General features: G+C 60.0%; 48 protein-coding genes and 2 tRNA genes (2 of these 50 only partly in view). 23 read left to right on the top strand and 27 right to left on the bottom strand.

Annotation, left to right across the window (positions count from 1 at the left end; translation table 11 throughout):
- The 5 genes from ACM64M_RS10650 to ACM64M_RS10630 form a co-directional block, all read left to right on the top strand.
- Positions 1-222: the 3' end of an inositol monophosphatase family protein gene (locus tag ACM64M_RS10650; protein ID WP_416228664.1), read on the top strand. 597 nt of this gene lie to the left of the window's left edge; only the last 222 of its 819 coding nucleotides appear in the window; the start codon falls outside the window, past its left edge; the stop codon is at positions 220-222.
- 51 nt (positions 223-273) lie between these two features.
- Positions 274-358: transfer RNA gene (locus tag ACM64M_RS10645), tRNA-Leu, on the top strand.
- A 91-nt stretch (positions 359-449) separates the two neighbouring features.
- Positions 450-1,211, top strand: coding sequence for a hypothetical protein (locus ACM64M_RS10640; RefSeq protein ID WP_416228663.1), 762 nt, complete (start codon positions 450-452; stop codon positions 1,209-1,211).
- A gap of 98 nt (positions 1,212-1,309) precedes the next feature.
- Complete coding sequence (locus tag ACM64M_RS10635) at positions 1,310-3,073, top strand: SLC13 family permease (RefSeq protein WP_416228662.1); 1,764 nt, start codon at positions 1,310-1,312, stop codon at positions 3,071-3,073.
- 215 nt (positions 3,074-3,288) lie between these two features.
- Positions 3,289-4,593 carry an amidohydrolase gene (locus ACM64M_RS10630; protein WP_416228703.1) on the top strand — a complete coding sequence of 435 codons (1,305 nt, stop codon included), beginning with the start codon at positions 3,289-3,291 and terminating at the stop codon, positions 4,591-4,593.
- A 103-nt stretch (positions 4,594-4,696) separates the two neighbouring features.
- Here ACM64M_RS10630 and ACM64M_RS10625 read toward each other — a convergent pair whose 3' ends face one another.
- Entirely contained in the window at positions 4,697-4,882 is a 186-nt protein-coding gene (locus tag ACM64M_RS10625; RefSeq protein ID WP_416228661.1) for a hypothetical protein, read from the bottom strand.
- Positions 4,883-4,996: 114 nt separating this feature from the next.
- On the bottom strand, positions 4,997-6,595 hold the full coding sequence (locus ACM64M_RS10620; protein WP_416228660.1) for an isocitrate lyase: 1,599 nt from the start codon (positions 6,593-6,595) through the stop codon (positions 4,997-4,999).
- 149 nt (positions 6,596-6,744) lie between these two features.
- On the opposite strand from ACM64M_RS10620, the gene ACM64M_RS10615 reads away from it, so the two are divergent.
- From ACM64M_RS10615 to ACM64M_RS10590, 6 genes are all read left to right on the top strand, one after another.
- Positions 6,745-8,094: a helix-turn-helix domain-containing protein gene (locus ACM64M_RS10615; protein WP_416228659.1), complete on the top strand. Its 1,350-nt coding sequence runs from the start codon at positions 6,745-6,747 to the stop codon at positions 8,092-8,094.
- Between the two features lie 142 nt (positions 8,095-8,236).
- A complete protein-coding gene (locus ACM64M_RS10610; protein WP_416228658.1) occupies positions 8,237-9,622 on the top strand; it encodes a TIGR03013 family XrtA/PEP-CTERM system glycosyltransferase in 1,386 nt (461 codons plus the stop codon).
- Positions 9,622-11,754 carry an XrtA/PEP-CTERM system histidine kinase PrsK gene (gene prsK, locus ACM64M_RS10605; RefSeq protein ID WP_416228657.1) on the top strand — a complete coding sequence of 711 codons (2,133 nt, stop codon included), beginning with the start codon at positions 9,622-9,624 and terminating at the stop codon, positions 11,752-11,754. The genes ACM64M_RS10610 and prsK overlap by 1 nt, the downstream gene beginning before the upstream one ends.
- Complete coding sequence (gene prsR, locus ACM64M_RS10600) at positions 11,754-13,118, top strand: PEP-CTERM-box response regulator transcription factor (RefSeq protein ID WP_416228656.1); 1,365 nt, start codon at positions 11,754-11,756, stop codon at positions 13,116-13,118. Before prsK ends, prsR begins: the two co-directional genes overlap by 1 nt.
- Positions 13,111-14,586, top strand: coding sequence for a tetratricopeptide repeat protein (locus ACM64M_RS10595; protein WP_416228655.1), 1,476 nt, complete (start codon positions 13,111-13,113; stop codon positions 14,584-14,586). The genes prsR and ACM64M_RS10595 overlap by 8 nt, the downstream gene beginning before the upstream one ends.
- A gap of 68 nt (positions 14,587-14,654) precedes the next feature.
- Positions 14,655-15,626, top strand: coding sequence for a bile acid:sodium symporter family protein (locus ACM64M_RS10590; protein WP_416228654.1), 972 nt, complete (start codon positions 14,655-14,657; stop codon positions 15,624-15,626).
- On the opposite strand, the gene panB is transcribed toward ACM64M_RS10590, so the two are convergent.
- Positions 15,611-16,483 (bottom strand): 3-methyl-2-oxobutanoate hydroxymethyltransferase, encoded by an 873-nt coding sequence (gene panB / locus ACM64M_RS10585; protein WP_416228653.1) that lies wholly within the window; start codon positions 16,481-16,483, stop codon positions 15,611-15,613. The two genes, ACM64M_RS10590 and panB, sit on opposite strands and share 16 nt — an antisense overlap.
- Positions 16,484-16,643: 160 nt before the next feature.
- Here panB and ACM64M_RS10580 point away from each other — a divergent pair, with 160 nt between their 5' ends.
- From ACM64M_RS10580 to ACM64M_RS10565, 4 genes are all read left to right on the top strand, one after another.
- Positions 16,644-18,086 (top strand): sodium-dependent transporter, encoded by a 1,443-nt coding sequence (locus ACM64M_RS10580; protein ID WP_416228652.1) that lies wholly within the window; start codon positions 16,644-16,646, stop codon positions 18,084-18,086.
- 116 nt (positions 18,087-18,202) lie between these two features.
- The gene (locus ACM64M_RS10575; protein WP_416228651.1) at positions 18,203-18,985 is read left to right on the top strand and encodes a recA-like protein; all 783 of its coding nucleotides are present in this window, start codon (positions 18,203-18,205) and stop codon (positions 18,983-18,985) included.
- Positions 18,927-20,510, top strand: coding sequence for a DUF6504 family protein (locus ACM64M_RS10570; protein ID WP_416228702.1), 1,584 nt, complete (start codon positions 18,927-18,929; stop codon positions 20,508-20,510). The genes ACM64M_RS10575 and ACM64M_RS10570 overlap by 59 nt, the downstream gene beginning before the upstream one ends.
- Before the next feature lie 77 nt (positions 20,511-20,587).
- A complete protein-coding gene (locus ACM64M_RS10565) occupies positions 20,588-20,923 on the top strand; it encodes a PilZ domain-containing protein (protein ID WP_416228650.1) in 336 nt (111 codons plus the stop codon).
- Positions 20,924-20,984: 61 nt separating this feature from the next.
- Here the strand turns inward: ACM64M_RS10565 and ACM64M_RS10560 are convergent, their stop codons facing one another.
- A complete protein-coding gene (locus tag ACM64M_RS10560; protein ID WP_416228649.1) occupies positions 20,985-21,728 on the bottom strand; it encodes a carbonic anhydrase in 744 nt (247 codons plus the stop codon).
- Positions 21,729-22,000: 272 nt separating this feature from the next.
- Between ACM64M_RS10560 and ACM64M_RS10555 the strand changes: the two genes are divergently transcribed.
- Positions 22,001-25,873, top strand: coding sequence for an error-prone DNA polymerase (locus tag ACM64M_RS10555; RefSeq protein WP_416228648.1), 3,873 nt, complete (start codon positions 22,001-22,003; stop codon positions 25,871-25,873).
- A 223-nt stretch (positions 25,874-26,096) separates the two neighbouring features.
- Here ACM64M_RS10555 and phoB read toward each other — a convergent pair whose 3' ends face one another.
- The 8 genes from phoB to recJ all read right to left on the bottom strand — a co-directional run bounded on the left by phoB (position 26,097) and on the right by recJ (position 34,473).
- Entirely contained in the window at positions 26,097-26,786 is a 690-nt protein-coding gene (gene phoB / locus ACM64M_RS10550; protein WP_416228701.1) for a phosphate regulon transcriptional regulator PhoB, read from the bottom strand.
- A 141-nt stretch (positions 26,787-26,927) separates the two neighbouring features.
- Positions 26,928-27,596, bottom strand: coding sequence for a phosphate signaling complex protein PhoU (gene phoU / locus ACM64M_RS10545; protein ID WP_416228647.1), 669 nt, complete (start codon positions 27,594-27,596; stop codon positions 26,928-26,930).
- Positions 27,596-28,342, bottom strand: coding sequence for a phosphate ABC transporter ATP-binding protein PstB (gene pstB, locus ACM64M_RS10540; protein ID WP_416228700.1), 747 nt, complete (start codon positions 28,340-28,342; stop codon positions 27,596-27,598). The genes phoU and pstB overlap by 1 nt, the downstream gene beginning before the upstream one ends.
- Positions 28,343-28,383: 41 nt before the next feature.
- Entirely contained in the window at positions 28,384-29,649 is a 1,266-nt protein-coding gene (gene pstA, locus ACM64M_RS10535) for a phosphate ABC transporter permease PstA (RefSeq protein ID WP_416228646.1), read from the bottom strand.
- The gene (gene pstC / locus ACM64M_RS10530) at positions 29,642-31,027 is read right to left on the bottom strand and encodes a phosphate ABC transporter permease subunit PstC (protein ID WP_416228645.1); all 1,386 of its coding nucleotides are present in this window, start codon (positions 31,025-31,027) and stop codon (positions 29,642-29,644) included. Before pstC ends, pstA begins: the two co-directional genes overlap by 8 nt.
- A 180-nt stretch (positions 31,028-31,207) precedes the next feature.
- Entirely contained in the window at positions 31,208-32,440 is a 1,233-nt protein-coding gene (locus tag ACM64M_RS10525; RefSeq protein ID WP_416228644.1) for a sensor histidine kinase, read from the bottom strand.
- 67 nt (positions 32,441-32,507) lie between these two features.
- Positions 32,508-32,582, bottom strand: a tRNA-Glu gene (locus ACM64M_RS10520).
- A 106-nt stretch (positions 32,583-32,688) separates the two neighbouring features.
- Positions 32,689-34,473, bottom strand: coding sequence for a single-stranded-DNA-specific exonuclease RecJ (gene recJ / locus ACM64M_RS10515; RefSeq protein ID WP_416228643.1), 1,785 nt, complete (start codon positions 34,471-34,473; stop codon positions 32,689-32,691).
- Positions 34,474-34,554: 81 nt separating this feature from the next.
- On the opposite strand from recJ, the gene ACM64M_RS10510 reads away from it, so the two are divergent.
- The 3 genes from ACM64M_RS10510 (at position 34,555) to ACM64M_RS10500 (ending at position 36,557) form a co-directional block, all read left to right on the top strand.
- Positions 34,555-35,037 (top strand): flavodoxin family protein, encoded by a 483-nt coding sequence (locus ACM64M_RS10510; RefSeq protein ID WP_416228642.1) that lies wholly within the window; start codon positions 34,555-34,557, stop codon positions 35,035-35,037.
- Positions 35,038-35,288: 251 nt separating this feature from the next.
- The gene (locus ACM64M_RS10505; RefSeq protein ID WP_416228641.1) at positions 35,289-35,963 is read left to right on the top strand and encodes a hypothetical protein; all 675 of its coding nucleotides are present in this window, start codon (positions 35,289-35,291) and stop codon (positions 35,961-35,963) included.
- Positions 35,964-35,969: 6 nt separating this feature from the next.
- Positions 35,970-36,557, top strand: a complete 588-nt coding sequence (locus ACM64M_RS10500) for an AHH domain-containing protein (protein WP_416228640.1) — start codon at positions 35,970-35,972, stop codon at positions 36,555-36,557.
- Here the strand turns inward: ACM64M_RS10500 and ACM64M_RS10495 are convergent.
- The 4 genes from ACM64M_RS10495 to leuA all read right to left on the bottom strand — a co-directional run bounded on the left by ACM64M_RS10495 (position 36,535) and on the right by leuA (position 42,650).
- Positions 36,535-37,539: an NAD(P)H-dependent flavin oxidoreductase gene (locus ACM64M_RS10495; protein ID WP_416228639.1), complete on the bottom strand. Its 1,005-nt coding sequence runs from the start codon at positions 37,537-37,539 to the stop codon at positions 36,535-36,537. The two genes, ACM64M_RS10500 and ACM64M_RS10495, sit on opposite strands and share 23 nt — an antisense overlap.
- Positions 37,540-37,588: 49 nt before the next feature.
- Positions 37,589-38,650 (bottom strand): amidohydrolase family protein, encoded by a 1,062-nt coding sequence (locus tag ACM64M_RS10490; protein ID WP_416228638.1) that lies wholly within the window; start codon positions 38,648-38,650, stop codon positions 37,589-37,591.
- Positions 38,651-39,157: 507 nt separating this feature from the next.
- Positions 39,158-40,780, bottom strand: a complete 1,623-nt coding sequence (locus tag ACM64M_RS10485; RefSeq protein WP_416228637.1) for an alpha/beta hydrolase-fold protein — start codon at positions 40,778-40,780, stop codon at positions 39,158-39,160.
- A 199-nt stretch (positions 40,781-40,979) separates the two neighbouring features.
- Entirely contained in the window at positions 40,980-42,650 is a 1,671-nt protein-coding gene (gene leuA / locus ACM64M_RS10480) for a 2-isopropylmalate synthase (protein WP_416228636.1), read from the bottom strand.
- Between the two features lie 320 nt (positions 42,651-42,970).
- On the opposite strand from leuA, the gene ACM64M_RS10475 reads away from it, so the two are divergent.
- Positions 42,971-43,522 carry a YHS domain-containing (seleno)protein gene (locus tag ACM64M_RS10475; protein WP_416228635.1) on the top strand — a complete coding sequence of 184 codons (552 nt, stop codon included), beginning with the start codon at positions 42,971-42,973 and terminating at the stop codon, positions 43,520-43,522.
- A gap of 59 nt (positions 43,523-43,581) precedes the next feature.
- On the opposite strand, the gene ACM64M_RS10470 is transcribed toward ACM64M_RS10475, so the two are convergent.
- The 7 genes from ACM64M_RS10470 to miaA form a co-directional block, all read right to left on the bottom strand.
- Positions 43,582-44,019 carry a hypothetical protein gene (locus ACM64M_RS10470; RefSeq protein WP_416228634.1) on the bottom strand — a complete coding sequence of 146 codons (438 nt, stop codon included), beginning with the start codon at positions 44,017-44,019 and terminating at the stop codon, positions 43,582-43,584.
- A gap of 103 nt (positions 44,020-44,122) precedes the next feature.
- Positions 44,123-45,286 carry an alpha-hydroxy acid oxidase gene (locus ACM64M_RS10465; protein WP_416228633.1) on the bottom strand — a complete coding sequence of 388 codons (1,164 nt, stop codon included), beginning with the start codon at positions 45,284-45,286 and terminating at the stop codon, positions 44,123-44,125.
- A 571-nt stretch (positions 45,287-45,857) separates the two neighbouring features.
- Complete coding sequence (locus tag ACM64M_RS10460) at positions 45,858-46,457, bottom strand: DUF4329 domain-containing protein (protein WP_416228632.1); 600 nt, start codon at positions 46,455-46,457, stop codon at positions 45,858-45,860.
- 16 nt (positions 46,458-46,473) lie between these two features.
- The gene (gene ilvC, locus ACM64M_RS10455; protein WP_416228631.1) at positions 46,474-47,493 is read right to left on the bottom strand and encodes a ketol-acid reductoisomerase; all 1,020 of its coding nucleotides are present in this window, start codon (positions 47,491-47,493) and stop codon (positions 46,474-46,476) included.
- A gap of 101 nt (positions 47,494-47,594) precedes the next feature.
- A complete protein-coding gene (gene ilvN, locus ACM64M_RS10450) occupies positions 47,595-48,110 on the bottom strand; it encodes an acetolactate synthase small subunit (protein WP_416228630.1) in 516 nt (171 codons plus the stop codon).
- 27 nt (positions 48,111-48,137) lie between these two features.
- Positions 48,138-49,862 (bottom strand): biosynthetic-type acetolactate synthase large subunit, encoded by a 1,725-nt coding sequence (gene ilvB / locus ACM64M_RS10445; RefSeq protein WP_416228699.1) that lies wholly within the window; start codon positions 49,860-49,862, stop codon positions 48,138-48,140.
- Positions 49,863-50,132: 270 nt separating this feature from the next.
- Complete coding sequence (miaA, locus tag ACM64M_RS10440; RefSeq protein WP_416228629.1) at positions 50,133-51,080, bottom strand: tRNA (adenosine(37)-N6)-dimethylallyltransferase MiaA; 948 nt, start codon at positions 51,078-51,080, stop codon at positions 50,133-50,135.
- Between miaA and serB the strand changes: the two genes are divergently transcribed.
- Both serB and ACM64M_RS10430 read left to right on the top strand, forming a co-directional pair.
- Positions 51,073-51,957, top strand: a complete 885-nt coding sequence (serB, locus tag ACM64M_RS10435; protein WP_416228628.1) for a phosphoserine phosphatase SerB — start codon at positions 51,073-51,075, stop codon at positions 51,955-51,957. The two genes, miaA and serB, sit on opposite strands and share 8 nt — an antisense overlap.
- Positions 51,958-52,086: 129 nt before the next feature.
- Complete coding sequence (locus ACM64M_RS10430) at positions 52,087-52,920, top strand: Coq4 family protein (RefSeq protein WP_416228627.1); 834 nt, start codon at positions 52,087-52,089, stop codon at positions 52,918-52,920.
- 6 nt (positions 52,921-52,926) lie between these two features.
- Here ACM64M_RS10430 and ACM64M_RS10425 read toward each other — a convergent pair whose 3' ends face one another.
- The gene (locus ACM64M_RS10425; RefSeq protein ID WP_416228626.1) at positions 52,927-53,613 is read right to left on the bottom strand and encodes a nitroreductase family protein; all 687 of its coding nucleotides are present in this window, start codon (positions 53,611-53,613) and stop codon (positions 52,927-52,929) included.
- A gap of 132 nt (positions 53,614-53,745) precedes the next feature.
- Between ACM64M_RS10425 and ACM64M_RS10420 the strand changes: the two genes are divergently transcribed.
- A complete protein-coding gene (locus tag ACM64M_RS10420) occupies positions 53,746-54,537 on the top strand; it encodes a Coq4 family protein (RefSeq protein WP_416228625.1) in 792 nt (263 codons plus the stop codon).
- Here ACM64M_RS10420 and ACM64M_RS10415 read toward each other — a convergent pair.
- From ACM64M_RS10415 to ACM64M_RS10405, 3 genes are all read right to left on the bottom strand, one after another.
- Positions 54,534-54,860, bottom strand: coding sequence for a DUF6122 family protein (locus tag ACM64M_RS10415; RefSeq protein WP_416228624.1), 327 nt, complete (start codon positions 54,858-54,860; stop codon positions 54,534-54,536). The genes ACM64M_RS10420 and ACM64M_RS10415 overlap by 4 nt on opposite strands.
- 99 nt (positions 54,861-54,959) lie before the next feature.
- Complete coding sequence (gene purL, locus ACM64M_RS10410; protein ID WP_416228623.1) at positions 54,960-57,200, bottom strand: phosphoribosylformylglycinamidine synthase subunit PurL; 2,241 nt, start codon at positions 57,198-57,200, stop codon at positions 54,960-54,962.
- A 15-nt stretch (positions 57,201-57,215) separates the two neighbouring features.
- Positions 57,216-57,671: the 3' portion of a hypothetical protein gene (locus ACM64M_RS10405; protein WP_416228622.1), read on the bottom strand. It continues 219 nt past the right edge of the window; the window shows 456 of its 675 coding nt (coding positions 220-675); its start codon lies beyond the right edge, outside the window; it ends in the stop codon at positions 57,216-57,218.

Here is a 57,671-nt window from a genome sequence, read left to right as displayed (position 1 = left end):
CTTGATCTCGCATATGTCGCGCAGGGGCGGTTTGATGGCTTCTGGGAAAGCGGCCTCAGTGACTGGGACACCGCCGCGGGATGTCTGCTGGTGCGCGAAGCGGGCGGCTTTGTCAGCGATTACCGCGGCCGGTCCAATCCAATCCATTCGGAGCAAATTCTTGCCGCGAACCAGGGGCTGCATTCGCGTCTCCACAAAATCCTGGCGGGAAGTTTGCGGTAGAGCGCTTGCGAGATGCGCCGTCTCTCGCTAACAGCGCCGCTCACACCCAGTGCCCCTGTGGTGGAATTGGTAGACGCGTTCGACTCAAAATCGAATTCCTTCGGGAGTGCCCGTTCGATTCGGGCCAGGGGCACCATTCTTTCCCATCCCCGCGTTACCGGCGCGCAGGCTCATGCGCCTGAGCGATAGCGCTTGAGCAGCGCAGCAGTTGCGCTATTCCGAAGCGGATGGAAATCCCCTTTGAAACTGGCCCTGCGCGGTATCAACCGCCGCAAGATTACCCCTATGCGAGCGATCCGAAATTGCGCTTCGATCAGCGCAGACTGGCGCGGATTGTCGGAGTGATCGCACTGGGTATGCCGGTTGTGCTGGGTCTGGGCGGGCTGGCGCTGGGCGAGTTTCGCACCGCGCTGTCGGGCTATTATTACGAACCCATCGTGCTCGGGGATTTCTTTGTCGGTTGCCTGATCGCTATCGGAGCCCTGTTGATGGCCTATCGCGGTTGGTCACCCAAGGTCGCACAATTGGCGACGATTGCCGGGTTTGCCGCATTTGCGGTGGCGCTGGTGCCGATGGATGGCTGGATCGTCGCCAGCGGCGCGGCGATTTATCCCGAAGCCGGATATTGGGTTCATGCCGGCGCGGCGGGTATCCTGTTTGCAATTTTGGCGTTTTTCTGCCTGTTCGTGTTCACCAAAGTGCCCATGGATACCGCTGGTGAAAAACCGGCGCTGACCCCGGCCAAGCGTCGCCGCAATGTGATTTATCGCACTTCCGGTGTTATCATCGCGGTGAGCGCGATTGCCATCGGCGTGGGCGATCTGGTGTTTGGTGATTGGTGGAACGCACGCAGTATGACATTCTGGATGGAAGCGGTGATCCTTGCCGCCTTTGGCATATCGTGGCTTACTCAGGGCCGGGTGCTTGATCCGCTATCAGACCCGCGCGACCGGCAGGATGCAGCGATTGCCAAGCAGCGGACGCGCTAGGTCCTGACCGCAAACCGCTTGCCTTTGTTCGCCCGAATTGAGACATCATCATCGCAGGCACCATGCTAGAAATTCCATCATACCATGCCATCGCCGCAATGGCTGTTACGACCGCGATGTTCGTGGCGTTTGCGCGCGGGCGTTTGTCGGTGGAAATCGTCTCTCTGCTGACCATCGCGGTGATCGCCGTGGGGCTGTATTTCTTCCCGCTCGAAGGGAACAAGCCGACCGATGGTCTTGCGCTCGCCTTTGGCGGGTTTGGCCATTACGCGCTGATTACGATCTGCGCGCTGATGATCATGGGCCGGGGGCTGGTGGTCACCGGCGCGCTCGAACCGGCGGCGCGGTTGCTGGAAACTGTATTCAAGTTCAATCTGAAACTGGGCCTGCTGGTGTCGCTGCTGATCGCATTTGCGCTATCGATGGCGGTCAATGATACGCCGGTGCTGGTGCTGTTGCTGCCGATTTTTGTGGGGTTGGCGGCTAAAGGAGCAATGCCAGCATCAAAGACCCTGATCCCGCTCAATGCAGCGGTGCTGATCGGCGGGATGGCGACCACTATCGGCACCTCGACGAATATTTTGGTCACCTCGATTGCTGTCGATCTGGGGCAGCCGCAGATGGGGGTGTTTCACTACACGCCGATCGTGCTGCTCGCAGCGCTGGTGGCGATGCCCTATCTCTGGCTTGTGATGCCGCGATTACTGGGTGACAACAGCGTTGCCGCAGACAGCAACCGGCGGATGTTTCAAACGCGTCTGAGGGTGGGCGCCGAAAGCATATTGGCGGGTGCCGAACTGTCGGCGATCCGTGACAAATTGCCGCAGAATATCACGTTTCACAATCCGCCACCGGGCGCGCTTCAACCGCAACAGCGGTTGCATATTTCCGGCACTCACGAGGCGCTAGAGGATGCCACCCGCGTGCTGCGCGGGGAGCTTGCGCCAAGCTGGGTGCTGGACCGGATCAAACGCACATCCACTTCGAAGAGAGAGGATGTGATGGTTGTAGAGATGACGGTTACGGCGGATTCGCGGCTGATTTCGCGGACCTTGCCCAGTTCTGGCATCGCAGACCTGTATAGCGTGGCGGTGCTGGGCATCCACCGTCCTGAGAGGTTGTTGGGAGAAAAGGACCAATTTTCCGAAGGCGGCGACCTGCGCATTTCAGAAGGCGACGTGCTGCTGGTCATGGGGATATTGGAAGACCTGCAAAGCTTTGCCCGCAGCGACAGCCTGTTGATGCTCGAAGGCGGACGCGAACTGCCTCGGCGATCAAAGGCGGTCATTTCGGCAGTCATTATGGGCGGATCGGTGGCGCTGGCCTCGTTTGGCTTTCTGCCGATTGCGATTTCGGCGCTGGCGGGCGCGATTTTGATGTTTGTCACCGGCTGCGTCAAATTTGACCGTGTAGGCCGGGCGCTGTCGGCCAAGGTCATCGTGCTGGTCGCGGCAAGTATAGCAGTCGGAAGGATCATCCTGGAAAGCGGGGCCGCGAGTTGGCTGGGCGAGACTCTATCGCTGGGACTGGTGTTCCTGCCGCCCGCTTTGGTTTTGGCGGCAGTGATGGTGTTTGTCACGCTGCTCACCAATTTTGCTTCCAATGCAACCGCTGCAACCGTCGGCACGCCGATTGCGTTCAGCATCGCCACTAAGCTTGGCATGCCTCCCGAACCGCTGATTCTGGCAGTGCTGTTCGGCTGCAACCTGTGTTATGCAACCCCGATAGCCTATCAGACCAATATGCTGATCATGGCCGAAGGTTCGTATGAATTTGCCGATTACATTCGCACGGGTGTGCCGCTGGTGGCGTTGATGGTGACGACGCTGTCGATCTTGCTGGTGCTGTTTTATGGTCTGTAGATTGATGGGCTGCGATTTTCCTGCACGGCGCAAATATGCCATGACATCGGCATGATGGTTTTACGCCACACTGACCCTGCCATTGCACCGGTCTTAATGGCGATTGACGAAGGATGGGAGTTCGCCACCGGGACAATGTGTCAGGTGTGTCAGGGCAACCCGCAACAGGGAGAGAGATAGCGATGCTTAAACGGGTTCTGGCAGCGAGCGCTGCAATGGGGATGGTGCTGGCTGCGCCGGTGCATGCAGAGGATCACGCGGACGGCCTGCGCAGCGCGGTGATGGAAGACTTGCCTGAACTGGTGGCGCTGTATCAGGATCTTCACGCCAATCCCGAACTCAGCTTTCAGGAGCATGAGACCGCCGCCAAACTGGCCGCGCGCGCTCGCGCGCTCGGCTTTGAGGTGACAGAGGGCGTGGGGCAGACCGGTGTGGTTGCGGTGATGCGCAATGGCGAAGGGCCAACCGTGATGCTGCGCGCCGACATGGACGGCCTGCCGGTGGTTGAGCAGACCGGACTGCCCTATGCCTCGACCCGCACGGCGGTGCCTGCGACCGGCGAGGAAACCGGGGTGATGCATGCCTGCGGTCACGACACGCATATGGCAGCTTGGATCGGTGCGGCGCAGCTGCTGTCAGAGCGCAAGGACGATTGGTCGGGCACTTTGGTGATGATCCTGCAACCGGCAGAGGAAACCGGCGAGGGCGCGCTGGCGATGCTGGCCGATGGCCTCTACACCCGGTTCCCCAAGCCTGACTATGTGCTCGCATTTCACGATGCGGCTCAGGCCCCTGCGGGTTTGATCGGTTACTCTTCGGGATATGCATTGGCCAATGTCGACAGCGTCGACGTGGTGATTCCGGGCATTGGCGGGCACGGCGCCTATCCGCACACGACCAAAGATCCGGTGGTGATCGGCGCGCATATCGTGACCCGGCTGCAAACGCTGGTCAGCCGCGAGCTCAACCCGCTCGATTCCGCTGTGGTCACCGTGGGCAGCTTCCGCGCAGGATCAAAGCACAACATCATCAGCGACGAAGCGCATTTGCAGATCACCGTGCGCAGTTACACCGACGAAGTGCGTGCCTCGCTGCTCGAAGGGATCGCGCGGATCGCGCGGGCGGAGGCAATGGCAGCGGGGATGCCCGAGGACAAGCTGCCGGTGGTGACGGTGCAGGATCCCTACACGCCATCGACGTTCAACACGCCGGAAATGACCGCTTCGGTGATGGCAGGCCTGTCGGAGCGCTTCGAAGGGCGCGTGTTCGAAGTGCCAAGCGTAATGGGCGGCGAGGATTTCGGTCAGTTCCACCGCGCCGACCCGGAAAATGTCGAATCGCTGATCTTCTGGGTCGGCGGGGTCCCGATGGACGAATATCAGGCGTCGCAGCGCGGCGAGGTCGAACTCGTCAGCCTGCATTCGCCATTTTGGGCGCCCGATGCGCCAGTGGTGATCGCCACGGCGACGGAGGCACTGACCGCGGCGACATTGGACCTCATGCCCAAAAGCGGCGGTTAACCGCGCACAAGGTTACGGCCGCCGGAAGGGGGCGTTCGCCCGCATCCGACGGCCGTATTCTCCTCCCCAGGAGAACGGGCGCAAACTGCGATGAATCGGCTTCTTATTTGCCGTCCGGAACGTAGGTGCCGAGCCGGTGGTGCAGCGCGTTGATCTTGGCCAGTTCGTCGCGGTCTTCGGTGGCGCGGGCATGGCTTTCGAGCGCGCGGCGCAGCAGCTTCATATCAGCGGTGGAAAGCAGCGCGCGGGCGCGCGAAGGTTCGCGGCTTGATGTGTCGGTATCGCTCATTGTCTCTCTCCTGAAGGGATAATGATGAAGCTAATGAGGGGAATGTCAGGTTCCCGCAAGCCCTGCAATTGGTTCACAATTGTCATAGCTTGCGGGAACCCCTCTCCAACGTGGTTACGCTGCGGCGAATTGGTTCATGGTGTTGTCCTTGCCGCCCGCTTTCAGCGCGGCTTCCCCGGCAAAATACTCCTTGTGATCGTCGCCCAGATCGCTGCCAGCCATGTTTTGATGCTTCACGCAGGCGATCCCTTGGCGGATTTCTTCGCGTTGAACATTCTTGACATAGCCCAACATGGCCTGCTCGCCGAAATACTCGCGCGCGAGATTGTCGGTGGACAGCGCCGCGGTGTGATAGGTCGGCAATGTGATGAGATGATGGAAAATGCCCGCATGCCGCGCCGCATCCGCCTGGAACGTGCGGATTTTCTCATCGGCTTCGATAGCGAGATCGGTGCCATCGTAATCGATGCTCATCAAACCAGCGCGGTCATAGGCGGACACATCCTTGCCAGATTCTGCCCAAGTATCGAACACTTGCTGACGGAAATTGAGGGTCCAGTTGAATGAAGGCGAATTGTTGTAGACCAGTTTGGCATTGGGGATCACTTCGCGCACCCGGTTCACCATTCCGGCAATCTGCTGGACGTGCGGCTTCTCGGTTTCGATCCAGAGCAGATCGGCGCCATTCTGCAGAGAAGTGATGCAATCGAGCACGCAGCGGTCTTCGCCCGAGCCTGCACGGAATTGATAGAGGTTTGAAGGAAGCCTTTTGGGCGTCATCAATTTGCCATCACGGCTGATGAAAACCTGACCATTGGTGATGTTGGCCGGATCAACTTCCTCTGCATCGATGAAGGCGTTGTATTGATCGCCCAGATCGCCCGGTTCTTTCGAAAAGGCGATCTGTTTGGTCAGGCCAGCACCGAGCGAATCGGTGCGCGCGACGATGATACCGTCCTCAACTCCCATTTCGAGGAAGGCGTGGCGGATCGCGCGGATCTTTTGCAGGAAATCCTCATGCGGCACTGTGACCTTGCCGTCCTGATGGCCGCACTGCTTTTCGTCCGAAACCTGATTTTCGATCTGGAGCGCGCAGGCACCGGCTTCGATCATCTTTTTGGCGAGCAGATAGGTAGCCTCGGCATTGCCGAACCCGGCGTCAATGTCGGCAATAATCGGCACGACATGGGTTTCGTAATTGTCGATCTGGTTTTGCAGATCCTTTGCCTTGACCTCGTCGCCCGCATCGCGTGCAGCATCGAGAGCGCGGAACAGGCCGCCAAGTTCGCGGGCATCGGCTTGCTTAAGAAAGGTGTAGAGCTCCTCGATCAGCGCGGGCACGCTGGTCTTTTCGTGCATGGATTGGTCGGGCAGCGGGCCAAATTCGCTCCGCAAGGCCGCAATCATCCAGCCGGAAAGGTAAAGATAGCGCCGCTTGGTCGTGCCGAAATGCTTTTTGATCGCGATCATTTTCTGCTGAGCGATAAATCCGTGCCAACACCCCAGCGACTGGGTGTAGGCTGCGGGATCGGCATCATATGCCTCCATATCGGCGCGCATGATCTTCGCGGTGTATTTGGCAATATCAAGGCCAGTGCGGAACCGGTTCTGAATCACCATGCGTGCGGCACCTTCGGAGTCGATTGCGCTCCAGCTGGGGCCGTTGGCGGTGATAAGCTGCTGCATCTGGGCGACAGTGTTCTGGTAAGTCATGTTTGGCTCCTGCTTGAGAGGGGAGGTAATGCCCGCTCTTTGCATGGTGCAGCGCAGCGTAACAGAAAAAATTACAGAATATCTTGTCTCTATCGCCGCAATTACGGCACATCTTGTGTAATGATGTAAAGATAGTTACAAGACCGACCATGCCTGAGAACGCTCTCCTTGCTGGCCCCTCGCTGCGCCGCCTGCGCAAACGCGAAGGGCTGACTCAGGCTGCAATGGCGGCTTCGCTGGGTATCAGTCCCAGTTATCTCAACCTGATCGAACGCAACCAGCGCCCGCTTTCTGCGCGAGTGTTGGTGCAAGTGATCGAACGCTATGACTTTGACCCGCGCAGCCTGCGCGAAGATGAAGCGATTGGCGGTGTCGATGGCCTTGCGCGGCGAATGGCGGACAAACGCTTTGCTGATCTCGGGATTGATCGGGAAGAGGTGCAGGAATTTTTGGCCGCCGCACCGCAGGCGGCGGCGGCCTTTGCGCGGCTTTATGACAATTCGCATCCCGGCATAGAGCGTAGCGATGATCCCGTGGGCGAAGCACGGCAGGCTATTGAACGGTGGCAGAACCACTTTGCCGATCTCGATCATGCCGCAGAGGATCTTGCCGACGAATTGCGGCTGTCGCGCGGGGACATCAGCGCGGCCTTGATCGAAAGGCTGCGTGAAAAACACCGCCTATCGGTGCGTGTGCTTCCTGCAGAGGTGATGCCGGGACTGGTCAATCGGCTTGATCTGCATGCCCGTCAATTGCAGGTCTCGGAAATGTTACCCGGTGCCGCGCGGCGATTCCAGATTGCCCGTCAGGTCGGTAGCCTAGAACAGCGCGACACCATTGAAACGCTCGTGGCAGGGGCCAAGCTGTCATCGCCAGAGGCGCGCGACCGGTTCCGCGAACATATCACCGATTACGTCGCGGCGGCGTTGTTGATGCCGTATCGCCGGTTTCTGCGGGCGTGCGAGCAGACCGGATATGACCTTGCGGTGCTGCAACGCCGGTTCGCGGTGAGTTTCGATCAATTGGCGCAGCGCCTGACGACCTTGCAACGCGTGGGCGAACGCGGATTGCCGTTCTTCAGTGCAAGGTTCGGACGCACCGGCCGGATGGTCCATTTCAGCGCAGGAGCGAGCGGTGCGATCTATCCCCTCGATGGCGCGCGCTGGCCCGCGTGGGCGCCCTATGCCGCGTTCGAAAGCCGCGGCACAATGTTGATGCAGGCGGTTACTTTTGGCGAAGGCGAGGCCGCGCAGCGTCACTGGTTCACGATTGCCCGCACGATCGAGGTTGACGGCGCGGCTTGTTCGGCGCGCCGGTCAATCGTGCTGGGGATCGAGGCGCGCTTTGCCGGCGATCTTACCCATGCGCGGGGAGTGTCGCTCGATCCGCAGGACGCGGTGCCACTGGGCGTGGGGTGCCCGCGCTGCGGTCGGGCGGATTGTCTGACCCCGGCACCGCCGCGACTGGCACCGATGCGGGCCGATACAAGAGAGGCCTGACCTTAAAGGCTAAGGCGTGATTAACTTTGCAGACACGCAGAAATCAGCGCCTCTGATCAGCGTTGTAAAATTTACCGACACTTAAGCTCTCGGGTTTACATCATCGTCGCAAGAACCCTTAGTTTAAGGTCGATCCGCACCGATGATCCGGTTGTTCAAGCATTACATTCCCCACGGCGTGCTGCTGCTCGGCCTGCTTGATCTTGCCCTGCTGGTGCTGGCAAGCGAACTTGCATGGCAGGTGCGCGCCTCGCAGATCGGGATGGATCCGGGGCAGTTTGAGGATCGCTGGGTCCCATTGGTCGGATCGGCGGGCATCGTCTGGTTGGCGATGATAGCGGTGGGCGTATACGGCCCATATGCCCTGCGCAGCCTGCGGTTTGCAGCCGCGCGGTTGCTGGTGGCGATCAGCCTAGGCATTATCGCATTGGCGACGATCGACTGGATCTTGCCGGGCGACACATTCTGGCGCTCAACTTTGCTGTATTCGATGGGATTTGCGGTGCTGGTGCTGGTCGCAGACCGGCTGCTGCTCAACAGTTTTCTGGGCTCTTCGGCGTTTCGGCGGCGGGTCATGGTGCTGGGAGCAGGCGACCGGGCGCAGCGCCTGCGCGAACTGGGCGACCGGCCCGAAGCCGGCTTCGCGATCGTTTCCTACATCGCCATGGGTGAACCAGAACGAGTGGTCGAAGAAGCCATCTCGCGCGAGGCGATCCATGATCTGGGCCGGTTCGTGGAGAATTTGGGTGTCAGCGAAGTTGTCCTTGCCTTGCAAGAGCGGCGCAATTCGCTGCCGCTGGGCGATCTCCTGCGGATCAAGACCAAGGGCGTGCACGTCAACGATTTTTCCAGCTTCCTCGAACGCGAAACGGGCAGGGTCGATCTGGACACGGTCAATCCCAGCTGGCTGATATTTTCAGACGGTTTTTCCAGTGGGCGGTTGTTTTCGAGCGCCCTGAAACGGGTGTTCGATATCACTGCCAGCGTCATCCTGTTACTGCTGACATTCCCGATCATCGCCATCTTTGCCGCCATCGTAAAGCTGGACAGCAAGGGACCGGCGTTTTTCCGGCAAGAGCGCGTGGGTTTGTTCGGTGAGCCCTTCCACCTCATCAAACTGCGTTCGATGCGCATTGATGCGGAAAAGGACGGGGCAAAATGGGCAGAGGAAAACGACCCGCGCATCACCCGCGTCGGGCGCTTTATCCGCAAAGTCAGGATCGACGAACTGCCGCAGACATGGAGCGTGTTGAAAGGCGAAATGAGCTTTGTCGGGCCGCGGCCCGAAGTCCCGCAATTCGTCGATAGCCTGCAGGAGGAAATCCCCTTCTACGGCGAACGGCATATGGTCAAACCCGGAATTACGGGCTGGGCGCAGATCAATTACCCCTATGGCGCATCCAACGAGGATAGCCGCAAGAAGCTCGAATATGATCTGTATTACGCCAAGAATTACACGCCGTTTCTCGATTTCGTGATTCTGCTGCAAACGGTGCGGGTCATCCTGTGGCCCGAGGGCGCGCGGTGATGACTGGGTTCTCGGGTCTGGCTCCCTACGCGGCATTGGTCTGCTATCTCGCAGGGGCGGTGCTAAGCTGCTGCGCGGGTTTGTGGATCGCGCGGTTTGGCGACCGGGATAGGCCGGATCGCGGCGCGGCGCTGGCGGCATGCGCAGCGATTGCGATCTGGTGCGCGGCATCGGTCGCCTTTGGCCCCGGTTCGGCCGCTATCGAGATTGCCGCAACCTTGCGCAATCTGGCGCTGATTGCGGTCATTTTCCGGCTGTTCTCCGCAGACGGGCGCGATGAAAGCCTAAAGCCAACGCGCCCGGTGATCTTTGCGCTGGCAATGGTTCAATTGATGCAACCGGTCCTGCTGGTGGTGCATGCTCAAGCCGGATTCATCCCAGAAATCGCGCAAATCACATTTGAAGTGGGCACCTTGCTCAATATGCTGGTAGCCATTGGCGCGTTGGTTTTGCTGCACAATCTTTATGCCGGGGCCGCAGCTTCTTCACGCAAGATCATCCAATGGAGCGGGATCGCGCTGGCAGGGTTGTTTGCCTATGATCTCAACCTGTTCACCATCGCCTATCTCGGCGGGGAATATCCATCGGTATTGGTGGGTCTGCGCGGATTGTTGGCGGGGATCATGGCGGGGCTGATTGCTCTTGGTGCGAATGCCGCCAGCGCCGGTTTGCAATTCCGCCCTTCGCGCGCGGTGACGTTTCAGTCGCTCTCATTGCTGGTCATCGGCAGCTATCTGTTGGTGATGGTGCTGGTGACGCGGTCGCTGGCATTGCTTGGCGGCGATATTGCCCGCGCCAGCCAGGTGATCTTTCTGGTGCTGGGGGCGGTCGCGGCAGTTGCGTGGTTGCCATCGGCACGGGTGCGAGGGTGGCTTCGGGTTACTGCGATCAAACATCTGTTTCAGCATCGCTATGACTACCGCGAGGAATGGCTGCGCTTCACCCGCACAGTCGGACACGGAGCAAGCACCAGCAGCAGTCTGCATACCAGTCTTCATGAACGCGCGATCAAGGCGATTGCGGACATCACCGACAGCCCTGCGGGGCTGTTGCTGGCTCCCAATGAAGAGGCTCAACTGGAACTTACTGCGCGTTGGAACTGGGCCACGATCGAAGTGCCAGCGGCTGCGGGCGATTATGCCTTGTCGGGATTACTGGAACAGCACGCGCATATTCTGGACCTTGATGAGGTTCGCAGCGGGATCGACCATCACGGCGAGCTGAAACATGTACCCCCTTGGCTGAGCGAAGCCGATGATGCCTGGGCCTTGGTGCCGCTCATTCACTTTGATCGGTTGGTGGGCGCAATCGTGCTGGCGCGCCCGCGTATTGAGCGGCGGCTTGATTGGGAAGATTTCGACCTCTTGCGCGTGGTCGGCCAACAACTTGCCAGCTATCTTGCCGAACAGTCAGGGCAACAGGCGCTGATGGATGCGAGCCGGTTTGACGAGTTCAACCGCCGCATGGCGTTTGTGATGCACGACATCAAGAATTTGGCGAGCCAGATTTCGCTGCTGTCTGGCAACGCTCAGAAACACGCCGACAATCCCAAATTTCGCGCCGACATGTTGGTGACTTTGCGCAATTCCTCTGAAAAGCTGAACGCTTTGCTGGCGCGGCTCAGCCGCTATGGAGCGGGTCAGACGCAGCAAGTGCGCGAAGTCGATCTATCGGCCATTGCAGCGGCAATCGAGGCGCGTTTCAAAGGCGGGCACCCGGTCCGCGTGACCCGTTTCGATCCAGTCAAAGTGTTGGCCGACACCGAAAGCCTCGAACAGGCTTTGATCCATCTGGTGCAGAACGCAATTGACGCCAGCGGGCCCGAAGACGCAGTATATCTAAGCGTCAGTGCAGAAGGCCTGGTCGGCCACATCGAAATTGTGGATTCGGGCACAGGCATGTCCCCCGAATTTGTTCGCAGCGGTTTGTTCAAACCCTTTGTTTCCTCAAAACAGGGCGGGTTCGGGATCGGCGCATTTGAAGCGCGCGAGTTGATCAAGGCGATGGGCGGCCGGATCAGTGTCGAAACGCGCGAAGGCATCGGCACCCGTTTCAGCGTAACCTTGCCCGTCCCCGAGGCAGCACGACTACGCGAGTACCCCATGACTCCCAACCATCAAGAGGTCGCATAATGGCCGACAAGAAACCCACTCTGCTCGTGATCGAGGATGACGAAGGCCTGCAGGCCCAGCTCAAATGGGCCTATGACGATTTTGAGGTCGTGATCGCGGGCGACCGCGAAAGCGCGATCAATGCCTTGCGAAGCGAAATGCCCGCTGTGGTGACGCTGGATCTGGGCTTGCCGCCTGATCCTGATGGGACTCGCGAAGGTTTCGCCGTGCTCGACGCGATTATGACGTTGAAGCCCGACACCAAGGTTATCGTTGCCAGCGGCCACGGCGCGCGCGAAAGCGCGCTGCAGGCGATTGAGCGCGGCGCGTATGACTTTTATCAAAAGCCGGTCGATATCGACGCCTTGGGCTTGATCGTGCGGCGGGCCTTCAACCTGCATCAGATCGAGGAAGAAAACCGCCGTCTGGTTGCGCATGCGAGCGAAGACAAGACCGTGCTCGGCCGCCTGATCACGGGCGCGCCGGAAATGGTCAAGGTTGCCCGCACGATTGAGCGCGTGGCCAGCACCAATGCCTCTGTCATGCTGCTGGGTGCGAGCGGAACGGGCAAGGAATTGCTGGCCAAAGGGCTGCATGATGCCAGCAACCGGGCGGGCCGACCGTTTGTGGCGATCAATTGCGCCGCGATCCCGGAAAACCTGCTCGAAAGCGAATTGTTCGGTCATGAAAAGGGCGCGTTTACCGGCGCGGTCAAGACCACCGAAGGCAAGATCGAATGCGCCGATGGCGGAACACTGTTCCTGGATGAAGTTGGCGATATTCCGCTCCAGCTTCAGGTGAAATTGCTGCGGTTTCTGCAGGAACGCACCATTGAACGGATTGGCGGGCGCAAGACCATTGCGGTCGATACGCGGATCGTTTGCGCCACGCATCAGGATCTTGAAACCATGATCGGTGCCGGTTCATTCCGCGAAGACCTGTTTTACCGCCTTGCTGAAATCGTAGTGCGTATCCCCGGCCTGGCCGAACGCCACGGCGACGCCGTGCTGCTGGGCAGGGCATTTCTCAAACGGTTCGCCAAGGAGATGAACCCGTCTGTCACCGGTTTTGCCCCCGATGCGCTCGCCGCGATTGATGCGCATGATTGGCCGGGCAATGTGCGCGAGCTTGAAAACCGGGTGAAGCGCGCGGTCATCATGGCTGATGGCAAGCTGGTGAATGCAGACGATCTCGACTTTGCCGGGGACACGCACGAGGACGAAGACGTCCTCAATCTGAAGGCCGCGCGCGAACAATCGGACCGGCGCATCATTCGCCATGCTCTGGCGCGCAGCGAAGGGAATATTTCCAGCACCGCCAAGATGTTGGGGATCAGCCGCCCGACGCTTTATGACCTGCTAAAGCAGTATGATCTCCATGCGTAAGCTGAGCGTTATCTGCGCTGCGCTGGCGCTGGTCGGTTGTTCGGCGGAACAGGGCGGCAGCGGCAATTCCGCGCTGACGGGCAGCGATACATTCCTCGAATATATCGATGACGCCCGGTTGGCGGTGCGCAGCGGAGATCTGGCCGAAGCGGGCAGGCTGTATGACGAAGCGCTGAAGCTGGAACCAGAAAGCCCCGGCCTGTGGGTCGATATTGCCCAATTGCGGTTTCGCGGCGGCGAACATCTGATCGCTATCGAGGCTGCGGATCATGCGCTTCAGCTAGACCCGCAATATGCTCCCGCGCTGTTGATGCGCGCGCAATTGGTGCGCGATGCCAATGGACTGGCGGAATCGCTGCCATGGTTCGAAGCGGCGGTGAGTGCAGACCCGCAAAATGCCGAGGCTCTGGGAGATTATGCGGCGACGCTGGGCGATCTGGGCCGGTATGGGGATATGTTGGCGGTCGTGCACGAATTGGGCGAGATCGCGCCGACCTATCCGCCCTTGCATTACCTTCAGGCGGTGCTGGCCGCGCGCGCCGGTGATCCGGTGCTGGCCAGCACGCTGCTTTCGCGCAGCGGGCTGAGGAACAAGGGCGTTCCGGCGGCCATGATGCTGGATGCGATTGTCGATTTGCAACAAGGCAATGCCGACACCGCAGCCGCAACGCTGGAGCAACTGGCTCAGCTGCAACCGGGCAATATGCGGGTCAGCGAATTGCTCGCTCGCGGGCTGTGGCTGGGCGGGCGTGACCGCGAAGTGGTTGACCGGTTCGCGGCCTATGCCGAGCGACCTGAAGCCTCGCCTTATCTCGTGATGCTGGTGGGCCGCAGTATGGAAAGGATGGGGGATCGCCGCCGCGCCATTTCCTATATCCTGCGCGCGCAGCAAGCCTTCGAAGCCGGGCAGATCGTGCTTGATGGCAATGGCGGCGGTGCTGCATTGCCCGCAGCGACAGCGGAATTGCGCGGTTTGGCAGCAAACGGGGCCGCCGCCGAAGCACGCAGCCGCGCCGAACAATTGCTCCGCCGGTTTCCCAATTCGGGCGATGTTCACCTGCTTGCAGGTGACACGGCCTTGGGTGCAGGCGATGCCGAACGCGCGCTCGAACTGTATGCTGTTGCTGCCAGAGTGCGCCGTTCATGGCCGCTGACGCGCAAGATTTATGCCGCCTACCGGCAAATCGGTGACAACCGCGCCGCCGATGTTCTGCTCAGCCGGTATATCGCCGGTGATCCGCAGAACACTTCGGCCTTGCTGTTGTTGGCCAAACGAAGCGCGCAAGATGAAGATTGGCTGCGGGTCGAGGTTCTGCTCAATACGGCCGCACAGCTTGGCGCCGGCAATGATCTCGAAGTGCTTTCGTTGAGAGCGCAGGCCGCGCGCGCGCTGGGGCACGCAGATGATGCTGCCCAGTTTGACGCGCAGCGCCGCCTGCTCGCGCCGGGCAGCCTGGTTCGGCTGTAACACTCACAGGTTCCGGGATAGCACTGGGCGCTCGACAATCGCAGATCAAGCGGGCAGGGGCGCGCGTCATGATGGCGCGCCTTTCACTGTTTGCCGACCCGATGATTGCGGTGCTGGTCCTTGCGACCGCACTCGCTTTCATCGTGCCCGCCATCGGCGAAGTGCGGGGCGAGGCGCAGGCCATTTCCAACGCGGCGATATTCGTGCTGTTTCTGGTGAACGGCATGCGGATTGCGCGCGGAGAGATCGCGCGAGGGCTGGCCAACTGGCGGTTCTTTCTACCGCTGTTTCTATGGGTGTTTGGCGCGATGCCGCTGATCGGGCTGGCTATGTCTTACGTTGCGGGGACGATCCTGCCGCCGATGGTAGCGCTGGGCTTTCTGTATTTCGGCACGCTGCCATCGACGGTGCAATCGGCGACATCCTACACCAGCCTGGCGGGCGGCAATATCGCGCTGTCGGTGGTGGGGGCGGCGCTGATCAACATAGCCGGTGTGTTTGTAACCGCACCCTTGTTTGCGGTGCTCGCGTCCAGCGAAGTCGCCGAAATCGGTAGTCAGACCATCTTTCGCATTGGCGCAATCCTGATCCTGCCGTTTGTGATCGGACAGGCGGTGCAGGGCTGGACGATTGAGTGGCTCAAACAGCGCAAAAGCGACGTCGCATGGCTGGACCGGATGGTAATCGGGATCGCCGTCTATGTCGCTTTTTCGGGGGCCGTGGAACAGGGCCTCGCGACGATGTTCGGGGCCGCTCAATGGGTCGGACTGATCGGGTTGGTGGCGGCGTTCCTGGCAATCGGCACCAGCGGGGCATGGATTGCGAGCGGTTTGCTCAAAGTCGCGCGCGCAGACAGAATTGCGTTCCTGTTTGCCGGATCGCAGAAAAGCGTCGCAATCGGTGCGCCCATGGCGGCCATCCTGTTTCCCGCAGAAGTCGCCGGCTTCGTGATTGCGCCGCTGCTGCTTTACCATTTGCTGCAATTGCTGGTCGCCGCGCCGGTGGCGAACCGGCTGGCGCGGGATCAGTCCTTGGGCTGATAGGTCTGGTCTTCGCCGGGAAAGGCGCGGGTGCGCACTTCGTGGGCGTAGGCCGCGGCAGTCTTGTCGATCATGCTGGCTATGTCGTCATAGCGTTTTACAAAGCGCGGGACGCGTTCGAACATGCCCAGCATGTCTTCGGTCACCAGCACCTGACCGTCGCACCGGGCCGAGGCACCGATCCCGATCGTCGGGCAGGACACCGCCTGCGTCGCATCAATGGCAATGGGTTCGACCACCCCTTCGATGACGATGGCAAACGCGCCGGCCTTATCCAAAGCCACTGCGTCGCTCACGATCTTGTCGGCTTCGGCATCGGAGCGTCCGCGCGCCATATATCCGCCCAGAACATTGACCGCCTGCGGGGTCAGCCCGACATGACCCATCACTGGAATACCGCGCGAATTCAGGAATTCGACCGTCTCCGCCATGGCCTCCCCGCCTTCCAGTTTTACCGCCGCCGCGCCGGTTTGTTTGAGCAGATAGGCCGCGCTGTCAAAGGCCAGCTCCTTCGAACTTTCATACGAACCGAACGGCATATCGACGACCACGACCGAATGATAACTGCCGCGTACCACCGCCGCGCCGTGGTTCGCCATCATCTCCAGGGTCACGGGAATGGTGGAGGGCAGGCCGTAAATCACCTGACCCAGCGAATCCCCCACCAGCAACAGGTCGCAATGCGCATCGAGCAATTGCGCCTGACGCGCGGTATAGGCGGTCAGCATCACCAGCGGCTCTGCGGTGATCCCATCGACCTTGCGCGCGCGGATTCGCGGGACCGTCAGCCGTTTCATCGGCACAGGAGTGGGATTGGCGCGGCTGGTGCTCGTATCGAGCTGGAATGTAGTGGACATAATGTGCGGTTTAGCGCCCGCTGGGCACAATGGCAAAGTCCGCGGGGTGCATTGGCCCTTGGCGAGGGCGCTGTTTCGTTGCACATAGGTGACAAGACGGGAAATCGCTCCGTAGGTCCGCATCGCAATGCGCCTGCGCAGCAAGGGGAAATCTGCGAACATGGTAGCAAAATTGGATTCGTCCGCGCGCGAAGGTTGGTCTTCGCGCAGTGCGTTCATTCTGGCAGCGATCGGTTCGGCCGTCGGCCTGGGTAACCTTGTTCGCTTTCCGGCAGAGGCAGGAGCCAATGGGGGCGGGGCTTTCGTTCTGTTTTATATCTTGTGCATCGTGCTGATTGGGCTTCCGGTGTTGTTGTCCGAAACTTTGATCGGACGGCATGGGCAAGCAGCGGCTCCAGAAAGTTATCGCAAACTGGCGCAGGAATCGGGCGCTTCGAAACATTGGGAAATGGTCGCATCGCTGGGTGTGTTTTCGGCGTTTCTCGTGCTCAGCTTCTACTGCGTGCTGGGCGGATGGGTGCTGTATTATATCGGCCTGTTCCTCTCGGATCTGGCGACGACTGGGGTTTCAGGTGTTGCCTTTGACGGGATGAGTTTTGAACAGGTCGATGCGCTGTTTCCTGCTATGATCGGCAATGGCGTAATAACGTCGATCACCAATTTGGTGTTCCTCTTCGTCACACTGATTTTCGTCGCGCGCGGCATTTCAGGCGGGATTGAGAAGGTGGCGGTTTACCTGATGCCGACTTTCTTCATCTTGCTGGTGGGGCTAACAATCTATTCGATGATCGGCGGGGCGATGGACCAGACCGTTGCCTATCTCTTTACCTTTGAACCGGAAAAGTTGACCGGTGAGGTAATGCTTGCCGCAGTGGGTCAGGCGTTTTTCTCGCTGTCGCTGGGGGTGGCTGGGATGGTGACTTACGGTGCTTATGTCGGGCGCGACGTCAATCTGGCGGGCACTTCGGCGATCATCGCGGGGGCGGATAGTGCAGTCGCCCTGATCGCGGGCTTGTGCATTTTCCCTATCGTATTTGCCGCTGGCCTTGCCCCCAATGGCGGGCTCGGGTTGATGTTCCAGACGCTGCCGCATGCGTTTCAGGAGATTCCGTTTGGTTCGGTAATCGGGCTGGCGTTTTTCATAATGGTCGCGTTTGCGGCGCTGACCAGTTCGGTTGCGCTGATGGAAGTGCCATCAGCATGGGTAATCGACCGGTTCAAGCTGGCCCGCCCGGTGGCGGTGGTGCTGGTGACGTTGGGCGCGGCGGTGCTGGGCACGCTTTCGGCGCTGTCGACGGGGATACTGTCGGGTTTTCACCCGCTCGGCTTTCTGCCTATGTTCGAAGGGCAGGGTGTTCTAGACACGCTCGACACCTTCACCAGCAAGTTGACTATGCCGATCTGTGCGTTGGCGACCGCGGTATTTGTCGGCTGGATTGCCGAACGGCGGTTGGTTGATGCCGAAAACGGGCTTGAGGGCGGCTTGCACAAGTTCTGGCTGTTCCTGGTGCGGTGGTTCTGCCCGATTGCGCTCTTCCTGATTCTGCTTGGTGGGATTTTGCCCCAGCAGATGAGCGAGTTGTTTGCACTGATCGGCGGTTAGCCACTCCATATCTACAGAGCGATTGCTGCATTGCAATCGCTCCGTAAATATGGAACATAATAAGAACACACAGGGGGCTCGCGTGAGTCTCCTGCCAAGTCGTTCGCAAGGTTCCTATGTCGAATTGTGCCTTCCCTTCAGTCGCCGCAGCCGCGCTTTCCAAGGCGCGGGAGGGGCGCTGGCGTCCAGGACTGACCGATCAGCCGCTGCATAGCGAGATTTTCGCAAGCGCAGGCGATGCAAGCGGGGCGGGGCTGGCGCTGGCGCTGGCGCGCGATGCGCTCAACATGGCGCGGCAGAGCGAAGGGGCGCTGGCCGAGGTGGAGGACCGGCGTCAGGTATTGTGGGTGCAGGATGCCCGCGCGGTCCAGCGTTCCGGACGGCCATACTATCACGGCCTCCCGCCGGACCTGCGGCACCGGATAATCCATGTGGCGGCGAACACCCCCGAAGACGCGCTGTTCGCTCTCGAAGAGGGGCTGCGCTGCCGCGATCTGGCCTGCGTGATCGGGGAAATCACCGGCAATCCGCGCGCGCTGGATTTTACCGCGTCGCGCCGGCTCAGCCTTACCGCAGAAAAGCACGGCGTGGCGCTGTGGCTGGTGCGGGTTGAGGCGCAGGCCGACCTGTCTTCGGCGCGGATGCGCTGGCAGGTTGAGGCTGCGCCGTCTGCTCCACCGCGCTGGAACGCCGCCGCGCCGGGTGCACCTGCGTGGAAGGCCGAATTGTTCCGCGCCGCGCGCCATGCCCCCGGAAACTGGATCATAAGCAATGACGAAACCGGCCTGTCCGCCCGAACCCCCGGAAAATGGCCACGCCGCGCGGCCAACTCGCAGGATATTGGCGATCTGGTGCCCCCGACTTTCGGTCGATCGCTGGCGGCTGTCGCAAGGGCTTGAGATTGGTGAAGGCGCGGATGCCGATCCCACTGTCCTGATCAGCGACACCGCCCACGGCCCGCGTATCGAAGCGGCAAACCACGCCGGATATTCAGCGGGCGCGCGGCACGGTATGATGCTGGCCGATGCGCGGGCGCTGTGCCCGCAGATAAAGAGTGCTGCGGCGGATCCTGCGGGCGATTTCGCCTTGCTGGAAAAACTGGCCTTGTGGGCGCAGCGCTGGGGTCCGTGGAGCGCGCTTGACCCGCCCGATGGTCTGTTGGTCGATATCACCGCTGCCGCGCATCTGTTTGGCGGGGAGGTGCGGCTGCTCGGCGATGTCACGGCGGCTTTTGCAAAGCGCAGGCTGGCGGTGCGCCCCGCCATCGCGCCGACCGCAGGGGCGGCATGGGCGCTGGCGCATTTCGGCGCGCATCACGCGATATTGGACCCGCACGAAAACGCGCATCGCCGGTTGGGCGATCTGCCGGTTGCAGCGCTCAGGCTGGATCAGGATGTGCTGATTGTTCTAAACCGCCTGGGATTGAAGCACCTCGGCGATCTCGCCAATATCGCCGCGGGTGCCGCCGACCGCACAGAGGCCGCCGCGCGCGATGCGCTGCACCGCCGGTTTCGCAATCGCCAATCCCCTTCCGCCAATCCGCTTATCCGGCTCGATCAGCTGCTGGGCCGGGTGCCGGAGCCCTTGTTACCGGTAGTCCCGCAGCAAATGCCGCTGGTTCAGCGCCGCTTGATGGAACCGCTGCGCCACCGTTCGCTGCTCGATCAGGTGCTGGCGGACCTTGCAAAGGATATGGAGCGCGTGCTGGAAGGGCGGGGCGAGGGCGCAAGGCGGCTCGAACTGGGCCTGTGGCGGGTCGATGGCGAGGTGATCGTGCGGCGGCTCGAACTCGCCGCTGCGACTCGCGAAGCGGCGCACATCACCCGGCTGTTTTCGGATAGGCTTGAAAATATCGACGCAGGTTTCGGGATTGAGACGGTGCGATTGCGCGCCAGCTGGGCCGAACCGCTCGAATTGTCGCAGGCCGATGTCGAACAATCTGCGGAACGTCACGGCACATCGCTGGCGGCTTGTATCGACCGTTTGAGCGTGCGGCTTGGCGCGGATGCGGTGCGCCGTCCGGTTCCCCATGCCAGCCATCTGCCCGAACGCGCGCAGGTCTGGCAGGCACCACTGGACCCCGAACCGGCGCCCTCTCAATTGTCGGCGCAGGGCGCTTTTGAATTTCACGCAAGGCCGCTCAAACTGCTTGAAAAATCGGAAAAGATCGCTGTGCTTTATGCCTCTCCCGATGGCTATCCTCAGCGCTTTCGCTGGCGCGGGAAGGTGCATGAGGTCGTCCGGGTCGAAGGGCCAGAGCGTATTGCGCCGGAATGGTGGCGAGCCAGATCGGGCACGCGGCTGCGCGATTATTACCGGATCGAAGATGCCGAAGGGCGGCGCTATTGGATATATCGCCAAGGCCTTGCCGGGGATGGCCGAGGGGCGTTGCCGGACTGGTTTTTGCAAGGTCTTTCGGCGTAGCGGCCTCCGCGAATTTCCTAATCAACGGTTAGTCGGTCGCTTAATATTCGTTTACCGAAATGTGCGATGCCGATCCAATGAATATGCCCGCAGTCTCGCGCGCCAAAGAGCGCCGTCCGCTCAGCCTGATGGTGAAGAGCCGGGTGCAATCGCGCGTGATCTATGTTGACATGATCGACATTTCCGAAGGCGGCTGCAAGATCAGGGGCACACGCGGATTTGCCAATATCGGTGACCGGGTGACGATGAAGATCGGCGGCGTCAACGCCCCGCTGGGTACGGTCGTCTGGGTCGAGGATCGCTTTGCCGGGGTCGCTTTTGAAGGCCAGATGCATCAGGCCGTGCTGGACCACCTGATGCTCACCAACGGCGGCTTGTTAAGCCCGGAAAAGCAGCGTCTGCACCGGCTCTAAGGGTGAAAAAAAGGAGGCCGGAACGGCGCGTCCCGACCTCCGTCTCTGATCAAGGTTTGCCTCAGGCCATCAGATCATCGGGAACGTCAAAGAAATCGACCATTCCCTGATCGAGATCGTAATAGGCGCCAACAACGCGCAATGCCCCTTCACGCTGCGGGTTCAGCATGATCGGGCCGGTCTGTTCACGCAGGCTTTTGACAACGCGGCGGACATTTGATCGCACGGAATTTTCCAGCAAGTCGCCCGGCTCGCTGCGGGCCTGGAGCACGGCCGGAATAATCGGTTCGATCATCGGGCCGATCATTCCGGGGAACACTGCATTGTCGGTCACCACCTCGGTCGCAGCCTTCACCGCGCCGCAGCTTTCGTGACCCATGACCACCACCAGCGGCACTTTCAGAACCGCGACGGCATATTCAATCGACCCTAGCGCGACAGTATCAACCGTGTTGCCTGCATTGCGGATGATGAACAATTCTCCCAAACCGCGTCCAAACAGCAATTCGGGCGGAACCCGGCTGTCCGAACATGTGACATAGGCCGCGAAGGGATTTTGCCCCTTGGCCAGTTCAAGGCGGCGGTCGGAACCGGTCAATACGGTGGTCTGGCGTCCATTCAGAAAGTCGGCATTGCCCTGTTTGAGCAAGTCGAGCGCCTGTTGCGGGGTCAGTTCGGATGCGGGCGGGGCTGGGGGCCGCGGCGTTTCGCCGGGTGCGGCATGGGCGGTGGTGGCTCCCCCGGCAATGACGGCGGCTGCTCCCAAGGCACCCGCGCTGCTGATTATGGATCGGCGTGACATCATGATTGGTAACTCCCTTTTGGGGAGCCAGTGGCCCCCCGCTAAAACCAAGCGACGCAACAATGCGCGCTACGTCCGACATCACGAGCAGAATTGCTCGCCAGAGGGGCCCGGTACGTGACATTATAACATCGGGCCAACCCGAAGGTTCCGGGCAGGTTGCAATAATCCGTTGCTGTTCTCAGGATAAGAACATAAAAGGAACAAAAGAGATGTTCCAATGACCCGGCAAGCAATCAAATCGGCGGTCAAAACCCCCGCTGGCCTGGCGTGATATGCCCGACGCGCCGCTTACCCCTGACAAACGCACGCTGAAGATCGATCCCGATTTGATCGAGGCCCCGCCGCGCGCGTGCTTTGTGGAACTGGGCATGGTCAGCTGTTTCAGCTTCCTGCGCGGAGCCTCTGATGCGGTCGATCTTGCGATGACCGCGCGCGCGCAGGGTTATGATGCAATCGGGATTGCCGATGCCAATTCGATGGCCGGGGTGGTGCGTGTGCACACTGAGGCGGCGACGCTCAAACTGCGCCCGGTGATCGGCTGCCGGATTGAAACGGTGGAGAGCCTCAGATTCCTCGCCTATCCGAAAGACCGCACCGCCTATGGCCGCCTGTGCCGTCTTATCAGTCAGGGCCGGATGCAGACGCTGGCGGGTGAATGGCAGGACAAGGGCGTGTGCGAAATCGACCTCGCCATGCTGGCGGAGCACAGCGAGGGTGTGCAATTGATCCTGATCCCGCCCGATGATCTGGACGCGCGGTTCACCATCGCGGTGCCGAGCAATGTGGTGCCGTTTCCGGGTTCGCGCAGAGACCGCAGAGAAGCAGAAAGGCGCAGAGAGGTTGCACCTGCGGCAAAGCCGCATTCCTCCTTGGGCGGTGCGTCCGGCGGTGACGTCGGAGATGATGAGGGTGCCCCCGGCATGCAAGACATCTCTGCGTCCCCCTTTCCTCCGCGCCCTCTGCGCGAAACAATTGAGTGCACTGGAAGCCTTGCCGATCTCCTCCCGCACCTCATCAGCCAGCTGCCCACCCTGCGCCACATCGCTGCATCCTACCTGTATCGCGGGGATGATATTGCGCGGATTGATCGGTTGGACAGCCTTGCGCGCGCGCACGACCTGACCTTGCTGGCGACCAATGATGTGCATTACCACGCCCCCGAACGCCGCCCCTTGCAGGACGTGATGACTGCGATCCGGCACAAGACCACGGTGGCAGAGGCGGGGTATCTGCTCCATGCGAATGCGGAACGGCACCTCAAATCCCCGCAGGACATGGTGCGACTGTTCGCGCGCTGGCCGCACGCGATCACCGCCGCGCGCGATGTGGCCGACGCCTGCAATTTCAGCCTCGATGAACTGCGCTATGAATATCCTGAGGAAATATACCCGGATGGCATGTCCCCGCAGGAATATCTGGAGGTGGAAACATGGCGCGGGGCAGAGCAGCGTTATCCCGCAGGCGTGCCGGACAGCGTCCACGACACGCTGGAACGCGAACTGGCGCTGATCGCAAAAATGAACCTTGCGCGCTATTTCCTCACTATCAAGGATATCGTCGATTTCGCGCGGAGCTGTGACCCGCCGATCCTGTGTCAGGGGCGCGGCAGCGCGGCCAATTCGGCGGTGTGTTACTGCCTCGAAATCACCAGCGTCGATCCCGCCAAACACCAATTGCTGTTCGACCGCTTCATTTCCGAAGAACGCAAGGAACCGCCCGATATCGACGTCGATTTCGAACATGAGCGGCGCGAGGAGGTGATCCAGTATATCTACGCCAGATACGGCCGCCACCGCGCCGGGCTGTGCGCCACTGTCATCCATTACCGCCCGCGCATGGCGATCCGCGAAGTGGGCAAGGCGATGGGATTGTCAGAGGATGTCACCGGCGCTCTGGCGCGCACGGTCTGGGGCGGGATGGGGCGCTCTATCGCAGAGGCGCATGCCACCGAAATCGGCATGAATCTGTCCGATCCGCATCTGCGCCGGGTGCTCAAATTGACCGAGCAGATGATTGGAATGCCGCGCCATTTGTCGCAGCATGTCGGCGGGTTCATCCTGACCGAAGGCGCGCTGACTGAGACGGTGCCGATTGGCAATGGCGCGATGCCCGATCGCAGTTTCATCGAATGGGACAAGGACGACATTGATGCGCTCGGTATCCTCAAGGTCGATGTGCTGGCGCTGGGGATGCTGACCTGCATCCGCAAATGCCTCGATCTGCTGGAGGCGCATCATGGCCGCGCGCTCACCCTTGCCACGGTGCCGCGCGAAGACCCGGAAACCTATGCCATGCTGCGCAAGGGGGATTCGCTGGGGGTGTTTCAGGTTGAAAGCCGGGCGCAGATGAACATGCTGCCGCGCCTGCGCCCGCGCGAATTTTACGATCTGGTGATTCAGGTTGCGATTGTCCGCCCCGGCCCGATTCAAGGCGACATGGTGCACCCCTATCTCAAACGCCGCCGGGGGGCCGAACCGGTGCAGATACCCGCCCCCGGACCCGCGCACGGCCCGCCAGACGAGCTATCAAGCATCCTTGGACGCACATTAGGCGTGCCGATCTTTCAGGAACAGGCGATGAAAATTGCGCTGGATGCGGCGAAGTTCTCTTCACTGGAAGCCAACCGATTGCGCAAGGCGATGGCGACCTTCCGTTCGCGCGGCATGGTCGATGAATTGCAGGACATGATGGTCGAGAGGATGGTGGCGCGCGGCTATGACCGCGACTTTGCCCAGCGCTGTTTCAACCAGATCCGGGGCTTTGGCGAATATGGCTTTCCCGAAAGCCACGCGGCGAGTTTCGCGCATCTGGTCTATGTGTCGAGCTGGCTCAAATGCCATTTCCCGGCGGCGTTTGCGGCGGCGCTGCTCAATTCGCAGCCCATGGGTTTCTACGCCCCCGCACAAATCGTGCGCGATGCTAGCGAGCATGGGGTGCGGGTGCTGCCCGTGGATGTGAATCACAGCGCGTGGGATTGCACGCTAGATGATTTGGAGAAGGATTTTGTTTCGCGCAGAGGGCGCAGAGGAGCAGAGGGACGCAGAGCGGTCGCGCGAGCGGCGAAGCCGCCCTCGATTTTCGACAGTTCGTCTGCTGGGGGCGCTGGAGATAATGAAAGTGCTTTCAGCACGCATGGCATCTCTGCGTCCCCATTTCCTCTGCGCCCTCTGCGCGAAACAAAAAATTGTGCACACAAGGATAAAGGCCGCTTCGACCACCACGCCGCTCTGCGCCTCGGCCTGCGTCAGATTGACGGGCTGCCCGAACATATCGCCGCGCAGCTTGTCGCCGAGCGCGCCGCGAACGGTCCTTACCGCGATATTGCTGAATTGCGCGAGCGGGCGGGGCTGTCGCCGTCCTATATTGAACGACTTGCGAGCGCCGATGCCTTCACCTCGCTTGGCCTCACCCGCCGGCAGGCCTTGTGGGATGCGCGCAGCCTGATCGCCGCGCCTGATCTGCCCTTGTTCCGCGCGGCTGCGGTGCGCGATGAGGGCGCGGAGCGGGCCGCGGTGCAGCTTCCCACCATGCCGATGAGCGAAGAAGTGGTGGCTGATTATCAGACCATGCGGCTCAGCCTGAAAGCGCATCCGCTGGCCTTTCTGCGACCGGCGCTGGCCGAACGCGGCTTCGTGCGCGCCTGCGACCTCAGGCATCGCAAGTTCCGTAGCATGGTGCAGGTTGCTGGCGTCGTGTTGATCCGTCAGCGGCCTGGCAGCGCCAAGGGCGTGTGCTTCATCACGCTGGAGGATGAAACCGGCGTGGTGAATCTGGTGGTCTGGCCCGACCTCATGCAAAAGCAGCGTAAAGTGGTGATGGGCGCGCGGTTGATGGAAGTGCGCGGGCGGGTCGAATATGATGACGAGGTGATCCACGTCATCGCCGCGCATCTGACCGACGCGACGGGGCAGCTATATGCGCTGTCAGATGACATGCTGAACGCCCCTGTTGCGCGCGCGGATCACGTCAATTCACCCCTGCCGCAGGGCCGCAATCTGACCAGCCTTACAAGTGCAGAGCGGCAGCAGAAGAGGAGGGCTGAGTCGAGGGAAGAGATTGACCAACCGCCCCCGGATTTCAAACCCAACGTAGCGGGACACCCGCGCAATCACCGGATCATTCCGAAGTCACGCGACTTTCACTAGAACATTTTCCTACAGGGCCAAGTCCGTGCCAATACCATGCGGCTCTTTGAAATCGTCGGAAACCGTAGCCACTCAAAAACCGTTTTTGTTGGACAAGTGTCAACCGCGCATTTTGCGTTAAGTCATTCAAATATATGATAAACACGCAGAGCGACCGCTTGACACATTGCCCAATGTGTCAAGCAGATCGGCAGGCGCGGCAACATGCGGATAGGCTGATAAATCAGCTCGATTCGAGCGCATATCCGGCTGAACGCACCGTGCGGATCGGGTCTTTTGCCCCGTCCACACCGATGGCCTTGCGCAGGCGGCGGATGTGAACATCGACCGTGCGCAGTTCAATGTCGCTGCCGGTGCCCCATACGCCGTCGAGCAATTGTCCGCGGCTGAAAACGCGCCCCGGGCTCTCCATGAAGAATTTGAGCAGGCGGTATTCGGTCGGCCCAAGCTGCAAGGCGCGGCCACGGCGCTGAACCTTATGCGCGACCGGATCGAGCTTGATATCGCCCACTTCGATCGTCTCACCCGCCAGCGCCGGGCGAATACGGCGCATCACGGCGGCCACACGAGCCAGCAATTCGCGCGGCGAGAACGGTTTGGTCAGATAATCATCAGCGCCCGTTTCCAGTCCGCGAACCCGGTCATCCTCGGCCTCGCGCGCGGTCAGCATAATGATCGGAACATGCGCGGTTTCCTTGTCCCGGCGCAGGCGGCGGCAAACCTCGATCCCGCTGGTGCCTTCGATCATCCAGTCGAGGATGATGAGATCGGGCACATCTTCGCTGGCGAGGACCATCGCTTCATCACCGTCACTCGTGCAGCGGACGTTGTAGCCTTCGTTCTGAAAACGATATTCCAGCAATTCGGACAGTGCCGGATCGTCTTCGACCAGCAGCAATTTGGCGGCGGACATCATCGTCGTCTCCTAGATGCCGCCGACAATACCAATTGGGCGACTGATCTGCCCATGTTTCATTTTGACTACAATTTGATGAAACGAGCCTCGGCTACTTATCCACAAAGCTCACCAGGCTGCATGGATAACGGCAAGGGACTAGCGATCTTCCTCTGGCGGATAGAGGCCGGTTGCCGCGAAATGCACCATCTCTGCAACATTGGTCGCGTGATCGCCGATCCGTTCCAGATTACGAGCCACGAACAGCAATTGGGCAGCGCTCGAAATGGTCGCAGGATTTTCAACCATATGGCTGACAAGATTGCGGAAAATGCTGTTGTAGAATGCATCGACCTTGGCGTCGGTGCTGATGACTTCGCGCGCCAGGCTGGCATCGCGAGCGGCGTAAGCGGTGAGCACGTCGTGGACCATTTCGCCGGCCAGTTCGCCCATTGCAGGCAGCAGGGTGAGCGGTTCAAACCGGTCGCGCCCTTCGATCATGCCAACGCGCTTTGCGATATTCTTGGAATAATCGCCAATCCGTTCGACCACACCGGCGATTTTCAGTGCGGCGATAACTTCGCGCAGATCGTCTGCCATCGGCGCTCTCAAGGCGATGATGCGGACGGCGAGTTTGTCGACTTCGGATTCAAGCGCGTCGATTTTCTTGTCACGCGCAACCACCCGGTCGCCCAGTTCCACGTCGCCGCGAACCAGAGCATCAAGTGCTTCCTGGATGGCAACTTCGGCGAGACCGCCCATCTCCGCGATCAAGCCGCGCAGCCGGGTGATGTCCTCATCGAACGCCTTGACGGTATGATCACCCATCAGCCGTACCGTCCCGTTATGTAATCTTTGGTCCGCTCTTCGATAGGATTGGTGAAGATGTCCGACGTCGGACCGTATTCAACCATTTTGCCCAAGTGGAAGAAGGCAGTTCGCTGGCTGACGCGGGCAGCCTGCTGCATTGAATGGGTAACAATCACAATGGCATATCGGCCCGAAAGTTCATCGATCAGTTCCTCGATCTTGGCCGTCGCTATCGGGTCCAGCGCCGATGCTGGCTCATCCATCAGGATCACTTCAGGATCGACCGCGATGGCACGCGCGATACACAGGCGTTGCTGTTGTCCACCCGACAGCGCAGTGCCGGAATCTTCAAGCCGGTCCTTTACCTCTTCCCACAGGCCAGCGCGGGTCAGCGATTGTTCGACAATGATGTCAAGATCGGCCTTCTTTTCGCCCATACCGTGGATTTTCGGACCATAGGCGATGTTCTCGTAAATCGTCTTGGGGAACGGGTTGGGCTTTTGAAACACCATGCCGACGCGCGCACGCAGTTGGACGACATCCATGGCATTGCCGTGAATGTCCTCGCCCTCCAGTTCGATCTGGCCTGTGACGCGGGCTACGGGGATCGTGTCATTCATGCGGTTGAAGCATCGCAGAAAGGTCGATTTGCCGCAACCGGACGGCCCGATAAAGGCGGTAACGTAGTCTGGAGAGATGTCGATCGACACTTCGTCAATGGCTTTCTTGTCGCCATAATACACTGACACATCGCGCGCGAACATCTTCGCGGCTTTGTCGTGCTTGATGCTTTCGTGGATCAGGGTCACCAGCTTTTCTCGAATTTGTTGCGAAGGTAAATGGCGAGGCCGTTCATCAACAGGAGGAACAGCAAGAGTACGATGATTGCGGCGCTCGTGCGCTCGACGAAACCGCGGTCGATTTCATCGGACCAAAGGAATATCTGCACCGGCAGAACAGTTGCCGGAGAAGTGAAGCCTTCGGGCGGGGTTGCGACAAAGGCGCGCATCCCGATCATGAGCAACGGTGCCGTTTCGCCCAGCGCCCGCGCCATGCCAATGATGGTGCCGGTTAGCATACCGGGCAGCGCAAGTGGGAGCACGTGATGAAACACTACTTGCACCGGCGAAGCCCCAATGGCCAGTGCTCCATCCCGGATCGAAGGCGGTACGGCCTTGATTGCGTTGCGGCCCGAGATCACGATCACTGGCATCGTCATAAGCGCCAGCGTAAGTCCTCCGATCAGCGGCGCAGAGCGGAAATTCGGAAAGATTGCGAGGAACACAGCAAGGCCGAGCAGGCCAAAAATGATCGAAGGGACTGCGGCCAGATTGTTGATCGATACCTCAATCAAGTCGGTCCAACGATTCTTCGGCGCATATTCTTCCAGATAGAGCGCCGAAAACATCCCGATCGGAAATGCCAGCACCAAAGTCACCAGCATCGTCAGGATCGATCCCTTGAGCGCCCCCCAAATGCCGACCTGTTGCGGGCTGGTCGCATCCGAGCGGGTCATGAAACCAATGTCCCAATTCTCCGCGAGCTTGCCTTCGCTCGCCAGTTCGGCAGCTAGCGCTTGCATTTCCGGCGATCCTTCACCTGCAAGGCCAGCAGCAAGATCGGAGGAAGCCGGGAGATGAAATGTCTGTGTCCGGTAGAGGAGTGAGGGGTCGGATTGCAAAGCAGCGGCAACATCGCGCCAGCCATCGCGGCTTACTTGCGCTGCGCCAGCCTCGCCCAAAGCCTCTTCGGCGTAAAACGAAACGACGTCGGAAAGGCCCTGCAATTCGAGCACCTGGATGGCAGAAGGGGCCGTTAGCGAGACTTCATCGCCGGTGATCCCGCTTTCGGGAAAATTGATCGGGACCGCGAGTTCAGCGCGCTGAAATCCGCCAATCCCGTTGATTAGCATATTGCCGAGCAGGAATATCAAAACCGCGACAGAAAACACGATTGCTCCCTGTCCCATCAGTTTGAAGTTCCGCTCTGCCCGATACCGTTGGGCAAGACGCTTTTCAAACGCCGGGGTCCGGGTTGGGCGCAGCTTTTCGGGAGTTGCAGCGTTACTCATAGGCTTCACGGAACCGTTTGACGACGCGCAGGGCGACGAAGTTGAGGGCGAGGGTTACCAAAAACAGCACCAGTCCCAAAGCAAAGGCGCTGAGGGTCGCGGGATGATCAAAGCTGCCTTCGCCGGTGAGCATCTTGACGATCTGCACCGTCACCGTGGTCATTCGGTCGAGCGGATTGGCGCTGAGATTGGCAGCGGTTGATGCGGCCATTACGACGATCATGGTCTCGCCAATCGCGCGGCTGATCGCCAGCATGATACCTGCGACAATGCCGGGAAGCGCGGCAGGAAAGAGCACGCGGGTGATGGTTTCCGACTTGGTCGCACCCATCGCATAGCTGCCGTCGCGCATGGCGCTGGGAACTGCCGCGATCGAATCGTCCGCCATCGATGAAACGAAGGGAATGATCATCACCCCCATTACAACACCCGCGGCAAGCGCGCTCTCGGTTGAGGCGTTGGCAATACCGACAGCGGCCGCCGCATCGCGGATCGCAGGGGCCACGGTTAGCGCCGCAAAATAGCCGTAAACGACAGTGGGAACGCCCGCGAGAATTTCCAAAGCTGGTTTGACCCATGTCCGCACGCCGGGTGCAGCATATTGCGTCAGATAGATGGCGCTCATCAGTCCTAGAGGGATCGCCACGATCATGGCAATGATTGCACCAATGAATATCGTACCCCAGAACAAGGGCACGGCGCCGTATCGCGAGCCATCAGGGCTGTCGGCGCTGCTCATCGGGTCTGGGCCCCAATAGGTCCCGAACAAGAAATCGACCGGCGAAACCATCCCAAAGAATCGCACGGTTTCGAAAACGAGACTGGCAAAAATTCCGAAAGTGGTCAGCACCGCAACCATTGATGCGAGGAGCAGCACGACCATCACGGTCCGCTCCACCTTGGTCCGCGCACGGAAATCGGGACGCACCCGAACAAACGCAAACGCACCGCCTCCGAAAGCAATCAACACCGTGAGCGCATATCCAATTAGGGCATAGCGGGAAATTGCCTCTCTGTAGGGCTCAACGAGGAATTCAGCGCCTTCGTTAAAAACACCCGGTGCATTGCCGCTCGCCACGGCCTGAGCTTCTGCAAGCCAGGCGTCGCGCTCAAAGCCGAAGGTCGGCAGATTGGCTGCACCCGGGGAAGCAAGGACGCTTTGGGTGACCAATTGTGGTCCGATAAACGACCATAAAGTGACAAAGACCAAGACCGGGATAACGATCCACACCGCTACGTACCAAGCATGATAGATCGGGCGCGACACCGGGCGTGTTTCCGGCGACGATTTCTGAAAGCTCCAAGCTTTCGCCCGGCCGGCCAGCCAACCGGCGAGGCCCAAGCCGATAGCAATCAAAATGAGAGTAATCGGCGACATGGAATAACCCTGTTTCCCCTTAACAGCCCAACTTCGTACAAATGGGCTTCGTTGCAATCTGCCAAATCGTGCCGTTAACCCAAATTCACGCCGGAAATTTGATTCCAAGCCTCAATGGAATGGGCATGTTGAAAAAATAAGACATGACCAAGACAGAACTGGGGATTCTCCTTCCCCAAACTAACTGTGGCTGTCCACTTGCGAATTTTGCGGCAATCGATCGTCCCGTTCGAGATCAGGATCGGCGAGCGGAATTCTGACCGTCACCCGAGTGCCCTTTCCTAAATCGCTGTCGATATCGAGCCTTCCCCGGTGGCGTTCGACGATATGTTTAACAATAGCAAGTCCAAGGCCGGTGCCTCCGGAAGCGCGGCTGCGTCCGGGATCGGTTCGGTAGAATCGCCTTGTCAGATGGGGGATTTGTTCCGGAGCGATGCCTTCGCCCTGATCGATGACGCAAATCCGCGCCATCCCATCGGGCGATAGGTCCAGTTGCACTTTGACCGGAGTACCCGATGCGCCATATTTCAGGGCATTGTCTACCAGATTGCGAACCACCTGTTCCATCTGCTGCTGATCACCCCGGATGCAGGGATCCTCTTTCAGATCGAATTCGATCCGCTCGATTCGTGTGGATCCTGCTGCGTCGGCTGCCGCGCGGCGGGCCAGCGGACGCAATTCCAGCAATTGCTGCGGCAAATCGTGCTTTTCGGCTTCGACCCGTGAAAGGCTCATGAGGTCGCTGATCAGACTTTGCAAACGCAGCGCCTCGCGTTCGATAGTGCCCAGAAACTTTTGCGAAGTGGGCGAGTCCAGACTGTCGCCGCTCTCGCTTAGTGTTTCGACATAGCCGATGATCGCGGAAAGCGGCGTGCGCAATTCATGGCTGGCGTTGGCCACAAAATCGGTATGGGCTCGGCTGATGTCGGCTTCGGCGGTCTGGTTGATGAGCTCAATCACCGCGAGTTTGTCATCCACCGCCTGACGATTGATCTGCCAGATGTCCTGCCGCCGAACCAGACCGCGAACGATGGCCTGACCGTTGCGGTCCTTGGCCAATAGCGAAATTGCCTCTGGCTGACGGAAAGCGACCCTGGCATCCTGTCCGATAATGTGTTGCCCTAGCATCCGGCGTGCGGCGCGGTTGGCAATGGCAATCGTGTTTTTTTCCGTCACCAGCAGCGGTGTCGATGAATTTTCGATCAACCGGCGCATAGAATCCCGGCTGAAAGGCTGCGTGACCACGACCGGCGGCGGTTCAGGGGGGCGGCCCGCAGCGACGAGCAATGATCCGACCCAGACGACCAGCACGGAAAGTGCAATGACCGGATCAATGCCAAGCATCAGCAAGGCAATGAAAATGGCCACCGCGAGCATTATGCCTGCAAAGGGGATGGTTTGCCGAGCGCCCATGCAACCCCTCTAGTGTCCGCAGCAGACAGGTCAAACCTGTTTCGGCGCGCGTGCATATTCAGGGAGGTGGTGACCCCTACGGGAATCGAACCCGTGTTTCAGCCGTGAAAGGGCCGCGTCCTAACCGCTAGACGAAGGGGCCTCGCTCGATTGCGAGAGCGCGCATCTAGGGGTGTGCGCCAAGCGGGTCAAGCCCCGTATGCGTCGGTTTGGTGAAATATTATTGCCCTGCTATTTCAGCGATACTGTCAATCAGCGTTGGCAGCATCTTCAAGGTGCAATTCGGCTGCGGGGCGCGGGCCCCAATCGTCAATCTTGACCCGGCCAGCGAGGTGGAAATGCCGGCCCGCGCTGCGATGAAGAAGCGTTTGCGCCATTTCCGTATCGGCTGCGCGAAATGCGATACCTTTGAACGATCGTCCATCATGGCCCGATGCAATAATGCGCAAATGGCCATTACCGACAATGTCCGCCTTGACAATCCGTACCGGTCCCACGGCAACGCGCGGAGCAGGCCAGCCCACGCCGTAAGGACCCGCTAGTTCCAGCGTGGCAACCAATTCCGGCGTCAACCCGCCGGGTGCAAGCGCGAGGTCTAACGACATGTTCTGTCCGGCGCGCGCGCGATCAACCTCGCGGGAAAGCCTGGTGTCGAGAAATTCGGCAAACGCAGAAAGCTTGGTCTGAGAAATCGTGAGCCCGGCCGCCATGGCGTGTCCCCCACCCGCGATCAGCAGGTCGGCGTCACGGGCGGCAATGATCGCAGCCCCTAGGTCGACGCCGCTAATCGAGCGACCCGAGCCTTTGCCGATGCCCTCGGCTGAATCGAGAGCGATGATGATCGCAGGTTTGCCGGTCTTTTCCTTGATCCGGCCAGCAACAATCCCGATCACGCCAGGGTGCCATCCGGTGCTCGCAAGCACTTGCACGGCCATATTGTGCTGACCATCGAGTTGCGCTTCGGCAGACTCTTGAACTTCGGCTTCGATAGCCCGGCGTTCTTCGTTGAGAGCAGAGAGCTTTTCTGCAATTTCGCGCGCCTCCTCTGCATCGCGCGTGGTCAGCAATCGCACACCCAGCGTCGATTCCCCAATCCTTCCGCCCGCATTGATGCGCGGGCCCAGCGCAAAGCCAAGGTCACTGGCGATGGGCGCGCGCGTGAGCCGGCTTGCATCCATCAATGCGGCCATGCCGATGCGCTCTCGCCGAGCGAGCACTTTCAACCCCTGTGCCACAAATGCCCGGTTCAGCCCGTGGAGCGCCGCTACGTCTGCGACTGTTCCCAGAGCCACCAGATCCAGCAAAGCCATCAAGTCCGGCTCTGTACGATCATCAAAAAAGCCCTGCGCGCGCAAAGTGCGAACCAGCGCAATCGCCAGGAGGAATGCCACACCAACAGCGGCGAGATGCCCGTGGCTCGCTGCAAGGTCGCTTTCGTCAAGCCGGTTCGGGTTGACCAACGCTGCGGTGGGAGGAAGCTCTGCGGAGCATTTGTGATGATCGACAACGATCACATCAATCCCGGCTTCGCGCGCCATAGAGAGCGCCTCAAAAGCCATTGCCCCGCAATCGACGGTGACGATCAGACTGGATCCCGCTTCGCCCAGTTTTACAAGCGATGCCCCGGTTGGGCCATAGCCTTCGAGCAGGCGATCGGGGATGTAATAGCCCGGATCAGCCCCTAACCCACGCAACAGTTCAACCAGCAAGGCTGCACTCGTAGCGCCATCCACGTCATAATCACCGTAGATCGTAATGGCCTCACGGCTGAGAACCGCACTGGCAATACGCTGCGCAGCCCGATCCATATCGCGGAATTCGGAAGGGTCGGGCAGAAACTCGCGCATCGTCGGCCGGGCGTGCTTTTCTATATCATCAGCAGCGACGCCGCGCGTCATCAGCAATTGTGCAAGGATATCGCGGTCGAGCGTTGGACCATCGCCAAGGTCCATATTGCCGCCGCGCCAGACCCATGCACGTCCTGAAAGCGACTGCGAAACATCAAGAACATGGGAAAGTGTGCGCGTTGCCATTGTGTCGGACTAGCGGATTGGGAAGAGGAGCGACAGGGCAGGGCATTGACAATCGACAGGCTCATTGGCGAGGTGCGAATAATGAGCGACGGCCCAACCCTTTTAGTGATCTGGCACAGCCGTACCGGCGCGAGCGAACAAATGGCCCGCGCTGCCAGCGATCATGGTTCCGCTCGATTGTTGCGCGCAAAAGATGTCGCGCAACAGGACTTGCTCAACGCGCAGGGCTATCTGTTTGTATGCCCTGAAAATCTCGGTAGCTTGAGCGGCGAAATGAAGGAAATGTTCGATAGCAATTTCTACCCGGTCTTGGGACGCATAGAAGGACGCCCCTATGCGACCATTATTGCTGCAGGTTCGGATGGGGAGGGCGCTCAACGTCAGCTTGACCGGATCGCTACCGGGTGGCGTTTAAAGCGTGTGTCGCAGCCTATGATTGTAAACTTTGATGCGCAAACACCCGATCAGATTCTTGCGGAAAAATCTCTCTCTGACAAGGTTTTGAACGATTGCAGGCAACTTGGACTAGCAATGGCAGAAGGGGTTTTAATTGGTGCATTCTGACCCGCGCAGACTATTATACTGGTTTCGGGAGTCGGCATCTGGGGGGAAGGCATCACGTCCGATTTTCAGGGAAGCCAAGGGTCGCACAAAAGAAGGGATTGTGACCAATCACTAAGACATCGGGTTCCGATGCCAATGGGCTTTATCTGCTGTTTGCCGCAGGCAAGCGGCCTGACAGTGCTGCGATAAGAGAGTTCGTGAGTGGGCAGCGTGCCATAGCAATCTCTCATGACCCAGTAAGCTGCGCCCCAGTGCAACTGGTCGCAGAGCGCGGCGAACAGGTTCGGCAAATTGGCGAAGAAGGGACGGCGACCGATGATCGTGTATGGCTGGAACTGCTGCGCGACGGGTTGATGTTCGATCTGGTTGGACTCGAGCCGGGCAAGGAAGTCGCCCTTCCAATCATTCGGAACCGGTTCGACATTCCCGAAATTCCCATATCATCCGAGTTCGAAGCATTGCAGCTGATCCCTGGGTATCATCTGGCCGGGGGCGAAGGAACATTGCCGGTGGCGAAGGCTTTGATGGCGGTCGCGCGCGATCTCGTCCATCATTTTGACAGCATCGTGGCGATAGTCTGGCCGCCCTCCGAAAGCGTTATCGGGCGTCGCTTCTTTGAATCGGTCATTACCGCCTGGCTCGACGGCGGTCCGTTTCCCGCCCTTGGGCTGACCGCGTTTCGCCAGACCGTCGATGGCGCTTTGCAGAGCGTGGGTCTTGGGTTCTGGATCGATCAGGAATTGCGGATCGAACCACCGCTTTCCGCAGACACGGTGTCTGCCACGAGGCTGGCGGTTCGTTTGATTAACCAACTGGTGTTGGTCGGCGGGACCGAAGGGAGCGAGCGAATCGTTGCACCTGATGGCAACGTTTTGGTCATGCGCCCTTCGCGCAATGGGAAATTCGTAAGAGTTTGGCGCGAATGATCTTATATGCACAAGGGGCGTGTACGAATCTCATTTCCCGAAACCAACCGCTGGTCATCAAACCATGCTGCACGGCGACGGCTAATACCCTTTCGTTCGGTCAATCGCTGCGGCACTCCCGGTTTTGACAAAGGGTTACAACGCCACCACATCTTGCCGCGCCAATTGCTGTCGAAACATTGCTTTGGTCTCATGTTCGAAAAGATCGGGCGGGCTTCGGTCGGGTTTGACGACTTTCGCGCCAATGGTCTGTTGTTGCCAGCCACCGACGAGGCCAGCCTGCGCACTGGAATGCCGCTGCACCGGGGACCGCACCGCCAGTATAACGAACTGGTGCTTGAACGTGTTGGCCGGATCGAAGAGCACTGGTCAGCCACACAGGGTAAGGACACCGAAACCGCAATGCGTGAAGCGCTGGAGCGGCTCACCCTGTTGCAATCTGCGCTCCGCAAACGCTTGCTCAGCGACCGCCGCCGCATGGTGCTCAACCGCAAGGACCCACTCGGCACCGGTTTCGACTTTAGCGAGCTTGATGCCATGGCAGAACTGTTGTGGGAAGCGACGCAGGAACCTATTCCGCCTCCTCCGCCATAGCCCGCCACGCTGTGTAGTTTGAGTTTTCCAGCAACCGGGCCTTGGCTTCATGATATTCGCGCTCCATCCGGGCGACGAGGTCCTCAACGCTGCCCACCGATTTGATCGCACCCACGCCCTGACCTGAGCCCCAGATGTCTTTCCATGCCTTGGCTTTGGTGTTGCCGCCACTGCCGAAGTTCATCTTGGACGGATCGCTGACTGGCAGATTTTCGGGGTCCAGGCCCGCTCTTTCGATCGAGGACCGCAGGTAATTGCCATGCACTCCGGTGAACAGGTTGGTGTAGACGATCCCGCTCGCATCGCCATCCACGATGCCTTGCTTGTAGGCCTGATCCGCGTTTGCCTCTTCGGTGGCGATGAAGGCGCTCCCGGCATAGGCGAAATCAGCGCGCAAGGATTGCGCGGCGAGGATCGAGGCCCCGTGCGCGACCGAGCCAGACAACGCGACCAGCCCGCCAAACCACTCGCGGATTTCCTGCATCAGGGCAAAGGGTGAAAGCGCGCCCGCATGACCACCTGCGCCCGCGGCAACTGGAATCAGCCCGGTTGCGCCCTTTTCGATCGCCTTCATGGCAAAGCGGTTGTTGATCACATCATGCATGGTGATCCCGCCCCAGTTCTTGACCGCCTGAAAGATCTCCTCGCGCGCGCCCAGCGAGGTGATGACCATCGGCACTTGCCATTTTTCGCAAGTGGCCATGTCGGCATCGACGCGGTCGTTGGTGCGGTGGATGATCTGATTGACCGCAAACGGGGCCGCCGGGCGATCAGGGTTCTCCCGATTGTGCTTGGCCAGTTCTTCGGTGATCTGGTGCAGCCATTCTTCGAGCAGCGTCTGCGGCCGCGCGTTCAATGCCGGAAAGCTGCCGATAATCCCCGCCTTGCACTGCGCAATCACCAACTCCGGACCTGAGACGATGAACAGCGGCGATCCGATCAGCGGCAGGCGGAGGCGGTTGAAAGGGGCGGGAAGCGGCATGGAGGACTCCTGAAATGGCATTGGACGCGCGGTAGGTTGCAGAATGCAATCAGGCAAGCACCTGTTCAATGTCGTAGAACCGCGCTGCGTTTCCGGCATAGAGCGCTGACTTCTCTTCCGCGCTCGCACCCGCAGTGATCCGTTTGAAGGCGTTCCACAACACCGGGTAACTCGCGCCCCAGCGATCAACCGGATAGTTGCTTTCGAACATCGCTCTATCGGTGCCGAACGCCTCGATACAGGTTTCGACATAAGGCTTCCAAAGCCGTGCCAGCTCTTCCGAGCCCGCGCCCGCCGCCGGGCCAGCTTCGGGCAGAGCGCAATTGTGCATCGCCAGTCCGCCCAGCTTCACCATCACATTCTCGCACTTCCCCAGTTCCATGATCGCATCGCGCCAGATGGAGAAGCGCTCTTCCAACCTGCCGGCATAGCTTGCGCAACCCAGCGGCGTGCCGCAATGGTCCAGGCAGATCGGCACATCAGGGAAGGCGCGCGCAAGGTCGATCACGTCGGCAATCTGCGGCTCCAGTATCCACGCATCAAAGCTGAGAGCGCGCTTGCCCAGTTCAGCGAAGCCTTCGCGGAAGGTCGCATCGCGATACAGCTGCGGCGGAGCGTGAAAGGGCGGGCCGAGCACCTCCGGGTCTGCATCCCACGCGCCCTGATGGCGGATGCCGCGAAAGCGTGGGCTGGCCGCCATCAGCGCGTCGAGCACTTCGCCCGCCGCGCTCCCCCGCGTCAGGTCTGCATGGCCGACGATCCCGGCGCACAACCGAGTCTTGCCATACAGCCCGCTGGCCGATTGCGCCGCGACGCCGTTGACAAACTCGACTTCGCCCACCGGTTTCAGCGCATCACCATAAGCACCGTTGTAGAACGCGCCGCATTCCATGAAGACGGTGGCAATGACGTTGTGGCCGCTGCTTGCGACCTCTGCGCTGAACTGATCGAAAGTGTAATGCGCCACCGGCACCAGTGTTTCGATGAAGCGGTGCCGCGGGGTAGGGAACATTGGCAGCATGGGGCGCAGGTCCCACAGGTGATGATGCGGATCGATGATCGCCAAGTCCGGCTCAAGGATCGCTTCGGGTTCTAGAATCGCTTCGGTCATTGGTGCCCTTTCCCGCATCCTCTTAAGGTGCGAAGTCCTACAGGATGGAACACATGGAACACAGTCCAAAGGAAGGAAACCCGATTGTGTCACTGTAGGGCGCGAGAGTGTGACTGAAGCGGGTCGAAGCGCGACCTTTTCGTCCGAGGTCTGACTGTTGGCGGTCAAAGTGTGACCGTTGAGAGCTGCAAAGTGACACTTTTCGGCAGGGAAGGTGTCAACATCGCGAGGGGTAATGAAGGGGGAAGTGGCGCGGCTCATCGCTCCGTTCTAGTGGTGCGCGAGTGAGTAGGAAAACGATCGGGAGCCACTCAGCATCAAACGGCTTCGCCGGATAAGGGTAAGCAGAGGCGGCTGTCAGTGTTCGAGATCGAAGGGCCGAGGGTTGACAGGTGGCTGGCGAGCAGACTTCCGAGGTCCGCACCCGGCCAGTCCAATGCCAGCAACAGACGAGACACAGATTTTAAGCGTTAGCAAGGCTCTGCCGGTAACAGTGACACCTTCGTTCTAATTTGCGGGTTTGAGGTCCTCGATAACCTGAGCGTCTACCCAGTAAATATCGACATTCTCATAGGCATCCGATCCGATATTCCGGTTGAAGAAAAGATATTTTCCATCCGGCGTGACGCTGGGACTCGCTTCCCAGGCGTCGGTGTTCACCCTGTCGCCCAGATTGATTGCGTCGCCCCATGTTCCGTCCGACCGCCTGAAACTGATGTAGATATCGGAGTCGCCAAAGCCGCCATCTCTCTTGCTATCCCAGATGATGTAAGACTCATCCGGCGCGATGAAGGGATGGCCATTGTATGTTCCGGAATTGATCGCTTCGCCAAACGGTTTCGGAGCCTCGCGATTGCCGTCTACAAGTCGCGAATAGCGCAGAAGACCATCTCCATCTCTGGTGAACTCGTCGAAAACATAGGTGCCTTGCGATGAGGCCGTGAGGCGCATGATCGGGAAGTTCTCTAATTCCCCTCCAAGCTCTCTTCTTTCCGACCAACCACCCTCGACGCGATCCATGTACCGCTTGCCCAAATGCATGGTTTGACCATCGGGAGAGATGAAGGGTTGCCCCACCCTTGGCGAGATCACAGTCTCTTGCCATTGGTTGTCTTGGTATTTGAAGACAATGAAAGAGGTTTGTTCAGTCCCGCCGTCTTTTAAAAAGTAGAACTCTTTCATATCGGGTGAAAAAGTGCCGCCATATTCCCAATGCTCCGTCGAAACTAGTCCGGGAGCAAATCGCTCGGGCGTCGATCCGGGAGGTATCTGTCCCAGATACTGATCCGGTTTGCTGCTTCTATCGAACAACCATCTGACGGCGCGAACGACGGTCTCGGGAAACGCGGTAGAATGGTTGGAACCCTCAATGATTTCAAGACCCATGAGAGTGATATCCGACCGATCCCTGCGCCGCAGCACTCGCATGAAATGGCCGACTTCTTCCACTTCGCTTTCTTCCAGTTCGCCAAGGGAAACGAAGACATTTACGTTCGCCGTATCCTGGCGAAGGGCGGTTTCCGCTTCGAGTTCATCGATATATTGGAGGCCGCGCTGGCTGAAAGCCGGACTGCCGAGGATATAGTTCTTAAACGTGTCCGGACGTGCCAATAAGGTATAAGCGCCGAACGCGGCGCCCAGCGAATAGCCGAAATATGTATTTTCCCGTGGATCCGTTCGATATGTGCTTTCGACATACGGCATTACTTCATTGCGAATGAAATCCAGGTGATGGCCGGCCTGCCCGGCCTGAAAACGGGCTTGATATTCCGGATTGTCGAACGCCGTTACCGTATAGTCGCGAAACCTGCTCGCATGCGGCCATTCGTCGCCAAAATCCTTTTGATAGGAGATGCCTACCAAGATAACATCAGGCATCAGGAACTCCGTGGCACCAGACAGCATGTCCATGTGCACCACAGCATCGGTTGTGTAGATCACCGGGTATTTGGTGTCCGGGTTGTCCGCATAGTCTTCGGGCAGTTTGATATAGAGTTCATATTGCCGGTCGGCACCGCTGTCCTGAATGGGAACGACCTCCGTTCGCGGCATCTCATAGGGCTGTGGCTCGCTTGCCTGCACGCTGGAAACAGGCAGGATAAGCATCAAACTGAAGAGCGCGGTTCTCATGATAATTTCCCCTCCACGACGTCTTGATTGCGTGCTTCCGAATTGATTGCGTGTTTCCAAACTTATTCGATTCAAAAATCGATAAGGTTACAGCGCTGTCCGACAAACGCCCGTAATCGATGTCTGCGTTTGGCACGTAATCGTCGGCGAATGCATACCCAAGCATCTGCTGACCACCCGTCAGAAGATCTTCGCCCCCTCAGGCCCCCACCGCCGAATTCGCCGCGCTCAGCACGGCGCGGACGCTGGCTGTGGCGATGTCTTCGTCGATGCCGCAGCCCCAAATTACGCGGCCACCGGATTCGCATAAAAGATAGGCAGCGGCGCGCGCGTCGCGGCCCGATCCCAATGCGTGTTCGGAATAGTCGAGCACTTTCAGATCAAGCTCGAATGCGTCCTCCAGAGTGCTCACGACGCTGGAGATCAATCCGTTGCCGCGCCCCGATACGCTTTGTTCGCTGCCGCCAACCGCGATTTTGCCTGCGAAAATCCTTGTCCCGTCTTGGCCCCGGCTTTCCTCGTAATCGACCAGTTGGAAATGTTTCGGATGGGTCTGAACGTGATAGGCCTTGCGGAACGCATCCCAGATGTCGCTCGCGCCCAGTTCGCGCCCGAGTTCATCGGCCAGATGCTGCACATGGCGCGAGAAGTCGGCCTGCATCGCCTTGGGCAGTTTGAGCCCCTGATCCTGTTCCAGCACCCAGGCGAACCCGCCTTTACCGCTTTGCGAATTGACGCGGATCACGGCTTCGTAATTGCGACCCAGATCGGCGGGATCAATCGGCAGATAGGGAACGCGCCAGCCATCGTCATTTTGCTGAGCGCGCGCCTCAAAACCTTTCTTGATCGCGTCCTGATGGCTGCCGGAAAAGGCAGTGTAGACCAACTCGCCGCCGTAAGGATGGCGTTGGTGCACGGGCAATCCGTTGCAATATTCGACCGTCTCGATCACCCGGTCGATATCGGAGAAATCGAGGCCGGGATCAACGCCTTGGGTGTAGAGGTTGAGGCCCATGGTCACCAGACAGCAATTGCCGGTGCGTTCGCCATTGCCGAACAGGCAGCCTTCTACCCGGTCCGCGCCCGCCATCAGCCCCAGTTCCGCCGCCGCGACCCCGGTGCCGCGATCATTGTGGGTGTGCAGCGAGATGACCGCGCTGTCACGGTTTGGCAGGTTGCGGCAGAAATATTCGATCTGATCAGCGTAGATATTGGGGGTTGCCGCCTCCACCGTGGCGGGCAGATTGAGGATGATCGGGCGTTCGGGCGAGGGAGCCAGCACTTCCATCACCGCTTCGCAAACCGCGATGCTGAAATCGAGTTCGGCGGTGGAGAATGTCTCGGGCGAATATTGGAAATACCAGTCGGTAGCGGGCTGCCTTGCTGCTTCGTCGCGCATCACCTTGGCCCCGGCGACGGCGATGTCGCGCACTTCATCTTTGCTCATGCGGAACACGATGTCGCGCCACGCCGGGCTGACCGCGTTGTAGAGGTGGACAATGGCAGTGCGCGCGCCGGAGAGGCTGGCGAAGCTGGTGCGGATCAGATCCTCCCGGCTCTGGGTCAGGACCTGCACGATCACGTCATCGGGCACCGCGCCGGATTGGACTAGCCCGGAGATGAAATCAAACTCGGTCGCACCCGCACTGGGAAAGCCGATTTCGATTTCCTTCACGCCAATATCCACCAGCAGATCGAAGAACCGGCGTTTCTTCACCGCATCCATCGGGTCGATGATTGACTGGTTGCCGTCGCGCAGATCGGTCGAAAGCCAGCGCGGAGCGCGGTCGATCACGCGGCTTGGCCATTGGCGGTCGGGCAGATTGATCGGGGGAAAGGCGCGATATTTGGCCGAAGGGTTCTTTAACATGGGGAAAAGGTGGACTTTCTGCAAAACGTCTGAGGCTGATCGGCGGTTGAACCCTTGAACGGTGGGACGCGCCGATACTTTACGCGCGCAGACCTATCCCGCCCAAGGGCGCGTAAGTCGCAGGGAAAGCGTAAGGCCGAAAGTCATCGCAGCGTTCTATCCTGAAAAATTGTGTGAGCGCAAGCGAAGGCAACGGCAAATTCACAATCGGCACTGGTTTTTGCGCGGTGTAACCATTCATGGATCGCGGGCGAAAAGGTTGCGTCGACGGCATTCAGGTCGCCGCCGAATACGAGTTTATGTCTCAGGAGGATTATTCCATGAAGAAATCGATTTTTGCTCTCGCCCTGATGGCCAGCGTTGCCGCCTGCGGCGCACCGGTGACTGATGCCGCACCTGCTGGCGATGTTGCCAGCACCGAAACCGCGACCCCGGCGTTGTTCGCGGACCTTGGCGGTGAACCCACCGGCCCGGTCTATCGCAAGGCCAAGGCAGACACTCTGGCGGTCTCCGGATTTGACGTCGTCAGCTATTTCACCGGCGAAGGCGTCCCGGTTGAGGGCAGCGAAGAGTTCACCGTGCGTTACGAGGGCTATGACTATCGCTTTGCCAACGAAGACAACGCCAAGACCTTTATCGAAGACCCGGCCAAATATGCGCCCGCTTACGGCGGCTATTGCGCATGGGCAATCGGCGCGAATGACGGGTTGGCGCCCGGCGATCCGCAGATTTACAAGATCGTCGACGGCAAATTGTATCTCAATTTCAGCGAAGACGTAGCGACCCGTTGGAACAAGGACGTGCCCGGCTTTATTGCCAAGGGTGACGCAAACTACCCCGGTCACTCAGCCGACGAGCATTATCAGGACTGATATTCGCGCCATCAAATGCCCCCGCTGCTCCCCCGAGCGGCGGGGGCTTTCATGTCTGCCTATCCGCAGCGCGCATCGCGGATGATGCCCTGCGGGTCGAGCATCAGGTTAAGACGCGGATTGGTCGGGTCAGGGCGGATATATTCGCTGCCCGGCAGGATAAAGCGCACATCGCTTGCGCCGGTGGCGGCAATCACGATTGCTGCGCGGGTCGCGTCATCGGCGACCTTTCCGATATAAGGACCCATGACATTGGCACCGCAGGTCGCGCTTTCGGGATCGGTGGCAGTGCCGGGGGAATACGCGCCCTCTGCGGCGTTTTCACGCGGCGGCATGACGGTCGGCGTCTGGTTGCCGGTAGGGGCAGCAGGGTTCGCTCCGTTGATCCGCGCGGCAAAATCATCGGTCTCGCTGGTGGCGTCGGCGTCTTCGGCCCCGCTGCAAGCGGCAAGCGCGAGCAGCGCGGAAGCGGAAATGAGGATCGAAAATCTTTTCATGACTGGTCCAACTAACAGGAAATCGCTGCAGCGCTAAGGCGCCATTTGGGTTGCAATATTATGACACCCGTCGTCGCCTCACCCCTTCCGGGTCTTGCAATCGCTATGCAAGCGATTGGTTGCGTGATCGAAGCCTGTCCTGTGTCAATTGATCCACGCTGGTCACACCCATCAGCCGCATCGCGCGCTCGATCTCATCCTTGAGGATGCCAAGCGCGCGCTCGACGCCGTCCTGACCCGCTGCTGCCAGCGCATAAAGATACATCCGCCCGCCCGAAGCCGCCGTGGCCCCTCTGCACAGCGCCTTCAGCGCATGGGTGCCTCGCCGCACGCCGCCATCGCAGATGATCTCGATCTCGCCGCCGACTGCATCGACGATCTCGGGCAATTGGTCGAAGGGCGCGCGGCTGCCGTCCAATTGCCGTCCGCCATGGTTGGAGAGCATGATCGCGTCGGCCCCCATATCGACCGCGCGGCGCGCGTCGCCGGCGCTCATCACCCCTTTCAGCACAAAGGTTCCCCCCCATTGCTGACGGATCGCTGCCGCCGTGTCCCAGTCCATCGAAGTGTCGAGCATGGTGTTGAAATATTCCGCAATGCTCACCGCCCTTTGCGATCCTTCGCTGACATGGGTGTCGAGATTGGGGAGACGAAATTTCTCACGGAGCAGGTAATTGAGCGTCCAGTGCGGCCGCGTGGCGTAGCTCAACACGCTGGCCGGGGTGAAACGCGGCGGGGTGGTAAAACCGCTGCGCAAACACCGTTCGCGCTTGCCCGAAACGATAGTGTCCACTGTCAGCGCCAGAGCATCGAAGCGCGCGGCCTGACAGCGTTCGATCATGTGGGTGTTAAGCCCCCTGTCCTTGTGGACGTAAAGCTGGAACAGCTTCGGACCGCTGGTCAGCGCAGCCACTTCCTCGATACTGCGCGTCGCCAAGCTGGAAATTCCGAACCACAGCCCGAATTTCTCCGCGGCCTTGGCGACGGCGGTCTCGCCCTGCCAGTGGAACGCGCGCTGCACGGCAGTGGGGGACAGCATCAGCGGCAAGACGGACCTGCGCCCAAGGATCATGCAGGACGTGTCAATAGCCTCCACCCCGGCGAGCACATCGGGGACCAGATCGACCGAGTTAAAGGCATCGGTGTTGCGTGCCTTGGTCAGTTCGTCATCCGCCGCCCCGTCGATATAATCGAACACGGGGAAGGGCAGGCGCGCCTTCGCTAGCGCGCGGAAATCGTCGATGTTGTGGCAGTCGTTTAGCCGCATTTGATCCGTTTCCTTTGCGCCTCCGGCTCTGGCTGATTGCGCCAATTGTGTCGAGTGCGCGCGAAATGGAAAGCCTTTCAAAAATTGCTCGAAAATTTTTTTGCGAGGGCTGTCACCAAACTTGGGCGTCAGGCGAATTGTATGATGTGCGCGGCCATTCGGCGGCTCTCGGGACAGTCGCAGCCAGTCCCCCCTATAGTCTGGCACCTTGCGGCTAACCCCTGACCCCCCGTTCCGAAAGTCTGCCGGATGGTCGCTGCACGACCCCGTGAGCCGCTTGGCAAACATCCGATGGAGAAACCCGTTGCACCACAGATATTCTCCATAATCGCGGCCACCTCAGCTTGCGCGCCCGCTGCCTGACGGGTGCGTGCTTTGGGCGTGGTCGGCGGACGTTCCTCCTAGTGCCGCCGGTCACGTCCATTTTTCCCGGATAGTCGGCGGCCTGTTTGGCTATCCGGTTCAGGCGCAATCAGGGTCGCAGCTCCGCGAGCGAATGCCGAAAAGGCATCGCCCCGAAGGTCGCAAATTTGCCCGCGCAAGAGAGGAACCTTGCGCGGGCAAACATTTCTCAGCAATTCGGAGTTGGGCCGGAAAAGCGTGACCGAAGCTGTTCTATCGTATAGACGCGCGCAACATTATCGCCGGTGCAGGGGCGATAACCGGGATCCTGTTTCAAACATCCCGGCCCGCAGACCTGCCGTGCAACGGCATGTCTGTGATCGATATGCCACAGCCGCCCACCGGGTGTGGAAACATAGCCGTCTATCCCGCTCGCTACGTCGCTTTCAATATCGATCAGCGAGGGGACCTCGCCGTCATATCGCACCGAATGTTTGCCATGGGTGTGAAAGCTGGCGACCGGAACCATGCCGGGTTCATCGAAATAGGAAATGTCGCAGCTCGCAACGTCGCCATCGGTCGGGCGCGAGACTCCCAATTTCTCATCGCTGGTTTCAAAGATAATCCCGCACAATTCGCGGTCGCTGGCAAAGCTTTCGGCTTGCAGCGCGTCAAGCTGCTGCCGGGCATAGGCTTCGACCTGCGATTGCGGCAAGGTCGGTTGCAGCGCGTCAGTGCCTTTGACATTCATATAAGCGCGCGCAACGATCACGACAAACGCGATTGCGCAGATCGCGTAGAGGATGCGGGTGGAGCGACCTTCGAACATCGCTCCACCCGTGCCTTCAGTTCTTCGACTTGTCGACCAGCTTGTTGGCGCTGATCCACGGCATCATCGCGCGCAGTTCTGCGCCGGTTTTCTCGATCGGATGCGCCTCTGCGGCCTTGCGCGCGGCCTTCAATTCGGGTTGGCCTGCCCGGTTGTCTAGCACGAAGTTCTTCACGAAACGGCCCGATTGGATGTCGGCCAGAACGCGCTTCATCTCGGCCTTGGTTTCATCGGTGATGATGCGCGGGCCGGTGGTGATGTCGCCATATTCGGCGGTGTTGCTGATCGAATAGCGCATGTTGGCGATGCCGCCTTCATACAGCAGATCGACGATCAGTTTGGTTTCGTGGAGGCATTCGAAATAGGCCATTTCGGGCGCGTAACCGGCTTCGGTCAGGGTTTCGAACCCGGCTTGAATCAGATGGGTGATCCCGCCGCACAGCACCGCCTGTTCGCCAAACAGATCGGTTTCGCATTCCTCGCGGAAATTGGTTTCGATGATTCCGCTGCGACCGCCGCCGACGGCGCTGGCATAGGCGAGGGCAACGTCATGTGCGGCGCCGCTGGCGTCCTGATGGATCGCGATCAGGCAGGGCACGCCGCCGCCTTTCACATATTCGCTGCGTACAGTGTGGCCGGGGCCCTTGGGCGCGATCATGATAACATCAATGTCAGCGGGCGGTTCAATCAGCCCGAAATGCACGTTAAGCCCGTGCGCAAAAGCCAGCGCGCTGCCGGGCTTCATGTGTCCGGCAAGGTCATTTTCCCAGATGCCCGCCTGATGCTCGTCAGGGGCAAGCACCATCAGCACATCGGCCCATTTGGCCGCTTCGGTGTTGGACAGCACCTTGAAGCCGGCGCCTTCCGCCTTTTTCGCGGTGGCAGAGCCTTCGCGCAGCGCGATGGCGACCTCGGCGACGCCGCTGTCGCGCAAATTCTGGGCGTGCGCGTGGCCTTGGCTGCCATAGCCGAGAACGGCGATCTTCTTCGATTTGATCAGGCCGAGATCAGCATCGGCATCGTAATAAACTTTCATTTTAGCCCTCTTCGTCATCCCGGCCAAAGCTGGGATCTCGTGCCTCCTTGTCGCACGCAATTGCCGGAGACCCCAGCATCCGCTGGGGTGACGATGAAAAACTATGCCCCTTGAACGCCGCGCATCATTCCAACGACGCCGGATCGACCAACCGAAACCAGCCCAAGCTCGCGCATCAAAGCGATGAAGCTGTCGATCTTGTCAGGTGATCCGGTCAGTTCAAAGACGAAACTCTGTGTCGTGGTATCGACCACCTTGGCGCGGAACAATTCCGCAATCCGCAGGGCCTCCACCCGAGCCTCGCCGCGCCCGGCGACTTTGATCAGCGCCAGCTCGCGTTCGACATGCGGGCCAGCGGCGGTGAGATCGGTGACCTTGTGCACCGGCACCAGCCGTTCCAGTTGTGCCTCGATCTGGTCGATCACCTGCGGCGGGCCATTGGTGACGATGGTGATCCGGCTGACGGCATGGTCCTCCGAAATGTCGGCCACGGTCAGGCTGTCGATGTTGTAGCCGCGCGCGGTGAACAGGCCGGTGATTTTGGCGAGGATGCCCGGCTCATTGTCGACTGTGACGGTAAGGACGTGCCGTTCGCTTTCGGCGCTCTTGATCTTCATGGTTCAGGTGTTCCTTGCGCCGCTGTCTTACACCAGCGCCTTGGCTTCGTCGTCCATCGTCCCGGCGTGCTGATCGCCATACAGCAGCATTTCGGTATGCGCCGCTCCGCTGGGGATCATTGGCAGGCAATTGGCGTCCTTGGCAACGCAGCAATCGACCATCACCGGGCCATCGTGATCGATCATCTGCTGGATTCCCGAATCCAAATCTTCCTCGCGTTCAATCCTGATCCCTTTCCATCCATAAGCCTCGGCGAGGCGGACGAAATCGGGCAGGCTGTCGGAATAGCTGTTGGAGTAACGGCTTTCATAAGTCAGTTCCTGCCATTGGCGGACCATGCCCATATATTCATTGTTGAGGATGAAGACCTTGACCGGCAGGCGGTATTGGCTGGCGGTGCCGAGTTCCTGAATGTTCATCTGGATGCTGGCTTCGCCCGCAATGTCGATCACCATTGCATCCGGGTGGCCCAATTGCGCGCCGATGGCGGCGGGCAGGCCGTAACCCATCGTGCCCAGCCCGCCGCTGGTGAGCCATTTGTTGGGGTCTTCAAACCCGAAATATTGCGCCGCCCACATCTGGTGCTGGCCAACCTCGGTGGTGATGATGGGCGAGCGGTCGCGGGTCAGAGCATAGAGCCGCTCAACCGCCTTCTGCGGCATGATGGCGCTCGGGTCCTTCTTTGATCGTTCGGGATATGCCAGACATTCGCGCGCGCGCCAGCCCGCGATCCGCGCCTTCCATTCGCCCATATCCTGCGCTTTGCGGCTGCCCCATGCGGCGATCAGCTGTTCCAGCACGGTGGCGCAATCGCCGACAATGCCAAGCTCCACAGGCACGTTCTTGTTGATCGAGCTGCGGTCGATGTCGATGTGGATTTTCTTCGATTCTGGGCTGAAGGCATCGAGCCTGCCGGTCACCCGGTCATCAAACCGCGCGCCGATGCAGACCATCACATCGGCCATGTTCATCGCCATATTGGCTTCGTATGTGCCGTGCATCCCCAGCATCCCCAACCAATCGGGGTGCGAGCAGGGAAACGCGCCGAGGCCCATAAGGGTCGAGGTCACGGGCGCGCCGGTCAGATCCTGAAACGCGCGCAAAAGGCGGCTTGCCTCCGGCCCGGAATTGATCACCCCGCCGCCAGTGTAGAGGATCGGGCGCTCGGCCTGCGCGATCATCTCCACTGCTTCCGCGATCTGTTCGGCGGGTGCGACCATCTGCGGGGCATAGCGATGCGATCCGGGCGCGACATAGGATCGGCTTTGCGAAGGCACAGCGATCTGCACGTCCTTGGGAATGTCGATCACCACAGGGCCGGGGCGGCCAGTGGTGGCGATCCGGAACGCCTCCTGCACGGTCGCAACCAGATCGGCGGGGTCTTTGACGAGGTAATTGTGCTTTGTGCAGTGACGGGTGATCCCGACCGTATCGGCCTCCTGGAACGCATCGGTGCCGATCAGCGCGGTCGGCACCTGGCCGGTGATGACCACCAGCGGGATCGAATCGAGAAACGCATCGGCAATCCCTGTCACCGCATTGGTCGCGCCCGGACCCGAGGTCACCAGCACCACGCCCGGTTTGCCGGTGGAGCGCGCATAACCCTCGGCGGCGTGTGCCGCGCCCGCTTCGTGGCGCACAAGGATGTGGCGGATGCGTTCTTCACCGAACAGCTCATCGTAAATGGGCAGCACCGCGCCGCCGGGATAGCCGAAGACATATTCGACTCCCTGCTCGACCAGACATTCCATCAACAAGGCGGCCCCAGAGCGCTTCGCCACTTTACTCTCCCACTTATGAAAACGGCCCGAAGCGGAAGTTCGCATCGGGCCGGTCCGGAAATTCAATTTGAAAAATCCCGAGTCAGCCCGTTTCCCGTACAAGAATGACAATGAGCATGATCGTGGTAACCTTCGCCTTCGTTTCGAACCCGGTTCATACCGGTGTTTTGCAAGCGAGCCAAGCGATCCGAAGGGCTCGTCTGGACACCCGCTAGATGGCAGAATCTATCGCGTCAACTGTTAATCTTGTAATAATGATGCGAAAAGGGTTGTTACTTCGATATTTTGCGTTTCAACGCGCGGCCAATCGGACGGTGACTGGTTGAGCAGCCAAGTGAATTGGCGCTTGGCATATTGGCGGGTCGCCTGCGCGCCTGCGGCGATGACGGCTTCCTTGCTGCTTTCACCGCGCAGCAGGGCAGCGATTTCGGCGACTCCGATGGCGCGCATGACGGGGAGGTCAGCGGGCAGCGCGCGCGCGAGCAGGGCTTCGACTTCTTCGACCGCACCCGCGTCCAGCATCTGGGCGAAGCGCAAATCGCAGCGGTCATAGACCCATTGGCGTTCGGGCATCAGAACCACCGGGTGCAGCGTCACCTCCTCACCAATTCCGCCGGTCTTGGCCTGCTGCCAATCGCCCAGCGTTACCCCGGTCGACCGTTTCACCTCCAGCGCGCGGGCGATCCGCTGTGTGTCGCCCGGCTCCAGTTCGGCGGCGCGCAGCGGGTCTTCGATCATCAGCGCGGCATAGGCAGTCTGCGCAGTCATGGAGCGCACCACTTCGCGCACTTCGGGATCGATGGCCGGGATCGGCGCAATCCCTTCTATCAGCACCTTGAGATAAAGCCCCGTGCCGCCCACCAGAATCGGCACCGCGTCATTTGCATGGCAATCGGCAATCTCGGCCTTGGCGCGCGCAGCCCAGTCGGCGGCCGAGCAGGCGTGCGCGCCGTCCCATGTCCCGAACAGGCGGTGTTCGATCCCGCCCAATTCATCATGGGTCGGCCGGGCGGAGAGCACGTGCAGATCGGCATAGACCTGCGCGCTGTCGGCATTGATGACGATCCCGGTCCGCCCGCGGTCCGCCAATGCCTGCGCCAGCTTTACCGCAATCGCGCTCTTGCCGCTGGCGGTCGGCCCTGCAATGAGCGCGAGCGGATTGCTTTGTGGAGTTTTGCCTGTGTCCATCGCGCGTCTGATAGCAGACAAAGAACAGTTTGATAGCGTCGCTGATGCCTTTGGCGAAAGCTTGATGCGCGTCGGCGTGGGGCCTCACACTGTTGACCTGATCGACGAATCGTCAGGGCTGTACGAAGTGCGCGCTGTCGCCGGTAGCTGCGCCGCCTTGGTGACAGCATGTGACGTGTTCTTCGTCGATGCCGATTTGCTTGTTTCCGAACACCCCCCCGAAATTCCCCTCCTGTTCGTCTCCGACATGGATTCCACCATGATCGGGCAGGAATGCATCGACGAACTGGCCGATTATGCCGGGATCAAGGGCAAGATTGCGGGGATCACCGAACGCGCGATGCTTGGCGAGCTCGATTTCCAAAGCGCGCTGACACAGCGCGTCGCGCTGCTTGGCGGTTTGGAGGAATCGGCGATAGGGCGCTGTTTGACCGAACGGATCATCCCGACACCCGGCGCCAAGGTGCTGAGCGAGACATTGAAGGCGCACGGTTGTCGCAACGTGTTGGTGACGGGCGGATTTCACCATTTTGCCGATCCGGTGGCAGAAAGGCTGGGGTTTGACCGAGTGGTGGGCAACCGGCTTGGCGTTGCAAAAGGCAGGCTGACGGGCGCGCTCGAAGGGCCGATCAGCGATGCCAGCACGAAACTGGCCGTGCTGCGCGAGGAAGCGTTGAAGCTGGGCGAGGGCGCTGCTTTGCTCGCCACCGGTGACGGAGCCAACGACATCCCGATGATCGAGGCCGCGACTTACGGCTTTGCCTATCGGGCGAAGCCCAAGGCGAGGTCCGCCGCGAATGGCCGGATCAATGGCGGCGATCTCACCGTGATCCTGACACTGCTGGGTATTCCGCGCGCTGACTGGGTTGGAGCGTGAGAAAGTTGCGACGAGTTGACAATAATAGGTTTTGATTTCGAACCTGATTCTGCTATTTACACAAATGTAAGTAAGCGATGCTAGCGCGCCGCCAACCCCGATAGAAGTTGCAAGGAGGCTTGTCCCCAAATGTCATCCGCCGCCGATTATGCCGACCAGTTCGCTGCCGATGGGACCGTGCTGCGTCACCCTGACCGCCCGACACCCCGCTATTCGCTGCCCCGTGCGATCAGGAATTTTCAGCTGTTGATGAAGGATAAGGAAGACACCAGCCTCGTCTTCAAGATTTACGAATCGCTTCCTTCGAAGAACTTCATACCCCGCGTTCAGGCGCTGGCGCTGTCGGATCACGGCGAAATGCTCCGACGGACCGAGCCGAGCCTGCCCGAAATTCTCGACGATCACGCCGCGCTGCGCCAGACGCCCAAGGGCAGCCTTGGTCATGCCTATTGCGATTTCATGGAAGCCGAGGGTCTGTCTGCCGCCGGTCTGGTTGCCGAAGCGGACAAGCTTGGTCGTCCCAAGTATAACGATCTGGTGCAGTGGTTTGCCGAACGTTCGCGCGACACGCATGATCTGTTTCATGTGCTGACCGGCTATGGCCGCGATGCGCTGGGCGAACAATGCGTGCTGCTGTTTACCCACGGCCAATCGCCGACCCACGGCCATCTGCTGATTGGCTATGCCGGTGCGCTCAATATCAAGCTTCAGGTCAAGGGCAGCAAGGCCCCCGTCATGGGCGCGGTCAATCAGGCCAAACGCACCGGCAAGGGTGCGCCGCGCCTGATCGAACAGCCAATCCGCGAATTGCTGAAACAGCCGGTCGATAGTGTGCGCAGCGCGCTTAACATCCCCGAACCGAGCGTCTATCGCGAATGTCACCGGGTCTGGCGCAGCGAAGGCATCGACCCTTACAATATGCTCGCGGGCGAAAGCGAGAACGGCGAACCGCTCGCTGTGTAAACCGTGTCAGAGCCAGCTTGAAATCTGGCTCAGCGGTTTCTTTTTGAGCGCATGAGCGGGGACGGTTGCGTCCGCGCTTGGCCTGCCGACCACCACGATCATCAGCGGCTTTTCCCATTCCGGGCGACCGCACGCCTCGCGCAGGAAACCCATAGGCGAGGGCGTGTGCGTCAGCGTCGCCAGCCCAGCTTCGTGCAGGGTCGCAATCATCAATCCGCAGGCGATCCCGACGCTTTCGTTGACGTAGTAATTCTGCGTCTTGCCGTCTTCTTCTATGCCGCCCTTGCGCTGGGCAAATACGACGATGAGGTAGGGCGCGGTTTCAAGGAACGGCTTGTCCGCATCGGTGCCAAGCTCGCTTAGGGCATTTAACCATTCATCGCTCGCCTTGGGATTATCTCCGTCCTCGCCATAGAATCGGCGTTCTTCAGCCTCGGCAGCTAGACGAATGGCGCGCTTTATCTCTGGCGATTCGACAACGGCAAAATGCCATGGCTGATGGTTGGCGCCGTTGGGCGCGGTTCCGGCGGCTTCGATCGCGGCCTCGATCACTTCGCGCGGGACAGGCGCATCGGAGAAGTAGCGGCACGTCCGACGTTGCTTCAACCGATCCCGCAGCAAACGGGCGCGCGCCACGCTTTCGGCATCGGGCAGCGGCTCAATCGAATAGGGAAGGGTGTCGTGGTTACGCATGTCCAACGCTATGGCAGAACGCGTTAGGATTGAAAATATTACGTTACGGTCACAGCGCTTGACCTGTTACTGACATTTATGTAAGTTGCAATCTATGAACTTAAATTGAGTCGTCCTGCAAGGAACATTCTGATGGCTTTGATTGATCGTCCGCTGGTGTCGCCCGACCGCACAATTGCCGGGTTTCAGCCCATGAAGGTGCTGCATCACTTCGGCAAGCTGGTTGAGGACAAGGAAGACACCGAACAGGTGTTCCACATCATCGAAGCGACCAAGGGTAAGAAAAGCCACCGACAGGCGTGGGATTTCATCCGTTCGCCCGAAGGCCAGCGTTTCCTGAACGCTGAAGTCGATATTCCCGCCATGCTCGATGACCATTCCCGCTGGGCCGATCTGCCCGAAAACTCGGTCGGCAAACACTACATGGCTTTCATGAAACGCGAAGGGCTGACGGCGGCGGGGCTGGTCGCCGAAAGCCACAAATGGGCACCGCCGGAAAACCGCCCCGATGATCTGACAGAATGGTATTTCAACCGCCAGCGCGACACGCATGATCTGTTTCATGTGCTGACTGGCCATGGCCGGGATGCCTTGGGCGAGGCCTGCCTGCTCGGCTTCAGCTTCTCGCAAAATCACAATAAGGGCATACTCTTCATCGCCTATGCCGGGACGCGCCAGATCAAGAAGGTGACCGGCACCGCCGCGCCGCTGTTTTCTGCGGTGCGCGAGGGGCAGCGTCTGGGCAAAGCCGCGGCAAAGCTGGCGCATATGGATGTCGAGGCGGTGATGCGCGAAGACATCGACGCCGCCCGTGCGCGGCTCGGCATTGGCAAGCCGGTGATCTATCGCCAATGCCTCACGCAATTGCAGGGCGAGGGCTTTGCCGAGGAAACACTGAGCCTTTCAGCGCCGCAAACGGCCTAAATCGCCATCATTTGGCAATCGCCCCAATCGACGGCGAGGTGCCACAGCGCACCCAGAGCAAGCGCGCGCATCCACCAGCGCGGGATCATCAACATGGCAAGATAGGCTAAAGCTGCCTCCCATCCATGCAGCAAATGGAAGCCGACGCTGCACCGGTTCGGGTCGAACATCGGTGTTGCCAGAAGGTGATCGAGATCAATCAGGTTGGCAGCGACCATCACCGCCCCGCTGCGCTTCCATTCGCCGCGCCAGATCAGCGCCGCGATCAGGAACGGGGCGAGGAAATGCCCGCCGTAATGGAGGACGGGCTGGAGGAGGTTCAAATTACCCTCTTCTCGTCACCCCAGCGAAAGCTGGGGTCTCTGGCGTCTGGAAAATCGGCCTGAGATGCCAGCTTTCGCTGGCATGACGGGTAACGTGGGTCACCCGTCCATCCATTCGGCAAAGAAGCTTTCGTGCGCGGCCTTCATGTCTGCCAAGGTTGCGCCCAGCAGGCTGCCGCCGCCGACCGTGCCGATGCGATGGAAGCCGACCAGTTCGGCCTCAGGTATCTCCGGCCCGCGAGCAAGTTCGGCGTTGAACGCTTCGAGCATGTCGGGCGCAACAGTCACGATATAGCGTGCCTGATCTTCGCCGAACCACCACTGCGCGGCGGTGTAATTATCGCTGGCGCTGACATCGGCGCCGATCCCGCCGCTCATCGCCATTTCCGCGAGAGCCACTGCCAGCCCGCCGTCGGACAGATCGTGCACTGCATTGACAAGGCCATCACGGATCAGAGCGCGCACGATATGCGCCGCACCCAGTTCAGCGGCGAGATCAACCGGAGGCGCGCGCCCTTCGTCGCGGCCCTTGACCACGTCAAGCCATAACGATTTGCCAAGGTGCGACCGGGTCGGGTCAGGCTTGGCCCAGAATTCGGGAGCAATGAGGTAGATCGCGTCACCTTCCGCCTTGAAGGCGGTGGTTACCATCTTGCCGGCGTCTTCGAGAACCCCGACCCCGCCGATTGCGGGAGTGGGGAGGATGGCAGAACCGCCTCCGGTCGCTTTGCTTTCGTTATATAGGCTGACATTGCCCGACACGATCGGGAAATCGAGCGCGCGGCAGGCGTCGCCCATGCCTTCGAGGGCGTGGACGAATTGCGCCATGATTTCGGGTCGCTGCGGGTTGGCGAAATTGAGGCAATTGGTCACCGCCAGCGGGCGCGCACCAACGGCGCACAGGTTGCGATAGGCCTCTGCAATCGCTTGCTTGCCGCCTTCATACGGATCGGCATGGACGTAGCGCGGGGTGCAATCGGTGCTGATCGCCAGCGCCTTTTGCGTGCCGTGAACGCGCACCACCGCAGCATCACCCCCGGTCTGAAGCGTGTCGGCCATCACCTGGCTATCATATTGTTCGGCAATCCAGCGGCGCGAGGCGAGGTTGGGGCTCGCAAGCAGCGTCAGCAGGTCCGCACCCGGATTGTCGCTATCAGGGACATCCTGCATCGGGGTGATCCCCGCCCATGCGGTGTATTCCTCTTTCGAGAGGTAAGGGCGGTCATATTCGGGTGCATCTGCGGCAAGCGGGCCGAGCGGAATGTCACATACGACTTCGCCATTGAATTCGAGCACCATGTGCCGCGTATCGGTGACTTCGCCGATGACTGCGAAATCGAGCTCCCATTTGCGGAAGATCGCCTCTGCCATGCCTTCCTTGCCGGGCTTCAGCACCATGAGCATCCGCTCCTGGCTCTCGCTCAGCATCATTTCATAGGGCGTCATGCCGTCTTCGCGGCACGGCACCTTGTTCATGTCGAGCCGGATGCCCGCCTTGCCATTGGTCGCCATCTCGACGCTGGAGGAGGTCAGGCCCGCTGCGCCCATGTCCTGAATTGCGACTATGGCGTCGGTCGCCATGAGCTCAAGGCACGCCTCGATCAGCAGTTTTTCGGTGAATGGATCGCCGACCTGCACCGTGGGGCGTTTGGCTTCGGCATCTTCCTCAAAATCGGCACTGGCCATGGTCGCGCCGTGGATCCCGTCACGACCGGTCTTTGACCCGACATAGACGATTGGGTTGCCGAGGCCCGTCGCGGCGGAATAGAAAATCTTGTCGGCATCCGCGATCCCGACCGTCATCGCATTGACAAGGATATTGCCATCATAGGCCGGGTGGAAATTTGTCTCCCCGCCCACGGTGGGCACGCCGACGCAATTGCCGTACCCGCCAATCCCCGCGACCACGCCCTGCACCAGATGCTTCATCTTGGGATGATCGGGGCGGCCAAAGCGCAGCGCGTTCATGTTCGCCACGGGCCGCGCGCCCATGGTGAAGACATCGCGCAGGATGCCGCCCACACCCGTCGCGGCGCCCTGATAGGGTTCGATGTAGGACGGGTGGTTGTGGCTCTCCATCTTGAAAATGCAGGCCTGATTGTCCCCGATGTCGATCACGCCTGCGTTCTCGCCCGGGCCGCAAATCACCCACGGTGCCTCGGTCGGCAGCTTCTTCAGGTGCAGGCGGCTCGATTTGTAGCTACAATGCTCCGACCACATGACCGAGAAAATGCCCAGTTCGACAAGATTGGGCTCGCGGCCAAGCGCATTCAGAACGCGCTCGTATTCCTCCGGCGAAAGTCCGTGCTGAGCGACGGTTTCAGGCGTGATGTTGGTCATGCGCGCCGCCTTAATTCACAGGCGTGTCGACGCCAAGCCGCCGCGATGGGTGAAATAGCGATTCTTCCCCACCCAGACCGCAATTGCCGTCGTAACCGCAAAGGCGAAAAGCGCCTGAGCATAAATCAACAGGCCTATTTCTGCAGGATGCGGGGCAAACCAGTTGATTGTCTGGAACGCCAACAACACCCCCATCAGGATCAACGGCTGCGCCGCTGGGCCGCGTGAACGCTTCATGTAAAATGCGAAAGCCGCCAGCGTGATCCCGATTTCCAGCGGCATCGCAATCTCAGGGTAATTCCAAAGGCCCAGACCATACATCTGCGGCCCGCCCGCTAGCGTGAGATCGGGTCTATGCGTGATCCAGTCGAGCACCCAATGTGACACCGCCACCAAGGCCGCCAGCACGCCTGCAAGGCTGTCGCGGTGCCAAATGGCGACCACAATCGCCAGCGCCAGCGCCCAGACCGC

Source organism: Qipengyuania sp. ASV99, from assembly GCF_047872805.1.
GTDB lineage: Bacteria > Pseudomonadota > Alphaproteobacteria > Sphingomonadales > Sphingomonadaceae > Erythrobacter.
This window is presented reverse-complemented; position numbering and strand designations above follow the sequence as displayed.

Coding starts and splice junctions, on each gene's coding strand:
- ACM64M_RS10640 (WP_416228663.1), top strand. CDS start 450: ATGGAAATCCCCTTTGAAACTGGCCCTGCGCGGTATCAACCGCCGCAA.
- ACM64M_RS10635 (WP_416228662.1), top strand. CDS start 1,310: ATGGCTGTTACGACCGCGATGTTCGTGGCGTTTGCGCGCGGGCGTTTG.
- ACM64M_RS10630 (WP_416228703.1), top strand. CDS start 3,289: ATGGGGATGGTGCTGGCTGCGCCGGTGCATGCAGAGGATCACGCGGAC.
- ACM64M_RS10625 (WP_416228661.1), bottom strand. CDS start 4,882: ATGAGCGATACCGACACATCAAGCCGCGAACCTTCGCGCGCCCGCGCG.
- ACM64M_RS10620 (WP_416228660.1), bottom strand. CDS start 6,595: ATGACTTACCAGAACACTGTCGCCCAGATGCAGCAGCTTATCACCGCC.
- ACM64M_RS10615 (WP_416228659.1), top strand. CDS start 6,745: ATGCCTGAGAACGCTCTCCTTGCTGGCCCCTCGCTGCGCCGCCTGCGC.
- ACM64M_RS10610 (WP_416228658.1), top strand. CDS start 8,237: ATGATCCGGTTGTTCAAGCATTACATTCCCCACGGCGTGCTGCTGCTC.
- prsK (WP_416228657.1), top strand. CDS start 9,622: ATGACTGGGTTCTCGGGTCTGGCTCCCTACGCGGCATTGGTCTGCTAT.
- prsR (WP_416228656.1), top strand. CDS start 11,754: ATGGCCGACAAGAAACCCACTCTGCTCGTGATCGAGGATGACGAAGGC.
- ACM64M_RS10595 (WP_416228655.1), top strand. CDS start 13,111: ATGCGTAAGCTGAGCGTTATCTGCGCTGCGCTGGCGCTGGTCGGTTGT.
- ACM64M_RS10590 (WP_416228654.1), top strand. CDS start 14,655: ATGATGGCGCGCCTTTCACTGTTTGCCGACCCGATGATTGCGGTGCTG.
- panB (WP_416228653.1), bottom strand. CDS start 16,483: ATGTCCACTACATTCCAGCTCGATACGAGCACCAGCCGCGCCAATCCC.
- ACM64M_RS10580 (WP_416228652.1), top strand. CDS start 16,644: ATGGTAGCAAAATTGGATTCGTCCGCGCGCGAAGGTTGGTCTTCGCGC.
- ACM64M_RS10575 (WP_416228651.1), top strand. CDS start 18,203: ATGTCGAATTGTGCCTTCCCTTCAGTCGCCGCAGCCGCGCTTTCCAAG.
- ACM64M_RS10565 (WP_416228650.1), top strand. CDS start 20,588: ATGAATATGCCCGCAGTCTCGCGCGCCAAAGAGCGCCGTCCGCTCAGC.
- ACM64M_RS10560 (WP_416228649.1), bottom strand. CDS start 21,728: ATGATGTCACGCCGATCCATAATCAGCAGCGCGGGTGCCTTGGGAGCA.
- ACM64M_RS10555 (WP_416228648.1), top strand. CDS start 22,001: ATGCCCGACGCGCCGCTTACCCCTGACAAACGCACGCTGAAGATCGAT.
- phoB (WP_416228701.1), bottom strand. CDS start 26,786: ATGTCCGCCGCCAAATTGCTGCTGGTCGAAGACGATCCGGCACTGTCC.
- phoU (WP_416228647.1), bottom strand. CDS start 27,596: ATGGGTGATCATACCGTCAAGGCGTTCGATGAGGACATCACCCGGCTG.
- pstB (WP_416228700.1), bottom strand. CDS start 28,342: ATGTTCGCGCGCGATGTGTCAGTGTATTATGGCGACAAGAAAGCCATT.
- pstA (WP_416228646.1), bottom strand. CDS start 29,649: ATGAGTAACGCTGCAACTCCCGAAAAGCTGCGCCCAACCCGGACCCCG.
- pstC (WP_416228645.1), bottom strand. CDS start 31,027: ATGTCGCCGATTACTCTCATTTTGATTGCTATCGGCTTGGGCCTCGCC.
- ACM64M_RS10525 (WP_416228644.1), bottom strand. CDS start 32,440: ATGGGCGCTCGGCAAACCATCCCCTTTGCAGGCATAATGCTCGCGGTG.
- recJ (WP_416228643.1), bottom strand. CDS start 34,473: ATGGCAACGCGCACACTTTCCCATGTTCTTGATGTTTCGCAGTCGCTT.
- ACM64M_RS10510 (WP_416228642.1), top strand. CDS start 34,555: ATGAGCGACGGCCCAACCCTTTTAGTGATCTGGCACAGCCGTACCGGC.
- ACM64M_RS10500 (WP_416228640.1), top strand. CDS start 35,970: ATGCACAAGGGGCGTGTACGAATCTCATTTCCCGAAACCAACCGCTGG.
- ACM64M_RS10495 (WP_416228639.1), bottom strand. CDS start 37,539: ATGCCGCTTCCCGCCCCTTTCAACCGCCTCCGCCTGCCGCTGATCGGA.
- ACM64M_RS10490 (WP_416228638.1), bottom strand. CDS start 38,650: ATGACCGAAGCGATTCTAGAACCCGAAGCGATCCTTGAGCCGGACTTG.
- ACM64M_RS10485 (WP_416228637.1), bottom strand. CDS start 40,780: ATGAGAACCGCGCTCTTCAGTTTGATGCTTATCCTGCCTGTTTCCAGC.
- leuA (WP_416228636.1), bottom strand. CDS start 42,650: ATGTTAAAGAACCCTTCGGCCAAATATCGCGCCTTTCCCCCGATCAAT.
- ACM64M_RS10475 (WP_416228635.1), top strand. CDS start 42,971: ATGAAGAAATCGATTTTTGCTCTCGCCCTGATGGCCAGCGTTGCCGCC.
- ACM64M_RS10470 (WP_416228634.1), bottom strand. CDS start 44,019: ATGAAAAGATTTTCGATCCTCATTTCCGCTTCCGCGCTGCTCGCGCTT.
- ACM64M_RS10465 (WP_416228633.1), bottom strand. CDS start 45,286: ATGCGGCTAAACGACTGCCACAACATCGACGATTTCCGCGCGCTAGCG.
- ACM64M_RS10460 (WP_416228632.1), bottom strand. CDS start 46,457: ATGTTCGAAGGTCGCTCCACCCGCATCCTCTACGCGATCTGCGCAATC.
- ilvC (WP_416228631.1), bottom strand. CDS start 47,493: ATGAAAGTTTATTACGATGCCGATGCTGATCTCGGCCTGATCAAATCG.
- ilvN (WP_416228630.1), bottom strand. CDS start 48,110: ATGAAGATCAAGAGCGCCGAAAGCGAACGGCACGTCCTTACCGTCACA.
- ilvB (WP_416228699.1), bottom strand. CDS start 49,862: ATGGAATGTCTGGTCGAGCAGGGAGTCGAATATGTCTTCGGCTATCCC.
- miaA (WP_416228629.1), bottom strand. CDS start 51,080: ATGGACACAGGCAAAACTCCACAAAGCAATCCGCTCGCGCTCATTGCA.
- ACM64M_RS10430 (WP_416228627.1), top strand. CDS start 52,087: ATGTCATCCGCCGCCGATTATGCCGACCAGTTCGCTGCCGATGGGACC.
- ACM64M_RS10425 (WP_416228626.1), bottom strand. CDS start 53,613: ATGCGTAACCACGACACCCTTCCCTATTCGATTGAGCCGCTGCCCGAT.
- ACM64M_RS10420 (WP_416228625.1), top strand. CDS start 53,746: ATGGCTTTGATTGATCGTCCGCTGGTGTCGCCCGACCGCACAATTGCC.
- purL (WP_416228623.1), bottom strand. CDS start 57,200: ATGACCAACATCACGCCTGAAACCGTCGCTCAGCACGGACTTTCGCCG.